Consider the following 45,844-nt stretch of genomic DNA (forward strand, 5'->3'; position numbering starts at 1 on the left):
CTCCAACCTTCCACCGTGTTTGTCCACAACAATTTGATAACTAATTGACAGCCCCAAACCTGTCCCGTGTCCGACTGGTTTAGTAGTAAAAAACGGATCGAAAATCTTGCTTTTTACAGATTCACTCATTCCCACACCATTATCTTTTATGCTAATTCTTGCCCAATTTTTTGAAATAACAGAAGTAGTAATTTCAATCAGGCTTGGCTTCGCTTCTAGTTCCTCGGACGAAGATTTTTTTTCTTGCTCCCGCAACGCATCAACAGCATTATTAATCATATTCATAAATACCTGATTTAACTGTCCTGGATAACATTCTAGTTTCGGCAAGTTTCCATATTTTTTTACAATTTCAATAGCTCGAAAACCCGGTTTTCCCTTAATTAAATTCTGCAATATTAACAAAGTGCTGTCAATTCCTTCGTGAATATTAACTGGTTTCTTTTCCGCTTCGTCTACCCGGGCAAAGTTTCGCAAAGTCAGCACAATTTCACGGATGCGTTCCGAGCCAACTTTCATTGACGAAAGAGTTTTCAACAAATCTTCTCGCAAAAAATTTAGATCGATTTTTTCAATATAATCTTCAATTTCTGGAGCAGTTTCGGGATACCTATTTTGGTACATTTCGAGTAATTTTAAAATATCGGCAGTGTAGTCATTCACATAAGTAATATTGCCGTATATAAAATTGACAGGATTGTTAATTTCGTGGGCGATACCAGCTACCAAAATTCCCAAAGCCGACATTTTTTCGGCTTCGATCAATTTGATCTGCATTGCTTGCTGATTTTGCAGAGCTTTTTCTAGTTTAGACATTCTTGCTTTTAATTTTTGTTCAGCATCTATAAATTCTTGAGTGACAGTTTTTAGCAAAAATTCTTTTTCTTGATTCTGGACTTCTAGTTGGCTGCGTTTGGTTTCAGATATTTCTAGTTTTTGTCGCAGAATTAAATTTGCACTTTCTAGATTTTTAATGTTTTCTTCCCAGTCTATTGGTGACATTTGCTATTATTTTTAACTAAGATAATTAGATATAATTTTTATTATTAAATTGACTTCCACCCTTAATTTAATGAAAATTTAGTCACATCTCCCCCCGAGTTTTTTTTCTTTAAAAATTAAGACTTCCTTGATTTTGCTATGTCTAAAAATCTTATCTAAGATTTATTCAAAATGTCAAGAGATTAACAACAAAGCAGGTTAAAACCGATCGCAGTTTTTCATCCCCGCAGTCGCATTCGCGTTGGAGACGATCGGATTGTCGATCTGCAGCCCGTTAGCGAAGCTTGCATTCGACAGGATAGCGCATTTGTATGAAGGCCCGGGCGCGAAAAATTGCCCGATGAACGACAAGATTTGTACAAAAGTCGCCCCGGGCGATCGCCCACAAGCAATCTCAACTAACCAGCCAAGTGGCAGATATCTCAGAACGCCGTCACACTATACCATTGCTGAGAAATTTCACTTCTGCGTGTCGATCGCACTTACACAACCGCACCATTTTGTGCTAAGAACTACTACTTGTGACAGCATCGACACAGCAATTTATATTTGGAGAGTAATTGATGTCAGGTAGCGAAGTTCGTGCAGACTTTTGGATGAGCGAGTACATTACCCCCTGGGATATTTACGTTCACGGCATCATCAGCGTCCTCGCTTACAAGAAAACTGCCTATCAAGAAATGTACGTAGTCCAAACCGGTACCTACGGCAAAGGCTTAGTTTTGGACGGCAAATGGCAATCTTGTACCGGCGACGAGTTTCTCTACCACGAACCCCTCGTACACCCAGCCATGATTGCTCACGGTTCGCCCAAAAAAGTGCTCGTGCTCGGCGGCGGAGAAGGAGCTACAATTAGAGAAGTGCTCCGCTGGAAAACAGTTGAAAAAGTCGTGATGATCGACATTGACGGCGAAGTAGTAGAAGCTTGCCGCGAACACCTGCCAGAAATGCACCAAAATGCCTTTGATGACCCCCGCTGCGAAGTAGTAATCGGCGATGCTTTGGACTATTTAGACAAAACAGACAAAGATTGGGATATAGTCATTTCCGACCTATCCGATCCCATTGAAGAAGGCCCATCTTTCCAGTTATTTACCAAGGAGTATTTTGAGAAAGTCCGCAAAATAATGTCACCTGACGGATATTTTGTAGTGCAAGCAGGCCCAGTTTCTCCGGCAGAAATGAAAATGCACGCTCGCATTGTCAACACCCTAAAATCAGTATTTCCCAACGTTCAATCCTGCACCAGCTTTATTTCTACCTACGGAGCTCCTTGGGGTTTTGCCATAGCTTCAACTCAGGAAATAAATACCAGACCAGAACCCGAAGTTACGGACAAAATACTTGCCGAGAAAACAACCGGTGGGTTGAGGATGTTCGACGGGATTACACTGTTGGGGTTGATGCAAGTTCCGGGTCACTTGCGCCAGGTAATCGCCGAGGAAACCGAAGTTTACACTATGGCAGCACCGCCTAAATTTTTCGGGAAAGGCTCTGTCGGTCAGTGAAGTTAAATTGAAAGAGAAAAGTCGTTTGGAGTAACTGAGATGGGTAATTTAATTCGCATAGTCGCCGCCATTTTTCTTCCCCCTCTGGGCGTATTTTTGACTGTCGGCATCGGCACAGATTTTTTGGATCAACCTGGTTCTCACGTTTTTGGGCTTTATCCCCGGCATTGTCCACGCCATTTGGGTAATTGCTAAGCACGATCGAGGTTAAGCTATTTTTGCATCGGTGCGTCGCTGCCAAATTTTCGAGTTTATGGGGAGATGGTTGATAGCGACGCACCCTACGGTGTGTATTAAATCTGCGTTCATCCGCGTTTATCTGCCAACATCTGCGGTTGACAATAAAAAAATCTAATTATTATCAGAATTTGATTGCACCTCAATTTCTTGACAAACCAATTCAGCGATTTTTCGCGCCGCCCCAGACTCGCCGCGCACACTCCGCAAACGATCGCCCATTCGTGCTAATTTATCGGGATGGCTCAAATAGTCGATCGCCAAATGGGCCACAGCATCCGCTTCCAGCCGCCCGATTAACTCCGGTACAATCTCCTCTCCAGCCCAAATATTCGGCCAAGCATAAAGTTTTCCCTTCCCCAACTGCAAGATTGCCCAATTAATCGCCGTCGCAAAAACAGAACCGACTAACGGTAAATTTGCCAGCAATCCCGGCAATCCGTCCCAAGCTTTCATCGCATCCAATTGCTGCGTCGGAATCAAAACAATCATCGGTACAGCTAACGAACCCAATTCCGCAGTATTCGCCCCCACAGTAGTCAAACACAGACTGCATTCTGATAGTAAATCGTAGGCAGGAGTTTGCGTCCAAAGTTCTATTTTCAAGCCATTTTCTGTCTGCAAAAACGGCGATTCTGTTAAATGAAGTTCCGCGCTAGCGTTAGCAAATAAATGCAAGCAAGGATTTTGTTCAGCGTCGGCAAAACGTGCTAGAGTTTGCACATCTAAGCTCGGAGCAACCGGAATTACAAAGCGCGTTTCAGGGCGGATGCGGTGGATGGATTGGGCGATCGCCAAACATAACGGTACACCTAAAGCTAATTTTGCCGCCTTAGAACCCGGTAACAATCCAATTAACTCTATTTCCCGTCGGGGTTGTACGCCGTCTTTTGCCTCCGATTTGCGATCGCCCACTTCCGCAATCAAATCTCCCACAACTGTAAATTTATTAGCATATTTTGGGGAAATTTTAGCAAAAACTTCCGGTTTCATCGCCGCAAACCTATCAATCCAGCGATACCACCGCGCGTCCCATTCCGCATAAATAACCGTGCGATATTTCAGCCTTTTACCAATAACAACCGTAAAAAATTGGTCGCCGCCTAAAAATAAAACAACTCCCTGTTCGTACCAATCCCAATTTTGGGCAGTTTTGCCAGATAATAGGAACGGAAAAAAATGCTCCGGTGCTTGCACTCTGTCCACTTCTGGATAGTTCGAGGCGATTTCTGCTTCTTTCCCCGTGGCGTGCGGACAGGGGGACAGCACCACCGAGATTCGCGCTTCTGTGCCTCTGTTTGCCAATTGCTGGCGCAATGCTTGCACGGCGGGACGCACCCAAGTTGCCAATTCTCCGGGCCCGTTGGAGAGGATTAAAATATCGACTGTCATAGGATTTAAGATTTAAAAGGATACAAGGGAGAATTTATGACAGATTTAATGGATGCCGTCAAGATGGGTGATGTGGCGGCGGTAGAATGTGCGATCGAACAACGTGCAGATATCAACGCCAAAGATGAGGAAGGGGCGACGGCTTTGACGGCTGCGGCTGAGGCTGGCAATGCTGAAATTGTCAAAAAAATCCTCGCAGCAAGCGCGGATGCTAACAGTCAGGATAATGACGGGTGGACGCCGTTAATGAGCGCCGCTGCTGCCGGACATAGGGAGATTGTACAGCTTTTGTTGGAGGCGGGAGCGGATGTGAATGCTAAAACTAATTTTGGTTTGACGGCTTTGATGAGTGCCGCTGGTAGCGGGCGTACTGAAGTTGTGGAGGTTTTAGTCGATAAAGGAGCTGATATTAAGGCTAAAGATAATAATACTTGGACTGCTTTAATTTGGGCATCTTCGGAAAATCATCAAGATGTCGTTGAGGTTTTGAAGCTGGCGCGCGATCGGCCTTAAAGACTTAGCAACCGGGTTTATTCGATAAACCCGGTTTCTGGATGATACAATTAATTAATAAATTTGCCATTTTTCTATCATGGTACTATTCGATCGAGAAATGCGTTTGCCAACTAGCGCCGAACTTCCTTCTTCGGATGATACTCCTGTGGATAACGAAAATCAAAACTTCCTTCCCAACTTACTTTTATTCTTGCTCAAATTTCACTGGAAGCAGCGGAACGACTGGTTTTTTGGCGTGGATATGGGAGTTTATCACACGACGGGAGTAAGTCATCTGGTTCCAATTGTTCCTGACGGCTTCTTGAGTTTGGGTGTTGAAAGGTTCAAAGGCGATACTTTGCGCCTCAGTTACGTCCTGTGGGAAGAAAATAATATTCCCCCGATTTTTGCCCTAGAGATTGTTTCTCAAACTTACGGCGGCGAATACGATAAAAAAATTGAGATTTATGCCCGGTTGGGTGTGCTGTACTATGTGATTTACAATCCCTACTACTGGCGGCGAGACCAACAGCAACCGTTTGAAGTTTATCGTTTGGTAAATGGCGAGTACGAACAGCAAATTGGTGAACCTTTCTGGATGCCGGAAGTGGGTTTAGGTATTGGTCGAGGTCGGTACAGCGATGGGGAGCGACAGTTGGAAGTTTTGTACTGGTTTGACGAACAAGGTACTAGGTATTTGACGGCTGAAGACACTGCGGAGCGAGCACAGCAAAGAGCGGAGGAATCAGAACAAAGAGCGGAGGAATCAGCGCAAAGAGCGGAGGAAATACAACAGCAGCTTGCTAGATACCGCGATCGCTTTGGCGAGTTGCCCCAATAGCAAAGTGCGATCGCCCCTTTTGCTAATGTGCGCTCGCCGCAAATAAACTCAACACCGACTAATTAATCGGTTCTGGATTTCTAGCCGACATAAGTGCCAATTTTGTCTGGTATAAACAATGGCTTCAAAGTGATATTTCCACCGCCTTCAATTACTGCGATCGTATCACCATAACTAAGTTGGTTGCCTCCAATTGGTGTAAAGAATGGCAAGCCGTTTGTTTGGATTGCTAAATCTCGATTATTGTTGATGGGAAACAGAATGTATTTATCGAATGATGTATAGCCGAACTGGATCGTATCCTGACCTTGGGTAAAGTTTTGAATTTTAGCAAAACCTGGCCCCTCGTAGAACTGCTGGCTGACAGGCGTCGGTCTGCTACCCCCTATACCTGGGACGGTAACGGCCAACACGAAGTTATCGCGACCGCTACCGCCAATGAGAGTATCGAATTCATCGCTGCCGTAACTTTGAAACTGTCGCCTGCCGTTAGCGTCTAAAACATATTGAATTCCAAATATGTTAACATTTTCCACCCCGAAACCCTGGACGGTATCATTACCGGAAGTTCCGAAAAAATTCACATCAACAAAGGGAAGAGCGGGCTCAAATTGCCCGAATTTTCGGTAGTGTTCTGCGCCTGTTTTGAACACTCCCGCCTTGACGGCTGTTGCTACAGCGGGGTGTTCCAGCAAGTATTCTGATTCAAAAAATGTGTTCGCATACAGACCTTCTTTGGCTCCGAATTTGATGAAGTGCTCAAAACCAGATTTAAAAGTTCCGTTCTGTACAAACGGCACAAGTACGGGATATCGTTTTAAATAAAATGCTTCGTCGTAGTCAAGCGATACATTGGTGCGGCCTTCTTGGTAACCAAACTGAATAAAGTGGTCTAAACCAGAGGCAAAAGGTGCGTTTGGATTGCTTGAGTTGCGGATTGAGGGAGCAATATCTGGATTTTGAGCTAGATAGGTTTGTTCGTCAAAGTAACGCGATACTGCGGTGAGGCCACCAGCTTGACCAAATTTTTCAAAGTGTTCTTTCCCAGATTTGATGATTCCTGCATCAATGGCAGGTTTCAGCCACGGATATTGCCAGAGGTAGTATTGTTCGTCAAAGATATCGTAATTCATTTTTGCTTTTTTAAGTAAGAATGTAAAGTGCGATCGAGCAAACTATTTTACGGCACAATTGCCCAAAAAATCAAAAGTCATCAATCAACAGCATTAGCTAGTGACTGATGACTGATGACTGATGACTGATGACTAATCACTACTAAGGAGCGAAAACTTAATAACTTAAACATTTCCTACAGTCTTCTCTCCTGTAAGTTGCAAGAAAGAAGGAGGCAGAGCCTCCGCACCTGCATTACCAGGCAGAGCCTGGTAACGAGCGAAGAGGGCGGACACGCACCATCCACGGCCCCTACTGACTATTGACTAATGACTATTGACTAATGACTGCTGACTAATGACTAACCAATCAAGAAAGTACCGTTACCGTTAGATTCTTGGAAAGTCAAACCCAAAGTTGCTCCTCCTTCAATCACGCCCAGCACATCTCCAAAACGCTGGATTGACAAATTATTGCCAACCGGAGTCAGGCTGTAGCCGCTTAAAGAAGTTCCTTGCAGTTGGATAAAATCGTTTTCTATGTCGAAGTTCCGAATCGTAGCTTGACCGTTACCCGTATACAGAGGTGTCGGGGATGAATTCTGGGCTGCTGCTGGAACTCCGAGGACGAATGTATCAACTCCCGGACTGCCGGTCAGGACATCGAATTCGTTGGTGCCAAAGCTTTCATACTGCCGATTGCCGTTGCGGTCGATACCTACTTCCACTCCGATAAGTTCCGCATTTCCCCCACCCGCACCAGTGATGATGTCGTTGCTGCGGCTGCCCACAAAAGTCGCAGACCGGCTGGGCTCGTTTTTGCCGAAATTGAAGAAGTGTTCCCGACCGGTTTTCAATGCGCCTGAGTTGACAAACGGTACGATGTCGGGGTTTTCTTTTAAGTATTCCGGTTCAAAAAATGAAGTTCCAAAACGACCTTCTTTTGCGCCAAATTGAATGAAATGCTGATACCCAGATTTGAAAGTTCCGTTCTGAATAAACGGTTGCAGTTCTGAGTTGTTTGCTAAATAAAAGCTTTCGTTGTATTCGGGAGATACGGAGGCCCGGCGCTGTCCTTCATCGTAGCCGAACTGAATAAAGTGATCTAAGCCTGTGGCAAAAGGTGCGTTGGGATTGACTGTGCGGACAAAGGGTTGAAGGTCTGGGTTGGCGGCAAGGTAAGTATCTTCGTCAAAATACCGCGATATTTTGGTTAAGCCGCCGGCTTGACCGAATTTTTCAAAGTGTTCTTTGCCGGATTTGATGATTCCTGCATCAATGGCGGGTTTTACCCAAGGATATTGGGCTAGGTAGTATTGTTCGTCAAAAATTGCGTAGTTAGCCATGTTTTCCTCCTAGAGTGTCGCTCGGCTTGAGAATCTATACCAATTAATTTTACCGAGGCTCGATGGCGGATCGGGAATTTACTAAATAAAGACTTTAGGAAATGCTTTTAAGTTCCACTCACAATATTAAATTTTGTGACATATAAATTATCTGAAGCCTTTATTTTAATTTCATAAATTATGCTGTTTTTCGCTTAGTCAATTGCTCGATCGCAACTTCGATCCTCTATACAAAACTTGGAGCTTTTTTCAGGATTTTTTTCTTAAATTTTGATCCGTCCGTAATTAATTATTCTATAAATATTAATTTAACACACATTTAGAAGTATTTGTCAAGTAAATAATTGTAAACAAATTTTAGAGCATTTGCTCAAGGAATTTATAAAAAAATGTAACGAAAAATCGTCATAAATTTGTCGAATTGTGTCATATGCAGGCTCAAATCGCCCAATGGCAAGCGTTTTCTGGTAAAAATGCTTATGGGATAAAAAAATTCCCGATTGCCGAAAACAGCATCTTAAAGGAGCCTAACCGGATGTTCACTCACGTCAAGCCCACCATTCGCCACGTCGTGCCGGAAAACTTGCAGGGGCGATCGCTCATGAAGGTGGTCTATGTCGTACTGGAACCGCAGTATCAAAGCGCCCTGTCGGCAGCGGTTCGAGCGATAAATAACAAAAATCCGAATCTGGCAATAGAAATCAGTGGCTACCTGATCGAAGAACTCCGCAGCCCGGAAAATTACGAGGCCTTCAAGCGGGATGTGGCCGATGCCAACGTATTTATTGCTTCTCTAATTTTTATCGAAGATTTGGCCGAAAAAGTGGTAGCGGCTGTAGAACCGCTGCGCGACAGCTTGGATGTCGCCGTCGTCTTCCCGTCGATGCCGGGGGTGATGCGCCTCAATAAAATGGGCAGTTTCTCGATGGCGCAGTTGGGACAAAGCAAAAGCGCGATCGGCGAATTCATGAAAAAACGGAAGGAAAAATCCGGGAGTTCCTTCCAAGACGGAATGCTGAAACTGCTGCAAACTTTGCCGAAAGTGCTGAAATATTTGCCGATCGACAAAGCCCAAGATGCCCGCAACTTCATGCTGAGTTTCCAGTATTGGCTGGGCGGTTCCCAAGAAAACTTGGAAAACTTCCTGCTGATGCTGTCGCATAAATATGTCTTCAAAGGCCAGGAACAGCTAAGTTTTCAAGAACCGGTTGTCTACCCGGATATGGGGATTTGGCATCCTTTGGCACCAGGAATGTTTGAGGATGTCAAAGGATATCTGAACTGGTATAATTCGCGCACAGATATTTCCTCAGACCTCAAAGATCCCCTCGCACTTTGCATCGGTTTAGTGTTGCAGCGCACTCACTTAGTCACCGGAGATGACGCGCACTACGTAGCAATCGTGCAGGAATTTGAGGCAATGGGGGCGCGGGTTTTACCGATTTTTGCCGGCGGTTTGGACTTCTCGAAACCTGTTGAAACTTTTTTCTTGGAAGTTGGGGCCAAAGGTGTTGCACCGCTGCCGATCGTCGATGCGGTGGTTTCTCTGACTGGTTTTGCTTTGGTTGGCGGCCCGGCGAAACAAGATCACCCGAAGGCGATCGATACTTTGAAAAAGCTAAACTGCCCTTACATGGTGGCTTTGCCGCTGGTTTTCCAAACAACCCAAGAGTGGGAAAATAGCGATTTGGGCTTGCACCCGATTCAAGTTGCTTTGCAAGTTGCGATTCCTGAGTTGGATGGTGCGATCGAACCGATTATTTTGTCGGGAAGAGATGGCGCAACTGGCAAGGCGATCGCCCTGCAAGATAGAATCGAAGCAATTTCCCAGCGCGCCATGAAATGGGCAATGCTGCGCCGCAAACCCAAATTAGACAAGAAAGTTGCGATCACAGTTTTCAGTTTTCCTCCCGATAAAGGCAACGTCGGAACAGCCGCTTACCTCGACGTTTTCGGCTCGATTTACGAAGTATTGAAAGCCCTAAAAGGCAACGGTTACGACTTGCCAGAATTGCCGGAATCTGCCGAAAAGCTGATGCAAGAAGTCATCCACGACGCCACAGCCCAATACCAAAGTCCTGAGTTAAATATTGCTCACCGGATGTCCGTAGCTGAGTATGAAGAATTCACTCCTTACTCGGAACGTTTGCAAGAAAATTGGGGTCCGCCTCCGGGACATCTCAACAGCGACGGACAAAATTTGCTGATTTACGGCAAACATTTCGGCAACGTATTTATCGGAGTGCAACCTACTTTTGGATACGAAGGCGATCCGATGCGGTTGTTATTCTCTCGTTCCGCCAGCCCGCACCACGGTTTTGCTGCTTACTACACATATTTGGAGCGCATTTGGGGTGCGGATGCGGTGCTGCACTTTGGCACTCACGGTTCTCTAGAATTCATGCCCGGTAAGCAGATGGGAATGTCTATCGGTTGTTATCCCGACAGTTTGATTGGCAAAATTCCTAACCTCTATTATTACGCTGCCAACAATCCCAGCGAGGCAACTATTGCCAAGCGCCGCAGTTATGCTGAAACAATTTCTTACTTGACTCCTCCGGCGGAAAATGCTGGTTTGTACAAAGGTTTGCAGGAACTCAGCGAGTTAATTGCTTCTTATCAAACTTTGAAGGATACGGGCCGAGGCGTGCCGATTGTGGATGCGATCGTCGAAAAATGCCGTTTGGTCAATTTAGACAAAGATATTGACCTACCTCCCGAACAGGAAAGAGGCGTTGCTGCGGGGATGACTGCGGAGGAACGGGACAATTTAGTTGGCTTGGTTTACCGCAAGTTGATGGAGATTGAATCGCGGTTGTTACCTTGCGGTTTGCATATTATCGGTAAGCCACCGACTGCGGAAGAGGCGATCGCAACTTTGGTAAATATCGCCAATTTAGACCGCGAAGAAGACAACCTGTTAAGCTTACCGCGAATTATCGCTAACAGTCTCGATCGCGATATCGAGGAAATTTACACAAATAGCGACAAAGGCATTTTAGTTGATGTTGAATTGCTGCAAAACATCACCTTGGCTTGTCGGGATGCAGTAGGCGCTTTAGTGAAAGAACAAACCGATGCAGAGGGCAGAGTTTCCCTAGTTTCCAAGTTAAATTTCTTCAACATGGGCAAGAAAACACCTTGGATAGAATCCTTGCACGCCGCCGGTTACAAAAAAGTCGATCCAGAACCGATTAAACCGCTGTTTGAGTATCTGGAATTCTGCTTGCAGCAAGTTTGTGCCGACAACGAATTAGGCGCTTTGTTGCGCGCCCTAGAAGGCGAATACATTATCCCCGGGCCCGGCGGCGATCCGATTCGCAACCCGGATGTTTTGCCGACTGGCAAGAATATGCACGCTTTAGATCCGCAGTCAATTCCGACGACGGGTGCGGTGAAGTCTGCTAAAGTTGTCGTTGACAGACTATTAGAAAGACAGCGCACCGATAACGGCGGCAACTATCCCGAAACCATCGCCGTTGTGCTGTGGGGAACCGACAACATCAAGACTTACGGCGAATCCCTCGCCCAAGTAATGTGGATGGTGGGAGTCAAGCCAGTACCCGATGCTTTGGGCCGAGTCAACAAACTGGAATTGCTGTCTTTGGAAGAATTGGGACGCCCTCGAATCGACGTAGTAATTAACTGTTCCGGCGTATTCCGCGACTTGTTCATCAACCAAATGAATTTGTTAGATAAAGCCGTGAAAATGGCAGCGGAAGCCGACGAACCGTTAGAAATGAACTTCGTCCGCAAACACGCCCTGAAGCAAGCCGAAGAAATGGGCATCAACCTGCGCCAAGCAGCAACCCGCGTCTTTTCCAATGCCTCCGGTTCCTATTCATCTAACGTCAACTTGGCGGTAGAAAACAGCACCTGGGAAAGCGAAGCCGAGTTACAGGAAATGTACTTAACTCGTAAATCCTTCGCCTTTTCTTCCGACAATCCCGGAACAATGGAACAAGACAGGCAGATTTTTGAGTCATCCTTAAAAACTGCTGATGTCACCTTCCAAAACTTAGATTCTGCGGAGATTTCGCTAACCGACGTATCGCACTATTTCGACTCCGATCCAACCAAATTAATCGGCAGTTTGCGCGGCGACGGGAAGCAACCAACATCCTTTGTTGCTGATACCACAACAGCGAACGCGCAGGTGCGGACGCTATCAGAAACCGTGCGTTTAGATTCGCGGACTAAGCTGCTGAATCCGAAGTGGTACGAAGGGATGTTATCGCACGGTTATGAGGGCGTGCGGGAGATTTCTAAGCGTCTGGTGAATACGACTGGATGGAGTGCGACTGCGGGTGCGGTGGATAATTGGGTGTATGAGGATGTGAACGGTACGTTTATCCAAGATGAGGAGATGCAGAAGCGTTTGCTTAACTTAAATCCTCATTCTTTCCGCAAGATTGTCAGCACTTTGCTTGAGGTGAATGGCCGGGGTTATTGGGAGACTTCGGAGAGTAATTTGGATCGCTTGCGTGAACTTTATCAGGAGGTGGAAGACCGGATTGAGGGGGTAGAGTAGGATAGTGTGGGGCAGGCTTTTGGGCCTGCCTCTTGACTGCGACAAGAGTCCACCGAATGAGATGACTAATCTATCGCAATCTTCTGAATCAAAGAATGAAAGATAATTTTTGGGGTTTGATATGGTCTAGTTTTTTGGATATCCAAGGAATTCTGATTGGCTTTATGGGTGTTGTCATTACAATTGTGCTATCTCGGTTTCCGGTAAAGACAAACATCCCTCTAGACTTAGCGATAGTCATTCTATTTTTTATTTTATTGTTGATAGTAACTCTCTTTAAGGCAGCATCTAAAAGCTTCAGTGAATATAAAAAAGCCAAAGCCGAGTTTGAGAAGTTGACAATTAGAAATGGTGAACTAGAAGCAAAAGTAAATAGGCGTTTACTTCCTAAAATTTTATTTGCAAGACAGCCTCAAGGAAAAACGGGTCTAGAGATAGAATGTTTACTAGAAAATTCTGAATTGCTTTCTAATAATACTTTTCTTTCTTTCTACTATACAGGTGAGGACGAATTTGAAAGATTAATCGGAACGGGTGTCGCAATCACGGTACAAGCGAATGGGAAAATTCAGGCTTTAATGGATAAGCCTGTTAGTGCTTATCAAGACATTTTGGAAAAGTTAGCCAGAAATGATGCTAAAATATTGGACAGGACTGTAGTCAAGCCTAGTATCACTAGGGATATGATGCAAAATATTTAGACCCCTTAATAAAATATTCAGGAAAAAAATATGGAGAGTACGCAAGCCATCCAAGATGTCAAGGAAAAAACATTCCCTGCAACGGTTGTTAAAGTTATTGACTCCTGTAAGCTGGCTATTAATAGAGGAAAAATACATGGTTTAAAACAAGGTCAGAGGTTACTGGTTTATAGCTTGAGTGTGCAAGAAATTCAAGACCCTAATACTGGGGAATCTTTAGGATATTTAGAAATAGTGAAAGGGACGGGACAGGTGATTCATCTTCAAGAAAAAATGTGTACGATTGAGTCGGATAAACAGAAGATACTGACGCGAAAAATGCAAAAAAATGTATATTTTGGACTCAGAGATGAAATAGTTGAGTATGAACAAAATTTAGTGCCTTTTGAAGACCCGGAACCGGGAGACCTAGTGAAACCAATTTAAGGATAGTTGGGGTGTTGGATAATCCGACTCAGATATCATGCGATCCGGTTCTTCCTGATTTTGTGTTAAACTTAGGATAAATTTGGTAGGGAGTTGATCAAATCAACTCGCCCATCAGAGAGTTTAGAGAGAGAATAAAAAATCAGTTAGAGGATATGCGGAAAAATATTTATACAATAGATATATTACCAACAAAGACAAAAATACTGGTAATGCCTCTTTAAGAATTGTCTCTAGTGATATCTTTGATATTTCTTCTTGATCTGACTGGTTAGTATTATTAATCTTTTGCTTTTCTGCAACTTCTAAAATTTCTGAACTACTGTTTTCTTGGTCAGAGTTTTCTTCTTGATCCACTGAATCATCGAAAACATTTTCTGCTAATTCTAAAATTTCTAAACTATGGTTTTCTTGATCAGAATCCTGTTCTGGATTCACTGAATCATCTAAAGTATTGGGATCTTTGTTAAAGTTAGATAAATTAATCTTGGGAGCTTTGGGGCTTTTGAGAAAATAAACAGATCCTATCGAAGCTAAAAATAAGAACAATATGTTTTTAAAATCACCTTGAGTTAAGCTTATCATAAAATGCACTACTTTTTTTCTATTATTTGTTCTCTCATGGATTTTCCTATTTGATTACCTAATTTCAGACCTTTGAAAAAAGGATATGAAATCATATCAGGATTGTAAGATCCAAAATGAGGTTCCGAATCTTCTACCCTAGAATATTTATCATTACTTTTTTTGTCTACTCCCGTATAGACTTTCTTACTTGGGAGGGGTACTAAAATTTCTTGGAACCTTGTTTCACTTCTTATTGATTCAGTTGTTTTCCCTACTATGCTAGGATCAGCTTTGGCTGGACTAAGTGGAAGTAACCACAATAAAGCAATCCACAAAAGAGCTACTCCAACATAAGATAGTTTTTTGATCATAAACCTAAAATACCTTCAAACAATCCCATACTTAGTCCAACAATATAAGCAGCAATCACAGGGACTGCTATTAATAGAATAGCAGCACCAATTTTTTTTAGCAATTCATTCATATTATTGATTTTTGAAATTTACTTTATTGCATTATCATATCACTAAGTTAACTGATTGTAAATAGATAATTTTACGGAATTATGAAGCCGTGGATAGAGACTATCTGCTAGTGAACTATGGTATCCCATCGGTCAGGCTAAAGACCCCTTAATATTTCTGGATGAAGGTGAAATCGAAAGCGATCACCCTTATCTTCCCAAAGTGCGATCGCCCCTCCGCTTTCCCCCCGATCGAACTTTGGGGAGTATTCTCGAAGGGCGATCGCCCTTTATGCTATTCTATAAGTAAATACGTTTTGTATATACAATTTTCTGCCGTTTGAATATGACTATCTCGCCCAAACGACTTGAAGAATTAGAAAATATTCCAGAATCTGCGATCGACACCTCTGATATTCCTGAGTTAGATGCGAGTTTCTGGGAAAAAGCACAACTCGTAACACCACTGACAAAACAAGCTATTTCTTTAAGAGTCGATAGCGATGTATTAGATTGGTTTAAAAGCCAAGGAAAAGGCTATCAATCTCTGATGAATGCTGTGCTGCGTTCTTATGTTGAACATCACCTAAAAAACACTAATGAAGTATGAAGTAATCATTTACTGGAGTGAGGAAGACCAGGCATTTATTACCGAAGTACCAGAATTGCCGGGATGTGCTGCGGATGGTGAAACTTATCAGGAGTCATTGCAAAATCTAGAGATTATTATGCAGGAGTGGATAGAAACGGCTAACGCACTGGGTCGTCCTATTCCACAATCGAAAGGTCGATCGATGTTTGCGTAGTTGATTGAAGGGTTATAATTTTAGTAGGGTAGCCAAAATGACTGTTTGCAAATGCTTGAAGTCGATTACTATAAGTGTATGAGGGAACCAACAGCAGAACAGTTACGGAGTTTATATCGGCTTTGTCATCTACTTACTAACGTGATGTTCCACCCAATTCACATAGTGCGTTTAGATGAACGAACTCTTAATCTATTTATCTTAGCAGGACAAACCGAAGAAATCGAGTTAGAAATTCAACCTGATGGGAGTATTGAGCCATGAGTAATGTCAATTATGCTGCAATGAGCGATCGCGAACTAAAGCAATACATTCTCACTCATAGAGACGATCGAGAAGCTTTCTATGCCTACATGGATCGGCGGCATTCCCGCCCTCGCAAAGTTACTATAAAACTTGACGATCCAGCTTGGCAAGAGAAAATGATATCAGCTATTGGGGTGCAGTTAAAGTCTGCTAATTAATCCAGACAATCGCTTGCATTGCCCTTAAACCTACCAGCGATCGCCCTCGCAACTCACTCGATCTGCTACAATCGCCAATAAAGGTCGTTTAGCCACGATAAAATACCGCTATGACTACCCTCACCCTCAACCTCAACCCCATTATTAAGCTGACAGATGAGCAGTTTTTTCAACTCTGTCAGGAGAATGAAAATATTAGATTGGAACGCACAGCGAAAGGAGAATTAATCATCATGTCACCAGCAGGAGGAGAAACTAGCAGCAGCAATGCAGGATTAACGGCACAAATTTGGATTTGGAATCAGCAAAAAAAACTGGGTAAAGCTTTTGATTCCTCTGGCGGTTTTAAACTTCCTAATGGTGCAAATAGAGCGCCTGATGCTTGTTGGGTAAAATTAGAACGCTGGGATGCACTAACTCCAGAACAACAAAAGAAATTCCCCCCGATTTGTCCTGATTTTGTCGTTGAGTTAATGTCTCCCAGCGATAGCTTGAAAGAAACTCAGGATAAGATGAAAGAGTATCGAGATAATGGTGCAGGTTTGGGTTGGTTAATTAATCGCAAATCGCGACAAGTAGAAATTTATCGTCCGCATCAAGAAGTTGAAGTGTTAGAATCTCCGGCCACTGTATCCGGTGAAGATGTTCTCCCAGGATTTATTTTAAATCTTGAATCGATTTGGTAAAGTGCGCGCGAGCGAAATAAAGTCGGCGGTTGAAACCGCGTCTACAAAAACAAAGTCCGCCTACGCGGACTAAGAATACTGAGTTTTCACATACTGTTTTAACACAGGATTCAAACTAAACAAAGTTATCTTTTCCTCTTCTATTATATCCAATAAAAACCGATTTCCCAGAGATCGCACTGCATTAACTATTGCTGACGATGAATATGGTATTTTGTTAAAACACTCCGACACAGCAACGGGTTCAGCTTGATTAGCCAGATAAACCATCACGGCCAATTCTGCCGGAGTCAAACGCCCAAAAGGTTGAGATAATTGAAATTGCAGCGACTCATCTAAAATCGGCATTTCGCACTGCAAAAACTCCGAAACTCTACCGCCAAATAACTCTCGAATCAGCGTTGCAGTCAACTCCAACCACAGGGGATTTCCTTGATAAATATCAATCAATGTTTCCCATGTTTCCTCATCGGATAAGTTTTCCGATCTCAAAATCTCTTTAGCAGCTTCTCCCAAACTTCCCAATACAAAACATCGCACGGGACGATCCTCTTTTGATAATCTGGCTATTTCTCTGGGTTTTTCCCAACTATTCAATATCAAACAACTTTGATGACAGACATCGGCAATTAGTTTAAAAAATAACTGATAATCTTCATATCCAGTTTTATATTGTCCTGCGAGTTGTCCGCTGCTAAAAAGCATTTGCACGTCATCGAGGACAATCAGACAGCGATATTTTCGCAGGTAATCGAGGATTTGGGAAATTTTGGTTTCGATGTTTTGGGGAATTTCGGATGGTTGGGAAAAGATTTGCAGCAGGTTGGTGAGGGTTGCGTCTAGGGTGGGGGAAAAGCGGAGGCTGCGATAGATGACGTAATCGAATTGGGTTTTGATTTGGTCAATTAGGCGCAGGGAGAGGGTTGTTTTGCCGATTCCGCTGATTCCGAGGAGTGCGATTAGGCGTGTGCGATCGCCCGTTATCCAGTTTTCGAGGGTGGAGAGTTCAGAAGTGCGATCGAAAAAGGTGAATATTTCCGGTGCGTCGCCTAAGTCTATGTGGAGTTGTTTGGGAGTTTGTTGGGAGTTTTGGGGTTTTGTTAAACTTCTCGCCCTTTCTTGACAAATATTGACGTTATGATTAACTGTTCCATAATTTTCACCAATAGCTGATGAATGATTATAAAATTTCGCTCTCTCTAGTATTGCTCTAACATTTCCTTTACTAACTTCTTCGCCTAAGACATCTGATAGTATTTTCCATAACTCAGAAGCAGCAACCCTAACATAACCTTCGGTACAATCACGGTCTTGCGCTATTTTTGTTGCATATTTTCGACCTTGGAGGACTTCTTTTAGAATAGCTTCTTGCAGGTCGTCTAAGTGCTTCCCTGTTTTGGAAAAAACTTTGTCATCGGCAAATCTTAAGACTTCCTTAAGCTCCATAGACCGCGTTTAGGGTAATTTTTAGTTATTATAACTTATTTTTTATAACTTTTTAGATAACAAAATATAACATTTTCTAACGCGAGTGGATGGGCGATCGGGAAATGGGGTCGTTGTATGATTTTTGGGGTAGAGGTTGGTTGCACTGAGAGCGATCGTGCCACATCCGGGCTGGTCGATATTTCTGGCATTTGCGGAGTGTCTGGGGTCAGTCCCGACATTATCGGAGTCATCCTTTTACTATAGTGACGTTTAAGTGAGTAAGGTAACAAAAAATGGGTAAAAGAAATGAGGTTGGTGGGCCTGTATGTGGGCACTGCCAAAGCACCAAGATGAGTTACGTGCGGTCAAGAGTAATCAATAAATACACAGAAAGAGTTGTATATCAATGCCAGGATTGCAAACAAGAAACTGCCATTGATACCGATTCACCCCCATAAAAGTTTGACTGAGTGACCCTCACGCGCTAGTGGAAAGGATGGGATAGGGTGCAGGGGGCGATCGTTTCTTAAGCTCTCCGTTATACATAAAATATTTGTCGATAAGAATTGATAATGATGACATTAATTCTAATGGTAATTGTGATTGCCACTATTGCTTACTTTGTCTTAGTTAATAAAAAGGAAAATCAAACTCCTAGCCTTCCTAATCGTAATGAAATAAGATACCCGACTATTGATGAAAGTCAACTGAATGACGATCTGAGTTCAGCAGTAGGGATAGATTATCGAAACCTGCGGAAGTGTCTAGCAGTTAAAGATTTTGAATCCGCAAATAAGGAAACTAAATCTCTTTTTGAAAAAATTTCCTCTATAGACCTTGACCTAATGGATCCCGATCCTCAAAACAGGAAAATACCAAGAATTCCTTGCACAGATATATGTACTATAGACAGGCTGTGGGTCAAATACAGCGAAGGACGTTTTGGTTTTAGTGTTCAATTTATGATTTGGAGTGATATTTATCTTCGTCTTTACAATGAGAAAAAAGAATTTAACAGGCGAGAAAAAATTGAAAGTAGCGAGGACGAACTTGAATTTTCAGCTAATTTCGATGCCATGTATAAATTCTATAACATAATAGGATGGAACGATTCTGTCAATCGAATTTATCAAGAGTCAGCACCAGAGGGTCATTTGCCCTCCCTATTTTGGCATCATCCATTTCATTACCGTACTATGGTAGGCGTGTTTCATCGACTTATGAGCTGTCGTAAGTAGAAAAAAAGATACCTAGGCTCAGTCAACACATCGCCCAACTTAATCAAATGGATTCAACATTCTTAACCCATCAACGCGCTTAAAATCCTCAGCATTGCGAGTTACCAAGACACTTCTCTAAGTTGCAACTGGAATTCCAAAGCATCCACACGATACGGCAAAAAACCTCGCCATCTCTTGAGATTTTTCCTGGGCAATCTTTGACTGCTATCCTGAGTCTCGGTTGTTTCCCGATCGCGAATCAATGCTGACAATACTTCTAAAAGCTGCTGTTGCTCGTCAGGAGTGAGACTTTGAGCCTGACTCAGTACCTCGTTATAAGTAGACATAGGCTTTATGTTGAGATTTTTTGGCTGATTGTTATTATAGCAATTTAGGAACTAGGGAAATGCGATCGCCCGTTTCTTCCCAAGTACGCCCTTATTTTCCCAAAGTACGATCGCCCTTACTTTCCTATCAGCCGATCGTACTCTGCGTGCGTACCAATCCAAAACCACAAAATACCTGTTTCAATTTCCACACCCAAGGCGCGATAAGCCTGTCCAGCCCTTACAGACCAATACTTACCAACTTTCTTAAAATGTAAAGAAGGATGAGACGGATCGACCCTCAGCAACTCATAACACTGATCTGCTGTAGCCTGTACCGTTGAGGGTAAAGCGTTATAACAGTCCCAAAATTTTCGAGTAGTATAGTGCATTAAATCTCTCGATAGTTACCACTCTCAAAATCGGCGATCGCTTCTCCTGCTAAAGCATCCAGTTTACCCTTAGCAATATCTTTCTCTAGCTGAATATCCCATCGTTGGTAATCCAAATTCAAAAACCACTCTAACAACTCTCCAATTTCGTTCGGCGGAAGTTCGAGAATCGCATTTTCTATCTGTTCTACAGTCAACATAGGCTGTCTTAGATTACACTTTATTTCGCTGATTTTATCGTAGCACTGCGATCGAAGTGATTGAGATATTACTCATCCCATTCTTCTCTTAGCTGCAACTGGAATTCCAAAGCATCCACACGCTTCGGTAAAAAACCGCGCCATCTCTTTAAATTTTTCCTGGGCCATCTTTGACTGCTATCCTGAGTCTCGGTTGTTTCCCGCTGACGAATCAATGCTGACAAAAATTCTAAAAGTTGCTGTTGCTCTTCAAGAGTGAGACTTTGAGCCTGACTTAGTACCTCGCTATAAGTAGACATAGGCTTTATGTTGAGATTTTTGGGCTGATTGTCATTATAGCAATTTAGGAGCGAGGGAAATGCGATCGCCCTTATCTTCCCAAAGCGCGATCGCCCTTCAGTTAATCATAAATTTCTATCCGGTGTCCAATCTGGTGAATAGTAATCACCTTTAAATCATCATTAAAAGAATAAATTACCCGATAATCACCCACTCTTAACTTAAAGAAACCTGCCAGATTAGCCGACAAAGGCATAGGAGTAATTTGTTCAAAATTTTCCGCCAACCAATTGATTTTATTACCTATACGATCCTGCACAGTCTGAGTCAATCTTTCTTGGTTAACCAGAGCTTCTGCTGTGAAATCAACCGAATAGCTCATTACGCTTTTATGCCGAGTTTTTGATAAACTTCCTCAGCTTCAATGCTGCTTTCTCCTGCTTGCTTGCGCTTCATTGACGCTAACAATTTCAGCTTGACTTCTTCCTTAATTTCTAAACCTGCATCAGGATCGCCCAAATATTCTTCTAAGCACTGTTCAACGGTGTGCCGAATCAAGTCCCGCAGTTGCTCAACTGTCATATCTTTGACTTGCATCTTAATCTCCTAGTTTGTGGGATTATCAATAAATAATAGCAAATTTAGTAAAGTTGTCGCTGTAACTTAACTATCCATTCCATGAATTTCGTTCCTGATTCACATATTCTTGAGCATCAATCCCATGCCAAGTTTCCTCACCCAACCCTTCTAATTCTAAAATACTCCGCTTAGGTTTAGGCCCAAATCGGTGACGAACATATACTAATAATTCAGAGATGAGTCGCAGTTGCTCATCTGGTGCAAGTTTTAAAACCTGAGTCAGTACCGCGCTGTAAGTAGACATAGATTATTCATTAAGATTTTTGGGATGATTGTCATTATAGCAATTTAGAAGCGAGGGAAATGTGTGAAGCGCAGCTATCCCGTAGGGAATCGCCCTTATCTTCCCTGCATTGCGCCCTAATACACTTCACGACGATGAGCGATCACAGTCACAACCACCCGCTTTTGCTCATCATCAATGTCATAAACAACCCCATAATCTCCAACGGGATAGCGATAGTATCCAGCTAAGTCGCCTTTGAGTTGCTTAATATTTGGATGACTGCGAGGGTCAGTTTTCAACATCTCAAAACATCGATCTAGCTTGCGTTGTAAAGAAGCTGATCCTTCTTCAAAAAACTCCTGAGCATCAAAGCTAAGAACGACTGAATAAAACTTTAGATTTTCATCAGTATTTTCGTTTGAGTTGCTCAACGGTCGTCACCTTACCTGCTGCTACATCTTTTTGGGCTTTGTTAAATGCTTCAACAAAACCGGGAATTTTCAATAATTCTTTCGTAGCTTCATTGCTTTCACGTTCTGCTAAATAAGCTAAGAAATCAGCAGCAACGAGCAGCCGTTCAGGAGATAAGCGATCTATGGATTCCTTGAGGTTCTGGCGAAGTTCTTGAGTTTTCATAGTTCATAGCTATTGAAAATTATTAGAGCTACCTGCTCTATCATACCAGATATAGCAATCCTAAATGATTTTCAATAACTGGTTCCCAGGCTCTACCTGGGAACCGATGTCAGCGAGGCTCTGCCTCGCCTGCGAAAATGGAGGCAGAGCCTCGCCTATCTGCGTTACCAGGCTCTTCCTGGTAACGAGTAACGAGTATAATCATTTAGGATTGCTATAGTCGGAAATTTCGCTCGTGCGATCGCCATTTTATCCCCCAAAGTCCGCACCAGCTATCCCAAAGTGCACCCTACTTTCGCTTTAATCTCAGCACGCTGAGAAAAAAGCTCGACAAAATCATCTGCAAACCGACAGTCAGGCAAGTAAGCGAGGGAATAACCAAACGCAAAGTTTTAGAAGGATCGAGAGTACCGAAAGCAGTTTCGCTCCAGATAGTTAAGGAGAATATAGAGCCAAATATTCCAATTAATATGAGTATAAATCCGACAATCAATCCTGTTTCTAGAGTGAAGTAGCGAAATATTTTGTTGACTTTGGGGTCTGCGGGCAGCAATTTTTCACTGATCGCAAAAACTTTGGTTAAAAATGCGAATGTTACTGCTTGAAAACCGATGATAATTGCGATCGCCCCATAAAGTAGCGTGTGTACATCAAAGTTGATACTTCCCACCTTTCTGCTGCCCGGTAACAGCCAAACGACGATAATTAAACCCCAAATCATCAGCGCCACACCCGGATACAAAAACAGCCAGCGAGGGCTGTAAAGCAACAAAAATCGCAGGTGCCGCCAGCCATCTCGCCAAGTTCGCAAGTGCGGCGGGCGCGAGCGCCCGTCGGGAGAGAGTACCGTTGGGACTTCAGCGATGTTCAACTTGTACAGAGAGGCTTTGACGACCATTTCGCTAGCAAATTCCATACCCGTTGTTTGCAAGTCGAGTTTCAAAATTGAGTCTCTCCTAAAACCCCGCAATCCGCAGTGAAAATCGCCGGCGGGACTTGCAAAGAATAACCGCCCAACCCATGTCAGCACCGGATTTCCTAAATATTTGTGCAGCGGCGGCATTGCACCCGGTTTGATGCCTCCTTGAAAGCGGTTTCCCATGACTAAATCGCAGCCTCCCCGCAATTTTTCGACAAAAGCACCGAGGTTGGAAAAGTCGTAGCTGTCGTCAGCGTCGCCCATGATAATATAAACTCCGCGCGCTGCTAGAATGCCTCCCATCAGGGCGGTGCCGTAACCTTTGGCTGCTACGGGCACGACTCGGGCACCCATTCTGCTAGCAATATCTTGAGAACCGTCAGTGCTGCAGTTGTCTGCTATGATGACCTCGCCGACAATATCCATTTGGCGCAGGGACTTCTGTGCCTTCTCGATGCAAATTTCTAAAGTTTCTGCTTCGTTGAGGCAGGGCATGAGTATCGATAGTTCGAGAGTGTTTTCCCCGCTTCCTTTGGTCTGTTCTGCCATTTGTTTTTTCCGCTATCGATCGCGATCGACAATAGTTTATTTTCCAGGATCTATGCTTAAAATATTAGTGGCGAATAAAACCTAACAAAACTTTATTAAAGTTTTGTTAGGTTTTGGGGGACGGCAATTTTTGATTGTACTATAGGTTAGTAAAGTTATGAATAGAAGCGTTTTTCTGTTATTGCTTGCGGCAATTTTGTGCGGTGTCGCAGGTCAATTCTGTCTCAAGGCAGGAGCTAAAATATTAGGGCCTATTGGCGCTGCTAATTTAATGGAAAAAGTCTTAGCAATGGCCACTCAGCCTTTGATAGTAGGCGGTCTTTCTTTGTATGCAGTTTCTTCGATCGGCTTTATAGTAGTTCTGTCCCGGGCAAACCTTAGCATAGTCTCGCCTTTATTGTCAATTAGTTACCTGTTTACTGTTTTGGGCGGCAAACTTATATTTAACGAGCCTTTGCCGCCGCTGCGGTTGGTAGGCGTGGGGCTGATTATGACTGGAGTAATTTTTGTACTCAGAGGTCAAGCTGCGGGAGTGACGGGAGGAAGCTAACCGATGTCTAATTTTGCAGATTCTGTGAATTCACATAACTTATTAATAAATCGCACCGCAGTTCTTGCTACAATGCACCAAAAAGAACGGGTGATGGCTCCAATTTTGGAACGAGAATTGGGCGTAAATATTCTAGTACCTGCCGAGCTTGACACTGACGCATTCGGCACTTTTACCAGAGAAGTTAAACGCTTAGGAACTCAAATAGAAGCCGCCCGCCAGAAAGCCGAAAAAGCTCTAGAAATGGCGGGGGAAACTCTTGCCTTTGCCAGCGAAGGCACTTTCGGCCCTCACCCAATGATGCCGTATCTGCCAGCTAATCGAGAAATCGTAATTTTATTAGATCGAGCCAACAATCTCGAAATTATCGGCGAATCATTGTCTGTAGAAACTAATTACAGTCACCAGTTAGTTGCCACTATAGAAGAAGCAGATGATTTTGCAAAAAAAGCTGGGTTTCCCGCACACGGACTGGTGGTTGTAGTTGGCGATGCTGCTAACGGTAAAGGGGAAATTGTCAAGGGCATTGCGACCGAAAAAAACCTTTTTGACGCTGTGACAGCAGGCTTAAAAAAAGCTTCAACCGGTCGAGTTCACATCGAAACAGATATGCGGGCGATGTACAATCCCACTCGGATGAAAAATATTGAAAATGCAACTCTCGATTTAGTTAAAAAATTCCAGCAATTGTGCCCGGAGTGCGGTTGGCCGGGATTCGAGATTGCCCAGAGGAAAATCGGGTTGCCCTGCGGACTTTGCTATTTTCCGACTCAGCTCGTGCGATCGACAATTTATAAATGCAAAAACTGCGGTTATACTAAAGAAGAACTGTTTCCCGACAATCGAGAGACTGCCGATCCAGCTCAGTGTCAGTATTGCAACCCTTAAAATTAAGTTACTAATGATAGCCGTAGCAACCGAACGCAACTGGAAACCCGTTATTAAAGAATTTGAAACCGTAGTCGGCAAAAACGGTGTCGTGCAGCGCCGCGAAGAATTGATTGTCTACGAGTGCGACGGGCTCGCCAGCTACCGCCAGCGCCCCGCTGTGGTGGTGTTACCGCGAACTACCGAAGAAGTGGCAAATGTGGTAAAAATCTGCGATCGCAATTCCATTCCCTGGGTAGCTAGAGGCGCCGGCACCGGGCTTTCCGGCGGCGCTTTACCAGTCGAAAACTGCGTGCTGATTGTCACAGCCCTGATGCGAAAAATCCTGAAAGTAGACTTAGAAAATCAGCAAGTTGTCGTACAACCGGGAGTAATTAACAACTGGGTAACGCAAGCAGTTAGCGGTGCCGGTTTCTACTACGCACCCGATCCTTCCAGTCAAATTATTTGTTCGATTGGCGGCAACGTTGCCGAAAATTCTGGTGGCGTTCACTGCCTCAAATACGGAGTTACAACCAACCACGTTTTAGGATTAAAATTGGTAATTCCCGACGGTTCCATTGTCGATGTCGGCGGCGAAATTCCCGAAATGCCAGGTTATGATTTAACAGGTGTATTTGTCGGTTCCGAAGGCACTTTAGGCATCGCCACAGAAGTTACTTTGCGAATCCTGAAAGCGCCGGAATCGATTTGCGTTTTGTTGGCAGATTTTGCCAGTATCGAAGCAGCGGGCGAATCGGTTTCCGATATTATCAGCGCTGGCATTATTCCCGGCGGCATGGAAATCATGGACAATATCAGCATCAATGCTGTAGAAGATGTAGTAGCAACTGGTTGTTATCCCCGCGATGCGGCGGCAATTCTACTCGTAGAAATCGACGGTTTAGAAGTGGAAGTTGCCACAAACAAACAGCGAATTGCTGATATTTGCAAGCAAAATGGAGCGCGAAATATCACGACGGCTCACGATCCGGAAACGCGGATGAAAATTTGGAAAGGGCGGAAAGCTGCTTTTGCGGCGGCGGGTCATCTCAGCCCGGATTATTACGTGCAAGACGGCGTAATTCCGCGCACGCAAATGGCTTATGTTTTGAAGGAAATTGAGGGTTTGAGCGAGAAATACGGCTATCGGATTGCGAACGTATTTCACGCGGGAGATGGGAATTTGCACCCGCTGATTCTGTACGATAACTCGGTAAAAGGTGCGCTGGAAAAAGTGGAGGAATTGGGCGGGGAAATTCTGAGGCTGTGCGTAAAAGTTGGGGGAAGTCTTTCGGGGGAACACGGGATTGGTGCGGACAAGAAGTGTTTTATGCCGGATATGTTTTCGGAGGTAGATTTGGAGACGATGCAGTGGGTGCGTCAGGTGTTTAATCCGAAAGGTTTGGCGAATCCTGGGAAGATGTTTCCGACACCGAAGACTTGCGGGGAAGCGGCGAGGGCTAAGGTTGAAACTATGAAAAAGTTGGAGGGTGCGGAGGTTTTTTAATTCCCCAGATGCAGACGGCGGTTGAAACCGCGTCTATACAAACGATGTCCGCCGACGCGGACTGAAGATGGTAACATAATTTTCATCGGCTACTCTTCTCTTCAACGCGCGGAGGCGGGTTTTGCCTGTGTAGCCGCGCTTTCAACCGCCGTTTGCTGCATCTACAAACAATTTTTATTATGGCTAACTACACTAATGTGCGATCGGCATTTTGATACTAAATTCCGTGCCCTTGCCCAATTCCGAAGTACAATATAATTCGCCTTGGTGTTTTTCTACAATAATTTGATAACTAATTGACAAACCCATTCCCGTGCCTTTACCAATCGGTTTCGTAGTAAAAAATGTATCGAATATGCGCTGCTTGACTTCCTCACTGATTCCCGGGCCGTTGTCGGAAATTTTGATTTCTACAAAATTGCCGACAACTTCTGTGCAAATTCTAATTAGACTGGGATTGTCTCGCATTTCTTGAAAAGTTCGCTGAGTATTCCCATCACTTAAAGCATCGATCGCATTGCTGAGAATATTCATGAAAACTTGATTTATCGGTCCCGGAAAACACTCTACAAGCGGTAATTTACCGTATTGTTTGACAATGAGAATAGGTGGCATTTCGCCGTTTCCTTTCAAACGGTGATTGAGAATTAGCAGCGTGCTGTCAATACCTTCGTGGAGGTTAACAGGTTTCATCTGTGAATCGTCGTGCCGCGAAAAGTTCCGCAGCGACTGCACAATCTGGCAAATCCGCTCGACGCCAAGGTTCATTGAAGACAGGATTCTGGGTAAATCTTCAGCTAAAAAATCGAGTTCGTTATCTTCTCTTTCCTGTTGAATCTCCGCGACTGGATTGGGATAGTGCTGTTGGTAAAGTTCGAGGTGGTGAAACAAGTCTTGAGTATAATTTGTGACGTGAGCGAGATTGCCGTAAATGAAGCTGACGGGGTTGTTGATTTCGTGAGCTACTCCGGCAATTAGCAATCCCAAGCTCGACAATTTTTCGCTTTGAACTAATTGGGAATGAGTGGCTTTTAGTTCGTCTAACGCTGCTGCTAGTTGAGCTGCTTGTTCTCTGCTTTGTGCTTCGGAATTATGCAATGCTTGTTGGGCTTGTTTGCGATCGGTTATGTCTCTCTGTACGCCGATGAAATGAGTGAGTTTTCCCGTTCTGTCGCGGACTGGAGATATTGACAAATCATTCCAAAAAACGGTTCCGTCTTGGCGGTAATTTTTTAATATTACCTGACATTCGCTTTCTGTTTGCAAGGCTTGGCGGATGGTTTTTAGCGCATCGGAGTCTGTATCGCTTCCTTGCAAAAATCGGCAGTTTTTACCGATAATTTGTTGTAGCCGATAACCTGTCATGCTTTCAAATGCTGGATTGCAATAAATAATTGGATGTTCTGGGTTAGTTGCGTCAGAGACGACAATTCCGGTGCTGGTAGCTGCCATAGCCCGATCGTATAACCAAAGCATTTCTTCTGCGCGCTTGCGATCGGTAATGTCCCGTAGCGTCGCTAAATAAGCCATTTCTCCTTCCCATTCCGTTTCCACCAGCCGCATTTCTACTAAAGCATTTGCTTTGTGTTTGCGAATAGCTGCAACTTCTGTTTTGACGACGCGAATTTCGGCTGTATCTGTTTCTCCAACTTGGGGAATAATATCCGTCTCCATCTCAATTTCGCAAGCTGAACCTTCTACTACTAAATTGCCAAAAAATGCTTGACCTAAAAGTTCCTCTGCTTTGCAGTCAAACAGGGCTTCTGCTGACGGATTGGCAAAACAGACAAGCCCTTGCTTGTTGACGATTGCGATGCCGTCGGCGTTTTTGGTGATGGCATTCCGAAACCGAGATTCGCTAGCTTTCAAATCCTGCTTTAGCTGTTCCATTGCTTGTTGCATCTGCTGCATTTCGCACAAACTAAGACTGTAAGCTTCTGCAACCTCGGCCTGTGTCGATTTCTCTGTTGATTTTTCTGGCATATTTTGACAGTTTGTTCGATCGGTGATGTTTTTAGCAGTTTTTTTCTGGGGACTGCTCATATTACTGAGCTTATTTTCTGAATCTGCTTGTTGAAAAAACATATTTTTACCCTATCCAATTATTTTTTTTATTAAAGTGTTGATATCGTTTTATTTTCTTCCCTGTTTAGGGAGTGAACAATTTATAACCGATGCTAGCACATTAGTTTTATAATTCATCCTAAAATATGATTAAGATTTTAGAGCGATCGCCATCGAATTATCTATTACACTTGACTAAGTAATTTCAACAGCACCGACACTTGTGTAGGGAGACGGACTGTGAAGGCGAGAGATGTCTTGAATCCCCCTCGCAGCGGACAAAATAACACTTGTGGCGCGCCAGTTATAAATATTTACAATAAATTGCCAAGTATAAATTATTATCTGATTCAAAAAAAAGACGCTGCCAACTAGCAAACTCATGTTTAAACAAAATAATCATAGTTACCAATTACCAAATCATATCAAATCCTCTGTTCATCAGAATAGTAAATTCTAGTTCACTGTTGACGGTTGAGGGTTGACAGTGAACAGTCAACAGTGAACAGTCAACATCACCTGACGGTGTAACGGGAAATGATATCATGTCCCTGCCGACAGATTTGATATAGAATGTAACCTGTCTATTTTTGCGATCGCAATTTCAAACCAATGGCACGTCTAGCACTTCTGAGCGTATCCAATAAAACCGGGCTAATCGACTTAGCGCGCAGTTTAGTAGAAGAATTTGAATTTGACATAATTAGTAGCGGCGGGACAGCAAGCGCCCTCAAACAAGCTGGCATCCCTGTCACGAAAGTTGCGGAATATACTGGTTCTCCCGAAATTTTGGGAGGGCGAGTCAAAACACTTCACCCGCGAATCCACGGCGGTATTTTAGCGCGCCGCGATGTAGCACAAGATATCGCAGATTTAAGCGAAAATCAAATTCGGGCGATCGATTTAGTTGTAGTCAATTTGTATCCGTTTGAACAGACAATTGCGAAACCGGGAGTAACTGTAGCAGAGGCGATCGAGCAGATAGATATCGGCGGGCCGGCAATGCTGAGAGCTTCAGCCAAAAACCACGCTCATCTGACAGTTTTGTGCAATCCCGAACAGTACAATACTTATTTAGCAGAATTGCGGGAAAACGGCGGGGAAGCCTCTTTAAAATTCCGGGAAAAGTGCGCGCTGGAAACCTTCAAACATACAGCAAATTACGATCGCGCGATCGCCAATTATCTCAGCAGCCAATCCGAGCCAGAATCGAAGCTACCAGAAGATTTTAGCGTATCGGGAACAAAGCTGCAAACACTCCGCTACGGCGAAAATCCCCACCAAGCCGCCACCTGGTATCAAAGCGGAAGTGCACCGACAGGCTGGACGACTAGCACTATCCTGCAAGGCAAAGAATTAAGCTACAATAATTTAGTAGATTTAGAAGCAGCAAGGCGGCTAATTGTAGAATTTCCCGAGACTCCCGCCGCCGCTATTCTCAAGCATACGAATCCTTGCGGTACAGCCTTGGGAACAACTATTTGCGAAGCGTATCAAAAAGCCTTCGACACCGATTCTGTCTCAGCTTTCGGTGGAATAGTCGCCCTCAACCGCCCGATTGATGCTGCTACTGCAACGGCGCTAACTCAAACATTTTTAGAATGTATTGTCGCGCCGGGGTGCGAACCGGAAGCAGAAGAAATTATCAAGAAAAAAGCGAAAGTTAGAGTCTTGATTTTGCCGGATTTGACTCAAGGGCCGCCGCAAACTGTTAAAATTATTGCAGGCGGTTTGCTGGTGCAAGAGTCAGACAATGTAGTAGAAGAAACTAGCAATTGGCGCGCAGTTACACAGAAGCAGCCGACTGCGGGAGAGTTGGAAGAATTGCTGTTTGCTTGGAAAGTAGCGAAACACGTTAAATCAAATGCGATCGTTGTGACGCGCGATCGCACTACAATCGGTATCGGCGCGGGACAAATGAACCGCGTCGGATCGGTTAAACTAGCACTCGAACAAGCAGGAGAGAAGAGTAAAGGAGCGATTTTGGCTAGCGACGGCTTTTTCCCCTTCGACGATTCCGTAAAAACGGCGGCCCAGGCGGGGATAATTGCGATCGTCCAACCGGGAGGTAGTATGCGCGATAAAGATTCGATCGCAGCAGCCAACCAACTCGGAATTACCATGATGTTCACCGATATCCGCCACTTTTTGCATTAGGAATAATGCCTAGCAATTTTTAATTGTGTAGCCTGTTATAGGGATATAATAGTGTTCGCGGGTGTCAACTTAAGTCTAAAATTCTTTGTATCTCTCCTTGGTATCCGAGTCGAGATCCCCCTCGCATCCTCCTGGTTGTAGGGGGACTTTGAGAATACTCTTATCCCCCATTAAGACGGGAGACTTTGACAATACTCTTGTCCCCCTCTTTACAAGGGGAACTGTGACACTCTTGTCCCCCCCTTAAGAAGGGGGGCTAGGGGGGATCGAGAAGACTGTGACACCAATCAAAACTGTTATATCCCTAACGAATTCCCCGTTGCGTCCTTAAAAAAATTATGACTTACACTCAACAGCAAATTAAACCCCAAGACGTAAAAGTTAAAATCTTACTCACCGGCGGACATCAGTGCACCGTAATTCTCAAATCCGATACACCATTATTGCACAACCTTGTCAAAACATTAGTCGATCGCACCCAAGCAACAGTAGGTTTTTCCACCTTATTTCAAATCCCCATAGACGACGGGCGTTCCGCCCTTTCCTTTCCCAGCGAACACCTAGTCGGATTAGTCACTGAGCCCCCAATTTACTTGCAGCAACTGCAACCGCAGCAGCCAGCAACTCCCGCCGAAATTCCGGCAGAAATTCCCGCTTCTTTGCAGCCTGTAAATGACGAATTAATATCTCGCTACGCCCAAATAGACAACTTTTTGACACCAGCCGAAAAGAACAAACTAATTAAATATATTTTAGCAAAAGAATCAGAATTCGTGAGTACCAGCACTTCCACAAATGCCGAAGATTACCGCCGTTCGATGGTACTCCACTCATTCCCCGAATTTTCAACACTGATCGTGAATCGCATCAAAGGAATTCTCCCCGACGTGCTGCGAAAATTAAATATCTCATCATTGCCGCTTGGTGATATAGAAGCTCAGCTAACCATGCACAATGACAACAACTTTTATAAACTGCACAACGACAGCGGCTCACCGGATACCGCCAGCAGATTTTTTACTTACGTTTATTATTTCAATCGAGAACCCAAGGCTTTTTCAGGTGGCGAGTTGCAGATTTACGATAGCAAAGTCGAGAACAATTTTTATGTAGCGGCCGAGACATTCAGAACTGTCGAACCTCGCAATAACAGCATCGTATTTTTTCTAAGCCGCTATATGCACGAAGTTTTGCCAGTTAGGTGTCCCTCGAAAGCTTTTGCTGACAGTCGCTTTACTATTAACGGCTGGGTGCGAAAAGCGGATTGAGATGAGATTTGCGGGTTAAGTCGCATATCCCAAAGCCGGATACGATATTACCCAAGATAAAAGGGCGGTTGAAACCGCGTCTACAAAAACACTCACGCGCCTCCGCGGGTTGAAGAATGAACGGTTAACATTACGTTTTTTTCTGGACACGGCATTTTCTTCAGTAGCACTCAATCGAAAATTGAAAATCTTATTACTCTTGTGCTCCGGCATTTTTGAGCAATTTCACCACAGTGGAATAACCTTTAAACTCAGCCAGCATTAAAGCTGTATAATTGCCGGGATTCTTGTGATTTAGTTCTGCACCAGCGGCGATTAAAATCTTGACTGCATCAGCATAACCCCGATGGGCGGCCCACATTAAAGCAGTTGCGCCGGATTCATCCAGCAAGTTGACATCCGCGCCTTTTTCGACTAATAATTGGACGATCGCCAAATAACCGCGATCGCACGCCTTCATTAAAGCCGTCTTCCCCAAATCTGCCGGCACATTTGCATCAGCACCCCCGTCGAGCAAAACCTTCACCGTCTCAGTATGTCCGTGAAAAGCAGCCAGCGTCAAAGCCGTCTCCCCAAAGTTTTTAGCATTCAGAAAATCAGCCTGATTTGTGTTGACTTTTTGCAGCAAAGTCGATAGGATATTACTGTGACCGTGAACAGCAGCCACCAGCAAAGGCGTATCGCCCAACCGATTTCTCGCTCCGACAGTAGCCCCCCGGTTTAAGAGTAATTCCACCACATCTTCGCAGCCTTCAACCACCGCAAAATTCAACGCAGTTTCATCATCTCTGTCCTTAGCGTTGATATCCGCGCCAGCATCAAGTAAGATACGGGCGATCGGCAAATTTCCCCCAGCAGCCGCCGCCATCAAAGCCGTGCCCCCATCTCCATTTTTCACATTCGCATCAGCACCCGCACCCAGCAAAGCCCGCACCGCATCAATATTGCCTAAATCCGCAGCCAAAGTCAAAGCAGTTTCGCCATCTTTGTCGCGAATTTCCACATTAGCACCATCCGCCAACAGCACCTCGACAACCGCCAAATTGCCCGCAGTTGCAGCCTGCATCAAAGCGGTTTTGCTCTCAATATTTTTAACATTAACATCCGCACCGCGATCGAGCAAAATTCGCACAATTTCAGCGCGACCTTGACTAACAGCTAAAAATAGCAGAGAATTGTCAGCAACAGCACCCGCACCAGCCAAAGCTTTCACAACAGCTTCGCAACCCGATAAAACCGCTATTTTCAGAGCAAAATCTCCATCTTTATCTCGGACATTCACATCAGCCTCAGCATCCAGTAAAAGCCGGACAACATTAACATCGTCTTTGAGAGAAGCCGCCATCAAAGCCGTACTTCCATCATCATTTTTAGCATCAACATCAGCACCCGCAGCCAACAACAGCCGCATAACATCAGCCTGTTTGTGAGCAGCGGCCAGCATCAAAGCCGTCAGCCCAAAACGCCTGCTTGCGAGGTTGACATTAGCGTCATTGTTTAGTAAAGTACGCACGATTTCCGTAGAGCCCTTTTGGGCGGCAAACATCAAAGCCGTCGTCCCCTCAGAGTCTTTGGCATTAGCGTCAACGCCTTTAGCGAGTAAAGCTTGGACGTGAATAATGTTGCCAGTCTTGGCCGCTTGAATCAATACAGCGTCTTGTTTAGTGGCAGGCATAATAGTGTCTCGTTCTGTATGTTTTTACCATCACATGAGAAGGACTTACTGGTATACTAAGTTTTATGAAGTATGTTTGCTAATCCTGAGAACACCATGAACCTCGAAATTCCGCAGTCAGTGAAAGTTTGGAGCCAATTCTTCCACCCAGTGTTAATGTGGGTATTGCTAGCAATCTCCTTTTATGCTTTGTATCTCGGCCTGCAAATCCGCCGGACTAGAAGTGCCGAAGGCGAAGTCAAAAAAGAGTTAATTAAGGGCAAATTTAACATTAAACACCACCAGATGGGCTCTTTGCTGCTAGCCTTGATGGTAACGGGGGCGATCGGCGGAATGGCCGTCACCTACATCAACAACGGCAAGCTATTTGTCGCCCCGCACTTAGTAGCTGGGTTGGGAATGACGGTAATAATTGCCATTTCCGCCTCGCTAACTCCTTTGATGCAAAAAGGCAACGATTTTGCCAGATACACTCACATCGTTCTCAATGTGGCGCTATTGGGGCTGTTTGGCTGGCAAGCAGTAACAGGCGTAGAAATCGTGCAGAGAATTATCAGCAAAATGTGATGATTTGCGTAAAATTGCTAATTGCTAATTGCTTTGAGGCGATTGGTGATTAGCAATCGAGTGGCGCAAAGTTTAAGGTTCCGCCGTTGCGGACAGATAGCTGGTGTCAACGATGTTTTATGGGGTTTGCGGAGATGGCGGAGTATCAGAAATTTTGCTGATTTTTTGAGACAATAATGTTTTGTATGCTTGCTGAGGATGAGTTGGTTCGTCAGGATACCGTGCCTCTAACAAGCCTTGTTTTAACATCGGATTTACATAGTGGTTCCTGACACTGTTTGGCGCACGACCCAATAAGTCAGCTAATGTTCGGAGTTGTAAGTAATGTTCGGAGCAAAGTTCTAAAATAACCTGCTCGACAAGCTCTTTGCTGGTACGACCTTTGTCGCGAATCGGTGCAGCAATCTTTCGCAGATGCTCGTAATGTTCGGAGCTTGATTCGTAATGTTCGGAGCTTGATTCGTAATGTTCGGAGCTTGATTCGTAATGTTCGGAGCTTGGAATCAGGGAAAGTAAATCAGGTTGACCTTTATTTGGTAGAGCGTACTGAGTTCCACGTCCACGACCAGAGCGTTCTAACCAACCATTATTTACGAATCGCTTGAGACATTCCCCTATATCTCTGGGGTGTTCTCGGCTATAACACTGAATGTCAGCATTGCTAATTTCTCCTGATTGATGCGCCAGTATCAAAATAATGCGCTCTAATTCTGTCAGTTCGCAATAGTCATCTCCCACGATTTCCCTTAACTCTTTTTCGACATTTTCGGGAATCATGCTCACCATTGGTAAAGCAACAAAAGTCATCTCTAACTCTAACTTCTCTGATACCAAGGGAAACCATTGCTGCTCTATCCAAGCGCGGATAATCTTTCCAAAGCCCGATCCTGCTTTTTCTCCTAAGCCAAGCATTTGAAACATTTTTTGCAAGTTAGGATTGCGAGGATCGCTAACGCCACCTTCGTAAAGCTGCTGAAGAGAAATTCTCAGACGACCCGGATTAGAAAACGAAAAACCATTTTTGTACTTAGTAATTGTTAAAGGGCGAGTAGATTGATGATCTGCATGAATAAGAGTATTGACTAAAGCCTCTCGCAAAGCTTCATGCACATGAGTTTCTCCTCGACGAACGGCATCTTTGTCGAGTTGAAAAGGAAGTTCTAAATCATTAACTAAACGAGTATAAACGCGATAGTAGAAGTTAAACAGGTTAGGTTCCCACTTACCATCAAGTGTTAGTCTGTAAGTCCATCGTGTTTCTGGATCGTCAGAAAGTTGCTCTTGATAATCAAGTTGGTAGTGAGGCAGTGCATCTAAAATGCTTCGTTCCCGACCAAACATCAACAAAGCAGCAATAGTTAACCCTTCTTTACCTGTGCTGCGATCGCGACTCCATCCCCCTAACTGACGCAACAAGTCCGAATCGTCTAATGCCAGCCAAGGATGATCCGGTTCTCTAGAGCTAAACCGTTGACGAAAGGATTTTAATGTTTCTGCATCGATATCGTTAAGGTCGAAACCTTCTAAAATTTGGATATCTTGAGGTGCATCATTGGCATCGCGCAACATTTGGCGAACTTCAGCATCAGTGCAACGGTAATCCCCGTCATGGTTGCGCTTATATGTCCCAATCATGGGATTATTGTTAATAAAAACCGGGCGTTGCGTTCTTGTTGCTCTGGGAACTTTAATGACAACTAAATTATGAGCTTCTATCTTCAAAGTTTGCAAGTCAGAATTGCCGCAAATTGAGAAGTTCAGTTTTTGCGGATTATTATGATTATTCCAAAACTCTTTAAGTAAAACGTTAGGATTGCGGACACCTGAAATCTCGAACCGATTTCGATTTTCCGTGACACCTAGAACAATATAGCCACCATCTGTATTTGCAAATGCTGATACAGTTTTCCAAACTTCATTGGGGAAACCACCCTCAGCCGACTTAAATTCAATGTCTTGGTCTTCTCCAAGGTTTATGCGATCGAGTAATGTTTCTAAATCCATTCCCTTTATACTCTCCGAAATGTCAAAATCTCTGTAATGTCAGTCAACATAATTCGATTAGCTTTAGCTTTATTATTCATTCTAGCCATGTGTGGACTTTGGTTTTGCTGGATTCTTCGACTTGAATAAGCCTTATCGTGAAGAATATAGCCAGCAGACTCCCACAAAGAGCGGATTATATCTGTAACCATTACGATTAAACCATTGGCTACATCCCGATAATTTGGAGAAATAACAGTGCAAAGAGTTCCAGTTTTTTGGGCTGTGGCACAATTTTTAGCAATTCTAGCCATTGCTATCTGCCAATCTTCTAAAGACATATTGGCTAAATCTTCCGACTTATTAGAATACTGTTGGGCAACCATTCCATAATAAGGAATGTCCATAACAATATAATCAGGATTGGCAACTGGAAAACTTTTTATCAAATCATGTTGAGTAATTAAATCTTTGTACTGCCCGCGTGGATTCAGATCAAACATTTTGATATCAAAATCATAAACGTGTTTTCCCATCCACTCTTGACGAGCTTCATACACCCGACAAACCTGACCAGATCCAGCCATTGGTGCAACAACTAAATCATTAGGTTTAACGTAGTACCAAAAACAGTTAGCGTACAGTTCCCCGGGAATATAACCCCAAGTTTCTGTTTCGCTATCTTGTTCGTCAATTCGACCATATTTAACTTGAGCAAAATTCCAATTATCAGAAGGTTTGATGAGAGGACTAAAAAGAGATTCTGATTTACCTTTTTCTAGTTGTCGGACGGCATTGACAAGAGCAGTAACAGACAGAGTTTTCCGTTTCCTTGTTGCTACTTCCAATCTAACGTCAGTCAAGATTGCTTCAAAAGTTTCCTCTTGAACCCTAGAAAGTTTACGGCAACGGTTAGCCTCATCTTTTCTAACACCTAATTCTTTGAGTGTAGGAAAAGTTGCTTCTGGTGAGTCAATTATAAATCCACCCGATCGATCGGCGCTTCCGTTAGATAGTTGACGATTTGCCTTTTTTTTTGAGGGCATGGACTCTATCAGCAGTCCTAATACTCTTTCAGACCGAATGCGGAGTTCTGTTGCATCTAAACGAATTTCCCGTGATATCTCAACTTGTTTGGTTAGCTCCTCAATTGCTTTCGTGGCATTATTAACACAAATAGCATCATAGATGTTCTTGACCTTAGCTAAATCAGACTTAGCATCCATTAAGTATTTCACGATTTCTGCTTCTGTAGGAGGAGTTTTAACAAGACCTAGATGAAGCTCTTCTACTGCAATTTTTTTATTTTCCATTGTTCGTTAGGTCACTATTCCTTAGTTAACAGTGCTTTAGATGGGTGCATCTTAGCTTGTACAATTGAAGTCGAACCAAACAAACTAACCAAGGCTTCTCCACGTTTTAGTTGTGTAACCAAACCAAGAATTTCTTTTGATGCTCCCGGTAAAGCATTCTTTACTTCATCTGCTTGCTTATGAGCCATAATGATGCGGGAGTTAATATTGATACTAATACTTTCAGGCAATGCACTGAACCTTTGCAAACCGTACCAAAAAGCGATGTTAAGACTACGCCCTTTTCTCATATTAGCATCGAGCATATCTTCACAAGCTTCGCGCAACTGCTTAGAACCGCTAAAGATATCTTGTGCTTCATCAATTAAATATAAAATTGGTGGTAGATCCGGGTTAGAAGCTTTAGCATTGTAAACTCGCTCTAACAAGAAGGATAAAAATAAACCATAATCTCTCCCTTGACTTTGACCTACTCGGATAACATTTACAGTTTTTCCTTTAATTAATAATGGTACGTCAATTTCGAGAGCCAGACGTTTTTGAGGGCTTCCTAATCCTGGTAACTTACGGGCGCTGGAATCTTCTTCCATGCGATCCATCCAAGGCATTGATCTGGCTTGTAGTTTTCGCAACATCGCCGTCTTACTATTCCCAGTAATACTACCACCACCTAAAACATCAGACATTGTACCCTTATCTAGTCCACGAATCCACTCAATTGCCTCTTTTAATGCCCAGGTATATTTATTATATTCTTCTTGTTTGTCTTTATAGGCATTCAGTAGCAAAGTCATATTTTCCTGGGGTACGTCTTCCCCTCTTTTATGAAAAAGAGCAGAAGCAAGTTGATAAGGATCGAAACTGCTGGCATATACATTTATTAACTTTTCCTTTGCGTTAGCTTTACGAGATTTATCATCCGATAGTGAAAAATAGTCCACCGTACAATCAAATCCTTGAGGCTCCCACTTAGGATGAATAACTAAATCTTTTTTATCGTTAGGTTTCTCTAAATCCATAACTAAATCTTTTTCATCGTTAGGTTTCTCTAAATTTTGAAATAAATCTTTCTCATCGTTAGGTTGCTCTAAATTTTGGTAGTCCGGCTTATGGTCAAACAAGAAAACACAATAACCCATCTTAATAGCAGCCATCACAATATTACTATTGGTATTAGACTTGCCGTAGCCAGTTGTACCAGCTACTGCCCCATGATGACGTAGCACTTGATTATCTAAACAAATTGAAATTATATTTTCGGACATTATGCAATCACTCCTATTTCAAAATCAGGGTTAGCAGTAGGAAGACCAAGATTGTCAATAATTTCTTGAGCAGTTGCTAATCTTGTTGGACTATTCCAATTAGGTCTTGTTCGAGGTGAAGAACATATTCCGTTATGAAGGCGAGTAATAATCTTCCCTTTGAACAAATGTACGCATTCACCTAAAGTAGAAGGAGTTGGCATCCCTCTTAAATATCTTTCTTGGGTGACAATACGCGTAGGATTTTCTCGACTTAATCCCATTAAAGGGAGATTAAGATTAGCTTCTTCAATTCTAGCAAAATATTTGTACTGGGGATTATCCCAAACATCCTCAATAATTACAAAATCTAGTGCTTCAATTCGTTGATAATTATGACTATTAGGAAAACCTAGCAACTCCACATAAGCAGGGTTCGCACCATAGCTATCAGACCAAGTAACCAATGGGGCAATTGGTGTAAAGTTAGTTGGAGTTTGATTTTGTTGACTATTATTGGACTCTGTTTCACTTAAAGAATCATTGCTATAAGTCATAATTACCTCATCAAACGTTCGTTCATTTCATCCAAAGTTTGCCCTGGGTATTGTTGAGCTAATTTCCCATAAAGGTACTGTTCGGCTTCATCAGGTCTAAACTTTCCTCTGATATCACAATCTACCTTATCTAAAGTATATGGTATCTCATGCCCTGCAACTCCATTACAATCTTGAAATAGCATTGCGATAGCCCTTGGTAGTTGATTAACTGGGCATTCAAAACCAAAAACTTTTTTACCTGGCTGATAAATGCCCCGAACATATTGGTTAGCTACATCTTCTAGGAAACTAACAAGATTAGAATTGCTTCCCCAGTCTTCTAAGCGTTCTCGCAATAAATCTCCAACATTAGCTATTAAAAAAACTTCATCTTGTTGTAAAGCTCTACTAAACCATCTCAGTGTTTGCTGGCTTTGACGAATATCTTTAATAACTCCCACGCAAAGCTTCCCTCTATTATGTAAATCTCGCATAATTTGACGACCTTGTTCCTGAGTTACTAGGTTTTGAGTAATAATAGGGCCGTCCAAATAAATTATCTGTTCGTTAGTTTCAATAGCCGCTACTCGTTCTCTATATTCTCTCCATGTATTAGGCCAAGATTTCTCCTGTGTAAGAACTTTTGTTTGATTAATTGCCGTCGTTATTTCTTGAATGGTTGGGATTCCTTGCGGTGGTTGCACAAAATTTGCCACGGTTCTAGTTGCTGTTAATTTTGTGTCAGTATTTCCGGCTGAGTTATAGACTCCAACTCCTACGGCAAAAACTTGAGTTAAAACAAACTTCGTGTGAGGAAAAATAATTGTTCCATCAACAGCACCAATATTTCCGGCAATATAATTATCCCAAAACCATTGCGATTCAATGTTTGCCCATTCATCCCGTCTCAAAAGTGCTGGAGCGGCAACAGTTTGACCAGGTTGTTTCAGATTTTGCTCCATAATCTGACGCAAGCCTGGAATCCAAGGATCGATTGTCTCTGTAGCATGGATTAATTCAGGCACTAATCCACCCATATCAGGATGCCAATAGGTTTCAGTAATGTCAAATTCATTGTTGACAATTTGCGAAAACGTAGTTGTGTTTAAGCTTTGTGGATTTGAATTTTGACTCATATCACACCTAACATCTTCTATTTTTAAAATTAAGGTTTATTGGCGCACCATATCCCTTCAACCCATCTCGTAACCGAGCACCGCGAATATCCAAACATAAATCAAAAAGGCGGCACCCAGATTTGAACTGGGGGTGGAGGTTTTGCAGACCTCTGCCTTACCACTTGGCTATGCCGCCGTTACGTCTGAAATTTGACGTTATTTGATATTACACCAAATCTCGATCGTTTTAACATACTCGTCAAAAATTTTTCTCGCCCTTTGTTCGCAGATCCCCAAAACCCCTGTGACAGGCTACTCTAGAACTACATCGATCGCCCGCAACACCAGCCATGACAACAGTTTCCCCCCTCCGAGTCGCCCAAATCACCGACACTCACCTGTTTGCAGAATTCGATCGCACTTGGAAAGGCCTTTCAACCGCCCACACCCTCTCTTCAGTTCTCGATCGCCTGCAACAAATCCAGCCTCCGCCAGACTTGCTGCTGCTGACAGGGGACTTATCCCAAGACGAAACACCCGAATCCTACGAGCTCCTCGCCTCCCTGATTTCCCCCCTCAAAATTCCCGCTTACTGGATACCTGGAAATCACGACAACATCCCAGTCATGCAACAAATATTAGATAAACCGCCTATTTCCCCAGAAAAATCTTGGAAGCTAGGAAACTGGCAATTTTTATTGCTTTCGAGTGTCGAAGCCGGATGCGACGGCGGGCGGCTTTCCCCAGAAAGCTTGGATTGGCTGGACTCTCAATTGCAACAAACGGGCGATCGATTTGTGATCATTTCTTTGCACCATCATCCATTGGCGATCGACTGTGAAATCATGGACAGCATGATGCTGCACAATGCCGCTGAATTTTTCGCAATTGTCGATCGATATCCTCAAATCAAAATCGTTCTTTGCGGCCACATTCACCAAGAATTTCAACAACAGCGAGGCTTAGTTTCCTATTTGGGCACACCCAGTACCTGCATCCAACTGTTACCCAAAACCTCTCCGATAGTCCTCGACACAATTGGGCCCGGATTTAGATTGCTCGAATTGGCGATCGACGGTACTTGGACTACTAAAATTGAGCGAGTAGCCGCAGCGCCCGCAGCATCTTGATAATTTATGCTTAAGAGGTGGTTGTGCGATCGTCGGCAAATCTAACAATCCTCTTATTTTCATTAAACAACCGTTACCAGGTTTGGGTGCGATCGCCTCAGTCCGAACCATCGAACCAATTTAATTATTTTCGTTCAAGCTGACATAATATCAAGCAGGTTTGCGAGGGCAAAAATTACAATCTTTATAATATTTTTTGCTTTGCTACATATGTTATAAAGATTTTAGCAAAAAAGAACTAAATTGTCAATCTATCCAAAGATGTTTTTTATTATTAATTTATATGTTTTATGATAAGTATTGACCATAAAATTGCAGGCATAGCCAGAGCGCTCTGCAACTAACAAAAATATATCTGGCAACTTTACAAAACAGGAAAGACTTAATATGTCTGAAGTCAATGGCGTCATGATGCAGTATTTCCACTGGTACACCCCCGATGACGGAAACCTGTGGAACCAGCTAGCAGAATCTGCAAAAGATTTAGCCAAAATCGGCGTTACATCCCTGTGGTTGCCACCCGCCTACAAAGGAACGGGCGGCGGTATGGATGTAGGCTATGGCGTCTACGACTTGTTCGATTTAGGCGAATTCGACCAAAAAGGGTCGGTACGCACTAAATACGGCACAAAAGATGAGTATTTGCGCGCAATCAAAGCTGCCCAAGAAGCTGGAATTCGGATTTATGCCGATGTTGTCTTCAACCACAAATTAGGTGCCGATGCCGAAGAAGAAGCCGAAGCCACACCCTTCAATCCAGACAACCGCAATGACACCGTAGGCGAATATCAAAAAATCAAAGCTTGGACGCATTTTACTTTCCCAGGGCGCGACAAAAAATATTCCAGCATGGAGTGGCATTGGTGGCATTTTGACGCTATTGATTACAACGCTTACAACACTGATACCCATGCCATTTACCTGCTAAAAGGCAAAGAATTCGATCAAGGAGTAGACTTAGAAAAAGGCAACTTTGACTACCTCATGGGTTGCGATTTAGATATGGACAACCCAGAAGTCACCGGGGAGTTAAAATACTGGGGCGAGTGGTATGTGGATACAACAAACGTTGACGGATTTCGTTTTGATGCCGTCAAACACGTAGCAGCAGGATTTTTCCAAGAGTGGTTGGAACACGTCCGCAACTATGCCAAACGCGACCTATTTGCCGTAGGTGAATATTGGTCTTACGAAGTAGAAGCTTTGCACTACTTCATCCAAGCAACTGACGGTAAAGTATCCTTATTTGACGCGCCCCTCCACTACAATTTCCACGCTGCTAGCAAGGCCGGCAACAGCTACGACTTGCGAACAATTTTTGACAACACCCTGGTAAAAGACCAACCAACCCTCGCGGTTACTTTGGTTGACAACCACGATTCTCAACCCTTGCAATCGTTAGAATCAGTTGTCGAATCTTGGTTTAAACCCCTTGCCTACGCTTTAATCCTGCTGCGGAGTGAAGGATATCCCTGTATTTTTTACCCGGATTATTACGGCGATAACTATAAAGATACAGCAAATGATGGCAATGAATACGAGATTTGGTTAGACAAACATCAGTGGATTATAGATAAATTGCTGTTTGCCCGCCAAACCTATTCCTACGGGAATCAATACGATTACTTCGACCACGCCAACACAATTGGCTGGACGCGACTCGGAGATGAAGAACATCCGGGCGGCATGGCCGTGGTACTCAGTAACGGAGGTGATGGTACTAAGTTTATGGAAGTCGGGCATCCGAATCGAACTTATATTGACATCATGGAACACGTCACAGAACCCATCGTAACGAATGACGATGGTTGGGCAGATTTCCGGTGTAACGCCGGTTCAGTTTCTGTCTGGGTTCCGCAGCCGTAAGGACTGTCTTAACATTGACTGACTTCTCTGCCTGAAGTAGGGTGCGCCCGCGCACCTTACTGCTATAATTATTGCGTCAAACCACTTTTTACTTACTATTTTTGACGAGTAAAGCCTGTTTGCCGTGGGGACTTTAGTTTTTTAGAACTCTAGTCTTATGTTTAGGCGATCGCCCAAAACGTTATTTATATAAAAAAATGAAACTTGCAGAAAAAGTTGCCGTTATTACTGGCGGCGGGTCGGGAATTGGTCGTGCAGCAGCAATTTTAATGGCAAAAGAAGGCGCAAAAGTTGCTATTATCGATCTAAGTTTAGAAACGGCGCAAGAAACAGTCTGCCAACTAATGAATGAAGGAGGGCGCGGGCTGGCAATTGCCGCAGATGTGGGGGACACTCAGCAAATGCAGCAGGCATTTAAAACAATTTTTGACGAATATCAAAGAATTGATATTGTGTTCGCAAATGCGGGGATTAACGGTGTTTGGTCGCCGGTAGAAGAGATATCGCTCAATGAGTGGAACCAGACAATTAACACCAACATCACAGGAACATTCTTGACTGTAAAATATGCAGTTCCTTATCTAAAAAAACAAGGGGGTTCGATTGTCATAACATCATCGATTAATGGCACCAGAAGTTTCAGGAAAGTTGGGGCTACAGCTTACGCTTGCAGCAAAGCGGCCCAAGTAGCTTTTGCAAAAATGCTGGCGCTAGAACTTGCGCCCTGCCACATCCGAGTCAATGTTATCTGTCCGGGCGGGGTGCTGACTGCGATCGAGGAAAGCACCACTAAGCGACATCTCGATCGCATTCCAGTTGACCGTGATTACCTTCAAGATATGATTCCTTTGACTGATAATACTGCTGGTTCTAGCGAAGAAATTGCCCAATTAGTTTTATTTTTAGTATCCGGTACATCCAGCTTTATCACAGGTACTGAAGTGTGGATTGACGGTGGTGGTTCTTTGATTTAAAAGTTAACATACCCCTTTGATGATTCGGCGGTTGAAACCGCGTCTACACAAACGATGTCGGCCTGCGCCGACGAATTTATAAAGGGGAGTCCCAACCCGGATTTGGTATAATCACTAATGACTGCTGATTAATGACTGCTGACTAATGACTAACTCTCCATTGTTGAACAGCAGTTTGCAATGTCTGCGGCAGCCAATTATCGTACTGAGGATAAACAGGCAAACGCTGCACGAGCTGCCATCGGGATGCTGCTAAAATTTCTGTTAAGGTTTGGTGTTGCAGGTGAGGATAATCGGGATTAACTTCATCCAGCGGCCCAATTCCTCCTAAATCTCTCGCACCTGATTCTAAACAAGCTATCAATATTTCGGGCTGTGCAACTAAATTGGGCGGGATTTGCAGCGAGATTTCTGCAGGTAAAATGCTGCGGGCGATCGCAATTACTTGTGGCATTTTTGTAGCATCGAAAACTTCACCCTCCCAACTTTGCTTGTTTCCCGGACTATGGGGTTGGAGGATAACTTCTTGAATGTGATTGTAGCAGGAATGGATGCGGGCGATCGCCTCCAACGTCTCAATCCAATCAGCCTCACTTTCCCCAATTCCCAGCAACAAACCTGTTGTAAACGGAATCTTTAATTGTCCAGCCCATTCTAGCTGTTGCAGCCGCAGCGCCGGCATTTTACTCGGTGCGTGTCGGTGAACCGTTTGTAACAAATCTGGGGACAACTGTTCCAGCATCAGCCCCATCGACACATTCACCTCTTTTAAGTGTGCCATCTCCTCAAAGCTGAGCGGCCCCACATTAGTATGCGGCAAAAATCCGAGAGTAAGTGCCAGTTCGCACAAATCGTAAATCCGCTGAAACCAAGCTTTTCGCCGTTGACTCTGGGGATGTACCTCGCCGCTGAGGATCAGAATTTCAATTACACCTTGAGGAAGCAGCAATTTGAGCTGTGTTTCGGCTTCTGGGAGTTTCAGCCAAGGACTTTGCAGCGGCTGAGTCCGAAAATTGCAATAGGTGCAGCGATTAAAACACTCGTAGGTGGGAACCAGGGTATAAGCTGGGCTGTATGTGACGGTGCGGGACATTCTTTGGGATTTTGGTCGATCGAAGTCGATCGACCAAATAACTATATATATAAGTGCAAGTTTTGCGGTTGGCGATCGCAATACTTCAACTACCTTAACACTGACGAGTGTCCCCAATCTCCTTGCCAGCTAGATTATGAACATTATTTTTTTCGTGCGATCGCCCGCAAATTCCCTGCCATACTTCCAAAAACCCTTACAAATCAAGCCTTTCAGCTCTATATAACCTTTGCTTATCACATCCATCAGTTTAACTGTGCTTAAAACCCCTTTACAAACCGAAATAAAAGGTTTATGTTATTTACATGGCGGAACACAAAGCCGTCACGAACATTGAAAACCAAATAACGCAATCATAAACAAATGACAACCACCTTACAGCAGCGCGAAAGCGCCAACCTGTGGGACCAGTTTTGTAACTGGGTCACCAGCACAGACAACCGCCTCTATGTAGGCTGGTTCGGAGTCCTGATGATTCCCACACTACTGAGTGCCACAATCTGCTACATCATCGCCTTCATCGCAGCCCCTCCAG

Annotated in this window: 47 protein-coding genes, 1 tRNA gene and 2 pseudogenes; 24 read left to right on the plus strand and 26 right to left on the minus strand. The window is 43.7% G+C overall.

Annotated elements, in window-relative coordinates:
* The coding region (locus IQ270_RS07110) for a sensor histidine kinase (protein ID WP_193972543.1) at positions 1–1,002 on the minus strand (1,002 nt) is incomplete at its 3' end.
* A 340-nt stretch (positions 1,003–1,342) separates the two neighbouring features.
* Here IQ270_RS07110 and IQ270_RS07115 point away from each other — a divergent pair.
* The 3 genes and pseudogenes from IQ270_RS07115 to IQ270_RS07125 all read left to right on the plus strand — a co-directional run bounded on the left by IQ270_RS07115 (position 1,343) and on the right by IQ270_RS07125 (position 2,721).
* The gene (locus tag IQ270_RS07115) at positions 1,343–1,576 is read left to right on the plus strand and encodes a hypothetical protein (RefSeq protein ID WP_193972544.1); all 234 of its coding nucleotides are present in this window, start codon (positions 1,343–1,345) and stop codon (positions 1,574–1,576) included.
* Positions 1,566–2,510, plus strand: a complete 945-nt coding sequence (locus IQ270_RS07120; RefSeq protein ID WP_193972545.1) for a fused MFS/spermidine synthase — start codon at positions 1,566–1,568, stop codon at positions 2,508–2,510. The genes IQ270_RS07115 and IQ270_RS07120 overlap by 11 nt, the downstream gene beginning before the upstream one ends.
* 39 nt (positions 2,511–2,549) lie before the next feature.
* Positions 2,550–2,721, plus strand: a pseudogene (locus IQ270_RS07125) (YqaE/Pmp3 family membrane protein).
* Between the two features lie 140 nt (positions 2,722–2,861).
* Here the strand turns inward: IQ270_RS07125 and IQ270_RS07130 are convergent.
* Positions 2,862–4,139, minus strand: coding sequence for a lipid-A-disaccharide synthase (locus tag IQ270_RS07130; protein WP_193972546.1), 1,278 nt, complete (start codon positions 4,137–4,139; stop codon positions 2,862–2,864).
* 36 nt (positions 4,140–4,175) lie between these two features.
* On the opposite strand from IQ270_RS07130, the gene IQ270_RS07135 reads away from it, so the two are divergent.
* Entirely contained in the window at positions 4,176–4,652 is a 477-nt protein-coding gene (locus IQ270_RS07135; protein WP_193972547.1) for an ankyrin repeat domain-containing protein, read from the plus strand.
* Positions 4,653–4,731: 79 nt separating this feature from the next.
* Positions 4,732–5,475, plus strand: coding sequence for a Uma2 family endonuclease (locus IQ270_RS07140; RefSeq protein WP_193972548.1), 744 nt, complete (start codon positions 4,732–4,734; stop codon positions 5,473–5,475).
* Between the two features lie 80 nt (positions 5,476–5,555).
* Here IQ270_RS07140 and IQ270_RS07145 read toward each other — a convergent pair whose 3' ends face one another.
* On the minus strand, positions 5,556–6,608 hold the full coding sequence (locus tag IQ270_RS07145) for a calcium-binding protein (protein ID WP_193972549.1): 1,053 nt from the start codon (positions 6,606–6,608) through the stop codon (positions 5,556–5,558).
* A gap of 341 nt (positions 6,609–6,949) precedes the next feature.
* Complete coding sequence (locus IQ270_RS07150; RefSeq protein ID WP_193972550.1) at positions 6,950–7,933, minus strand: calcium-binding protein; 984 nt, start codon at positions 7,931–7,933, stop codon at positions 6,950–6,952.
* A gap of 535 nt (positions 7,934–8,468) precedes the next feature.
* Here IQ270_RS07150 and IQ270_RS07155 point away from each other — a divergent pair.
* The 3 genes from IQ270_RS07155 to IQ270_RS07165 all read left to right on the plus strand — a co-directional run bounded on the left by IQ270_RS07155 (position 8,469) and on the right by IQ270_RS07165 (position 13,591).
* Positions 8,469–12,464 carry a magnesium chelatase subunit H gene (locus IQ270_RS07155; RefSeq protein ID WP_193972588.1) on the plus strand — a complete coding sequence of 1,332 codons (3,996 nt, stop codon included), beginning with the start codon at positions 8,469–8,471 and terminating at the stop codon, positions 12,462–12,464.
* 95 nt (positions 12,465–12,559) lie between these two features.
* Complete coding sequence (locus IQ270_RS07160; RefSeq protein WP_193972551.1) at positions 12,560–13,165, plus strand: bZIP transcription factor; 606 nt, start codon at positions 12,560–12,562, stop codon at positions 13,163–13,165.
* A 30-nt stretch (positions 13,166–13,195) separates the two neighbouring features.
* Complete coding sequence (locus tag IQ270_RS07165; RefSeq protein ID WP_193972552.1) at positions 13,196–13,591, plus strand: hypothetical protein; 396 nt, start codon at positions 13,196–13,198, stop codon at positions 13,589–13,591.
* Between the two features lie 123 nt (positions 13,592–13,714).
* Here IQ270_RS07165 and IQ270_RS07170 read toward each other — a convergent pair whose 3' ends face one another.
* Positions 13,715–14,176 carry a hypothetical protein gene (locus IQ270_RS07170; protein ID WP_193972553.1) on the minus strand — a complete coding sequence of 154 codons (462 nt, stop codon included), beginning with the start codon at positions 14,174–14,176 and terminating at the stop codon, positions 13,715–13,717.
* An 8-nt stretch (positions 14,177–14,184) separates the two neighbouring features.
* A complete protein-coding gene (locus tag IQ270_RS07175; RefSeq protein WP_193972554.1) occupies positions 14,185–14,529 on the minus strand; it encodes a hypothetical protein in 345 nt (114 codons plus the stop codon).
* Positions 14,530–14,967: 438 nt separating this feature from the next.
* On the opposite strand from IQ270_RS07175, the gene IQ270_RS07180 reads away from it, so the two are divergent.
* The 5 genes from IQ270_RS07180 to IQ270_RS07200 all read left to right on the plus strand — a co-directional run bounded on the left by IQ270_RS07180 (position 14,968) and on the right by IQ270_RS07200 (position 16,577).
* Positions 14,968–15,231 (plus strand): BrnA antitoxin family protein, encoded by a 264-nt coding sequence (locus IQ270_RS07180; protein WP_193972555.1) that lies wholly within the window; start codon positions 14,968–14,970, stop codon positions 15,229–15,231.
* On the plus strand, positions 15,221–15,427 hold the full coding sequence (locus IQ270_RS07185) for a type II toxin-antitoxin system HicB family antitoxin (RefSeq protein WP_193972556.1): 207 nt from the start codon (positions 15,221–15,223) through the stop codon (positions 15,425–15,427). The genes IQ270_RS07180 and IQ270_RS07185 overlap by 11 nt, the downstream gene beginning before the upstream one ends.
* A 78-nt stretch (positions 15,428–15,505) precedes the next feature.
* Positions 15,506–15,691 carry a hypothetical protein gene (locus IQ270_RS07190; protein WP_193972557.1) on the plus strand — a complete coding sequence of 62 codons (186 nt, stop codon included), beginning with the start codon at positions 15,506–15,508 and terminating at the stop codon, positions 15,689–15,691.
* On the plus strand, positions 15,688–15,891 hold the full coding sequence (locus tag IQ270_RS07195; RefSeq protein WP_193972558.1) for a hypothetical protein: 204 nt from the start codon (positions 15,688–15,690) through the stop codon (positions 15,889–15,891). The genes IQ270_RS07190 and IQ270_RS07195 overlap by 4 nt, the downstream gene beginning before the upstream one ends.
* Before the next feature lie 110 nt (positions 15,892–16,001).
* Positions 16,002–16,577, plus strand: coding sequence for a Uma2 family endonuclease (locus IQ270_RS07200; protein WP_193972559.1), 576 nt, complete (start codon positions 16,002–16,004; stop codon positions 16,575–16,577).
* Positions 16,578–16,646: 69 nt separating this feature from the next.
* Here the strand turns inward: IQ270_RS07200 and IQ270_RS07205 are convergent, their stop codons facing one another.
* Positions 16,647–18,023 (minus strand): AAA family ATPase, encoded by a 1,377-nt coding sequence (locus IQ270_RS07205; protein ID WP_193972560.1) that lies wholly within the window; start codon positions 18,021–18,023, stop codon positions 16,647–16,649.
* A gap of 554 nt (positions 18,024–18,577) precedes the next feature.
* Between IQ270_RS07205 and IQ270_RS07210 the strand changes: the two genes are divergently transcribed.
* Positions 18,578–19,243, plus strand: coding sequence for a GUN4 domain-containing protein (locus tag IQ270_RS07210; protein WP_228056141.1), 666 nt, complete (start codon positions 18,578–18,580; stop codon positions 19,241–19,243).
* A gap of 101 nt (positions 19,244–19,344) precedes the next feature.
* Here the strand turns inward: IQ270_RS07210 and IQ270_RS07215 are convergent, their stop codons facing one another.
* The 10 genes from IQ270_RS07215 to IQ270_RS07260 all read right to left on the minus strand — a co-directional run bounded on the left by IQ270_RS07215 (position 19,345) and on the right by IQ270_RS07260 (position 23,391).
* A complete protein-coding gene (locus tag IQ270_RS07215; RefSeq protein ID WP_193972562.1) occupies positions 19,345–19,572 on the minus strand; it encodes a hypothetical protein in 228 nt (75 codons plus the stop codon).
* Between the two features lie 116 nt (positions 19,573–19,688).
* Positions 19,689–19,943 carry a hypothetical protein gene (locus tag IQ270_RS07220; RefSeq protein WP_193972563.1) on the minus strand — a complete coding sequence of 85 codons (255 nt, stop codon included), beginning with the start codon at positions 19,941–19,943 and terminating at the stop codon, positions 19,689–19,691.
* Complete coding sequence (locus IQ270_RS07225) at positions 19,943–20,143, minus strand: hypothetical protein (RefSeq protein WP_193972564.1); 201 nt, start codon at positions 20,141–20,143, stop codon at positions 19,943–19,945. Before IQ270_RS07225 ends, IQ270_RS07220 begins: the two co-directional genes overlap by 1 nt.
* Before the next feature lie 68 nt (positions 20,144–20,211).
* Entirely contained in the window at positions 20,212–20,442 is a 231-nt protein-coding gene (locus IQ270_RS07230; protein WP_193972565.1) for a hypothetical protein, read from the minus strand.
* 101 nt (positions 20,443–20,543) lie between these two features.
* Complete coding sequence (locus IQ270_RS07235) at positions 20,544–20,804, minus strand: type II toxin-antitoxin system RelE/ParE family toxin (protein WP_193972566.1); 261 nt, start codon at positions 20,802–20,804, stop codon at positions 20,544–20,546.
* Positions 20,804–21,019: a hypothetical protein gene (locus IQ270_RS07240; protein WP_193972567.1), complete on the minus strand. Its 216-nt coding sequence runs from the start codon at positions 21,017–21,019 to the stop codon at positions 20,804–20,806. Before IQ270_RS07240 ends, IQ270_RS07235 begins: the two co-directional genes overlap by 1 nt.
* Positions 21,020–21,089: 70 nt before the next feature.
* A complete protein-coding gene (locus IQ270_RS07245; protein ID WP_193972568.1) occupies positions 21,090–21,305 on the minus strand; it encodes a hypothetical protein in 216 nt (71 codons plus the stop codon).
* Positions 21,306–21,421: 116 nt separating this feature from the next.
* A complete protein-coding gene (locus IQ270_RS07250; protein WP_193972569.1) occupies positions 21,422–21,718 on the minus strand; it encodes a type II toxin-antitoxin system RelE/ParE family toxin in 297 nt (98 codons plus the stop codon).
* Positions 21,693–21,923, minus strand: coding sequence for a hypothetical protein (locus IQ270_RS07255; protein WP_193972570.1), 231 nt, complete (start codon positions 21,921–21,923; stop codon positions 21,693–21,695). The genes IQ270_RS07250 and IQ270_RS07255 overlap by 26 nt, the downstream gene beginning before the upstream one ends.
* 289 nt (positions 21,924–22,212) lie before the next feature.
* On the minus strand, positions 22,213–23,391 hold the full coding sequence (locus IQ270_RS07260) for a glycosyltransferase family 2 protein (protein ID WP_193972571.1): 1,179 nt from the start codon (positions 23,389–23,391) through the stop codon (positions 22,213–22,215).
* A gap of 157 nt (positions 23,392–23,548) precedes the next feature.
* On the opposite strand from IQ270_RS07260, the gene IQ270_RS07265 reads away from it, so the two are divergent.
* From IQ270_RS07265 to glcD, 3 genes are read left to right on the plus strand one after another with little or no spacing between them, the layout of a single operon-like run.
* Positions 23,549–23,941: a transporter gene (locus IQ270_RS07265; protein ID WP_193972572.1), complete on the plus strand. Its 393-nt coding sequence runs from the start codon at positions 23,549–23,551 to the stop codon at positions 23,939–23,941.
* Between the two features lie 3 nt (positions 23,942–23,944).
* Positions 23,945–24,829, plus strand: coding sequence for a DUF6671 family protein (locus IQ270_RS07270; RefSeq protein ID WP_193972573.1), 885 nt, complete (start codon positions 23,945–23,947; stop codon positions 24,827–24,829).
* 13 nt (positions 24,830–24,842) lie between these two features.
* Complete coding sequence (glcD, locus tag IQ270_RS07275) at positions 24,843–26,318, plus strand: glycolate oxidase subunit GlcD (protein WP_193972574.1); 1,476 nt, start codon at positions 24,843–24,845, stop codon at positions 26,316–26,318.
* A gap of 192 nt (positions 26,319–26,510) precedes the next feature.
* Here glcD and IQ270_RS07280 read toward each other — a convergent pair whose 3' ends face one another.
* Positions 26,511–28,403, minus strand: a complete 1,893-nt coding sequence (locus IQ270_RS07280) for a PAS domain S-box protein (RefSeq protein ID WP_193972575.1) — start codon at positions 28,401–28,403, stop codon at positions 26,511–26,513.
* 591 nt (positions 28,404–28,994) lie between these two features.
* On the opposite strand from IQ270_RS07280, the gene purH reads away from it, so the two are divergent.
* The gene (gene purH, locus IQ270_RS07285) at positions 28,995–30,539 is read left to right on the plus strand and encodes a bifunctional phosphoribosylaminoimidazolecarboxamide formyltransferase/IMP cyclohydrolase (RefSeq protein WP_193972576.1); all 1,545 of its coding nucleotides are present in this window, start codon (positions 28,995–28,997) and stop codon (positions 30,537–30,539) included.
* Between the two features lie 338 nt (positions 30,540–30,877).
* Positions 30,878–31,807 (plus strand): 2OG-Fe(II) oxygenase, encoded by a 930-nt coding sequence (locus IQ270_RS07290; RefSeq protein WP_193972577.1) that lies wholly within the window; start codon positions 30,878–30,880, stop codon positions 31,805–31,807.
* 193 nt (positions 31,808–32,000) lie between these two features.
* On the opposite strand, the gene IQ270_RS07295 is transcribed toward IQ270_RS07290, so the two are convergent.
* A complete protein-coding gene (locus IQ270_RS07295) occupies positions 32,001–33,482 on the minus strand; it encodes an ankyrin repeat domain-containing protein (RefSeq protein ID WP_193972578.1) in 1,482 nt (493 codons plus the stop codon).
* A gap of 96 nt (positions 33,483–33,578) precedes the next feature.
* Here IQ270_RS07295 and IQ270_RS07300 point away from each other — a divergent pair, with 96 nt between their 5' ends.
* Positions 33,579–34,049, plus strand: coding sequence for a DUF4079 domain-containing protein (locus tag IQ270_RS07300; protein WP_193972579.1), 471 nt, complete (start codon positions 33,579–33,581; stop codon positions 34,047–34,049).
* Positions 34,050–34,166: 117 nt separating this feature from the next.
* Here IQ270_RS07300 and IQ270_RS07305 read toward each other — a convergent pair whose 3' ends face one another.
* From IQ270_RS07305 to IQ270_RS07330, 6 genes are all read right to left on the minus strand, one after another.
* Positions 34,167–36,053: an RNA-binding domain-containing protein gene (locus IQ270_RS07305; protein ID WP_193972580.1), complete on the minus strand. Its 1,887-nt coding sequence runs from the start codon at positions 36,051–36,053 to the stop codon at positions 34,167–34,169.
* A gap of 5 nt (positions 36,054–36,058) precedes the next feature.
* A complete protein-coding gene (locus IQ270_RS07310; RefSeq protein WP_193972581.1) occupies positions 36,059–37,345 on the minus strand; it encodes a hypothetical protein in 1,287 nt (428 codons plus the stop codon).
* A 14-nt stretch (positions 37,346–37,359) separates the two neighbouring features.
* Entirely contained in the window at positions 37,360–38,610 is a 1,251-nt protein-coding gene (locus IQ270_RS07315) for an ATP-binding protein (protein ID WP_193972582.1), read from the minus strand.
* Entirely contained in the window at positions 38,610–39,146 is a 537-nt protein-coding gene (locus IQ270_RS07320) for a hypothetical protein (protein ID WP_193972583.1), read from the minus strand. Before IQ270_RS07320 ends, IQ270_RS07315 begins: the two co-directional genes overlap by 1 nt.
* 2 nt (positions 39,147–39,148) lie before the next feature.
* The gene (locus tag IQ270_RS07325; protein ID WP_193972584.1) at positions 39,149–40,264 is read right to left on the minus strand and encodes a hypothetical protein; all 1,116 of its coding nucleotides are present in this window, start codon (positions 40,262–40,264) and stop codon (positions 39,149–39,151) included.
* 107 nt (positions 40,265–40,371) lie between these two features.
* Positions 40,372–40,442: transfer RNA gene (locus IQ270_RS07330), tRNA-Cys, on the minus strand.
* Positions 40,443–40,596: 154 nt separating this feature from the next.
* Between IQ270_RS07330 and cpdA the strand changes: the two genes are divergently transcribed.
* From cpdA to IQ270_RS07345, 3 genes are all read left to right on the plus strand, one after another.
* Positions 40,597–41,376: a 3',5'-cyclic-AMP phosphodiesterase gene (cpdA, locus tag IQ270_RS07335; protein WP_193972585.1), complete on the plus strand. Its 780-nt coding sequence runs from the start codon at positions 40,597–40,599 to the stop codon at positions 41,374–41,376.
* A 387-nt stretch (positions 41,377–41,763) separates the two neighbouring features.
* Positions 41,764–43,242, plus strand: coding sequence for an alpha-amylase (locus IQ270_RS07340; RefSeq protein WP_193972586.1), 1,479 nt, complete (start codon positions 41,764–41,766; stop codon positions 43,240–43,242).
* Between the two features lie 197 nt (positions 43,243–43,439).
* Positions 43,440–44,216: an SDR family NAD(P)-dependent oxidoreductase gene (locus IQ270_RS07345; RefSeq protein WP_193972587.1), complete on the plus strand. Its 777-nt coding sequence runs from the start codon at positions 43,440–43,442 to the stop codon at positions 44,214–44,216.
* Between the two features lie 142 nt (positions 44,217–44,358).
* Here IQ270_RS07345 and cofG read toward each other — a convergent pair whose 3' ends face one another.
* Entirely contained in the window at positions 44,359–45,309 is a 951-nt protein-coding gene (gene cofG, locus IQ270_RS07350) for a 7,8-didemethyl-8-hydroxy-5-deazariboflavin synthase subunit CofG (RefSeq protein ID WP_193972589.1), read from the minus strand.
* A 363-nt stretch (positions 45,310–45,672) separates the two neighbouring features.
* Between cofG and IQ270_RS07355 the strand changes: the two are divergent.
* Positions 45,673–45,844 (plus strand): annotated as a pseudogene (locus IQ270_RS07355) (photosystem II q(b) protein); the annotation flags it as partial.

This window comes from Microcoleus sp. LEGE 07076, assembly GCF_015207455.1.
GTDB lineage: Bacteria > Cyanobacteriota > Cyanobacteriia > Cyanobacteriales > Microcoleaceae > Microcoleus.

Coding starts and splice junctions, on each gene's coding strand:
- IQ270_RS07270 (WP_193972573.1), top strand. CDS start 23,945: ATGTCTAATTTTGCAGATTCTGTGAATTCACATAACTTATTAATAAAT.
- IQ270_RS07280 (WP_193972575.1), bottom strand. CDS start 28,403: ATGTTTTTTCAACAAGCAGATTCAGAAAATAAGCTCAGTAATATGAGC.
- IQ270_RS07200 (WP_193972559.1), top strand. CDS start 16,002: ATGACTACCCTCACCCTCAACCTCAACCCCATTATTAAGCTGACAGAT.
- IQ270_RS07170 (WP_193972553.1), bottom strand. CDS start 14,176: ATGATAAGCTTAACTCAAGGTGATTTTAAAAACATATTGTTCTTATTT.
- IQ270_RS07155 (WP_193972588.1), top strand. CDS start 8,469: ATGTTCACTCACGTCAAGCCCACCATTCGCCACGTCGTGCCGGAAAAC.
- IQ270_RS07340 (WP_193972586.1), top strand. CDS start 41,764: ATGTCTGAAGTCAATGGCGTCATGATGCAGTATTTCCACTGGTACACC.
- IQ270_RS07315 (WP_193972582.1), bottom strand. CDS start 38,610: ATGTCCGAAAATATAATTTCAATTTGTTTAGATAATCAAGTGCTACGT.
- IQ270_RS07130 (WP_193972546.1), bottom strand. CDS start 4,139: ATGACAGTCGATATTTTAATCCTCTCCAACGGGCCCGGAGAATTGGCA.
- IQ270_RS07145 (WP_193972549.1), bottom strand. CDS start 6,608: ATGAATTACGATATCTTTGACGAACAATACTACCTCTGGCAATATCCG.
- glcD (WP_193972574.1), top strand. CDS start 24,843: ATGATAGCCGTAGCAACCGAACGCAACTGGAAACCCGTTATTAAAGAA.
- IQ270_RS07325 (WP_193972584.1), bottom strand. CDS start 40,264: ATGAGTCAAAATTCAAATCCACAAAGCTTAAACACAACTACGTTTTCG.
- IQ270_RS07265 (WP_193972572.1), top strand. CDS start 23,549: ATGAATAGAAGCGTTTTTCTGTTATTGCTTGCGGCAATTTTGTGCGGT.
- IQ270_RS07160 (WP_193972551.1), top strand. CDS start 12,560: ATGAAAGATAATTTTTGGGGTTTGATATGGTCTAGTTTTTTGGATATC.
- IQ270_RS07235 (WP_193972566.1), bottom strand. CDS start 20,804: ATGAGCTATTCGGTTGATTTCACAGCAGAAGCTCTGGTTAACCAAGAA.
- IQ270_RS07210 (WP_228056141.1), top strand. CDS start 18,578: ATGATGACATTAATTCTAATGGTAATTGTGATTGCCACTATTGCTTAC.
- cpdA (WP_193972585.1), top strand. CDS start 40,597: ATGACAACAGTTTCCCCCCTCCGAGTCGCCCAAATCACCGACACTCAC.
- IQ270_RS07245 (WP_193972568.1), bottom strand. CDS start 21,305: ATGTCTACTTACAGCGCGGTACTGACTCAGGTTTTAAAACTTGCACCA.
- IQ270_RS07150 (WP_193972550.1), bottom strand. CDS start 7,933: ATGGCTAACTACGCAATTTTTGACGAACAATACTACCTAGCCCAATAT.
- IQ270_RS07260 (WP_193972571.1), bottom strand. CDS start 23,391: ATGGCAGAACAGACCAAAGGAAGCGGGGAAAACACTCTCGAACTATCG.
- IQ270_RS07310 (WP_193972581.1), bottom strand. CDS start 37,345: ATGGAAAATAAAAAAATTGCAGTAGAAGAGCTTCATCTAGGTCTTGTT.
- IQ270_RS07225 (WP_193972564.1), bottom strand. CDS start 20,143: ATGTTGACTGTAGAACAGATAGAAAATGCGATTCTCGAACTTCCGCCG.
- IQ270_RS07190 (WP_193972557.1), top strand. CDS start 15,506: ATGAGGGAACCAACAGCAGAACAGTTACGGAGTTTATATCGGCTTTGT.
- IQ270_RS07255 (WP_193972570.1), bottom strand. CDS start 21,923: ATGAAAACTCAAGAACTTCGCCAGAACCTCAAGGAATCCATAGATCGC.
- IQ270_RS07320 (WP_193972583.1), bottom strand. CDS start 39,146: ATGACTTATAGCAATGATTCTTTAAGTGAAACAGAGTCCAATAATAGT.
- IQ270_RS07215 (WP_193972562.1), bottom strand. CDS start 19,572: ATGTCTACTTATAACGAGGTACTGAGTCAGGCTCAAAGTCTCACTCCT.
- IQ270_RS07220 (WP_193972563.1), bottom strand. CDS start 19,943: ATGCACTATACTACTCGAAAATTTTGGGACTGTTATAACGCTTTACCC.
- IQ270_RS07175 (WP_193972554.1), bottom strand. CDS start 14,529: ATGATCAAAAAACTATCTTATGTTGGAGTAGCTCTTTTGTGGATTGCT.
- IQ270_RS07185 (WP_193972556.1), top strand. CDS start 15,221: ATGAAGTATGAAGTAATCATTTACTGGAGTGAGGAAGACCAGGCATTT.
- IQ270_RS07240 (WP_193972567.1), bottom strand. CDS start 21,019: ATGCAAGTCAAAGATATGACAGTTGAGCAACTGCGGGACTTGATTCGG.
- IQ270_RS07230 (WP_193972565.1), bottom strand. CDS start 20,442: ATGTCTACTTATAGCGAGGTACTAAGTCAGGCTCAAAGTCTCACTCTT.
- IQ270_RS07140 (WP_193972548.1), top strand. CDS start 4,732: ATGGTACTATTCGATCGAGAAATGCGTTTGCCAACTAGCGCCGAACTT.
- IQ270_RS07295 (WP_193972578.1), bottom strand. CDS start 33,482: ATGCCTGCCACTAAACAAGACGCTGTATTGATTCAAGCGGCCAAGACT.
- IQ270_RS07135 (WP_193972547.1), top strand. CDS start 4,176: ATGACAGATTTAATGGATGCCGTCAAGATGGGTGATGTGGCGGCGGTA.
- IQ270_RS07180 (WP_193972555.1), top strand. CDS start 14,968: ATGACTATCTCGCCCAAACGACTTGAAGAATTAGAAAATATTCCAGAA.
- IQ270_RS07205 (WP_193972560.1), bottom strand. CDS start 18,023: ATGGAGCTTAAGGAAGTCTTAAGATTTGCCGATGACAAAGTTTTTTCC.
- IQ270_RS07300 (WP_193972579.1), top strand. CDS start 33,579: ATGAACCTCGAAATTCCGCAGTCAGTGAAAGTTTGGAGCCAATTCTTC.
- IQ270_RS07290 (WP_193972577.1), top strand. CDS start 30,878: ATGACTTACACTCAACAGCAAATTAAACCCCAAGACGTAAAAGTTAAA.
- IQ270_RS07120 (WP_193972545.1), top strand. CDS start 1,566: ATGTCAGGTAGCGAAGTTCGTGCAGACTTTTGGATGAGCGAGTACATT.
- IQ270_RS07305 (WP_193972580.1), bottom strand. CDS start 36,053: ATGGATTTAGAAACATTACTCGATCGCATAAACCTTGGAGAAGACCAA.
- IQ270_RS07115 (WP_193972544.1), top strand. CDS start 1,343: ATGAACGACAAGATTTGTACAAAAGTCGCCCCGGGCGATCGCCCACAA.
- IQ270_RS07345 (WP_193972587.1), top strand. CDS start 43,440: ATGAAACTTGCAGAAAAAGTTGCCGTTATTACTGGCGGCGGGTCGGGA.
- IQ270_RS07165 (WP_193972552.1), top strand. CDS start 13,196: ATGGAGAGTACGCAAGCCATCCAAGATGTCAAGGAAAAAACATTCCCT.
- cofG (WP_193972589.1), bottom strand. CDS start 45,309: ATGTCCCGCACCGTCACATACAGCCCAGCTTATACCCTGGTTCCCACC.
- purH (WP_193972576.1), top strand. CDS start 28,995: ATGGCACGTCTAGCACTTCTGAGCGTATCCAATAAAACCGGGCTAATC.
- IQ270_RS07195 (WP_193972558.1), top strand. CDS start 15,688: ATGAGTAATGTCAATTATGCTGCAATGAGCGATCGCGAACTAAAGCAA.